We start from the raw sequence: 57,671 nt of genomic DNA on the forward strand, positions 1-57,671 counted from the left end.
TGAAGTCCTGGCTGACCTTCGCCTTGTCGTGGCCGTAAGGCAGCAGATCGTCGCTGGAGATGCCCAGCTTGGCACCGATTTCCTGGATCGGTTTCTTGTTCGCCTCGCGGGCGATTTCGATGTCGGATTTGTAGCTCATTGGGCAGGGTCCCTGATTGAATGCCGTGCGAAACCGACGCAGAGCGTCAGCGCTGTGCAATCCATACCGTTGTGTACAAACGCAATGGATATGGATTCCGACATATTCATGCCGCGAAACGGCGTGGCGTCAATTACAGGTTGGCATCGCGTGGCAATGATCGTTTCCCATCGGAAAACCTGTATCTTAAGGTGCCCAGGCGCGCTGATCGGGAACGAACAGCTTCATTTGATCGCCCAGCTTCAATTCTCCGGGCCGCTCGACCCATGCGGTCACACCGCGCCGCCCCTTTGCCGCCGGTTTGAAGGCGGCACCGTGGCCGGGCAGTTCAGCCTCGACCTCGCGGCCGGGGATCACGCAGGGGCGGTTTTCCATATCCACCGTGATTGTCACCCCATCCGGCCCCTGCAGGCGCGAGGAGGGCGGGATATGGGTGAAATCGGGGATGCCGCGCAACAGGATGCTGACCCCCAGATAGGACGGGTCGAGGCTTTCCAGACCCATCTCAGCCGCTGTCGCCTGCATCTCTTCCTCGGACAGCACCGACAATTGCCGCACATTGCGGATTTCGGTGCCCTGCGGGTAGATGTTCTGCATCCGCACGCAGGACGCCCGATTGACGCCTTCATGCCGCTCGCCCTGGTTACCCGAGAAATCCAGCGACAAGCCATCGACCGCCTCGGCCCGGATGGACTTGCCCGCAGGGACATGGCCCAGCCACACGACTTCGCCCGTAAATTCCGTTTCGCGCAAGACCGGCATGATTGTCCCTTTTCTCTGACCGTTTCAGGCGGCCACTAGAATTCAGACAGGACGAAAAGAAAAGACCCGGGACAGTGCCCGGGTCTGGTTCGCTTAAGCCGTCGGTTCCGGCTCCATCCCGCCTTCGGGCGGGGATTTCTTGACCTTGGTCTTGGGAATGGCGGTGACGCTGGGCGCGCTGCCCTCATCGGGGCTGTCGCCTTCGTCATCACCCTCGGTCGGCGATTCGCCATTCATGACGCGCTTGATCTCGTCACCGGTCAGGGTTTCGTATTCCAGCAGCCCCTGCGCCAGACGTTCCCATTCCTCGTTTTTCTCGGTCAGGATCTGGTGCGCACGTTCATATCCCTGCTGGATCAGGCGCTTGACCTCTTCCTCGATCAGTTCCTTGGTATGGGCCGAGACCGAGAAGCCGGCGGTGTTACCGGAATAGCCTTCATGCGCCTCGGCATAGTCGATATTGCCGACCTTGTCCGACATGCCCCACCGCATCACCATCGCGCGCGACAACTGGCTGGCCTGCATGATGTCACCGGCGGGGCCGTTCGAGACATGATCCTCACCGTATTTGATAACCTCGGCGGCTTTACCGGCCATGGTCATTGCCAGTTTCTGTTCACACTCGTCGCGGTGATAGTTCAACTGATCCATCTCGGGCAGGCTGACCACCATGCCCAACGCACCGCCGCGCGGGATGATCGTGGCCTTGTAGACCGGATCGCACAGCGGCAGCGTCATGCCGACAACGGCATGGCCAGCCTCGTGATAGGCGGTCTTTTCCTTCTGGTCCTGGGTCAGCACCATCGAGCGGCGCTCGGCCCCCATCATCACCTTGTCTTTCGCGTTCTCAAAGTCTTCCATGGTGACAAAGCGACGGCCCACGCGGGCGGCCATCAGCGCAGCCTCGTTCACGAGGTTCGCCAGATCGGCACCCGAGAAACCCGGCGTCCCGCGCGCGATGATGCGCAAATCGACGTCGGGGCCCAAGGGCGTCTTGCGCGCGTGCACGCCAAGGATTTTCTCGCGCCCTTTGATGTCTGGGTTGCCAACGGTCACGTTCCGGTCGAAACGGCCCGGACGCAGCAGCGCGGGGTCCAGCACGTCCTTACGGTTGGTGGCGGCCAGAATGATCACGCCTTCATTGGCCTCGAACCCGTCCATCTCGACCAGCAACTGGTTGAGGGTCTGTTCGCGCTCATCGTTCCCGCCGCCGTAACCGGCACCACGATGACGGCCCACAGCGTCAATCTCGTCAATGAACACGATACAGGGCGCGTTCTTCTTGGCCTGTTCGAACATGTCGCGCACACGGGATGCACCGACACCCACGAACATCTCAACGAAATCCGAGCCCGAAATGGTGAAGAACGGCACACCCGCCTCACCCGCAATCGCGCGCGCCAGCAACGTCTTACCGGTACCCGGAGGGCCAACCAGCAGCGCGCCCTTCGGAATCTTGCCGCCGAGCCGCGAAAATTTCTGCGGGTTGCGCAGGAATTCCACGATCTCTTCCAGCTCTTCCTTGGCCTCGTCGATGCCCGCAACGTCGTCAAAGGTCACGCGGCCATGTTTTTCGGTCAGCATCTTGGCCTTGGACTTGCCAAAGCCCATCGCCCCGCCTTTGCCGCCGCCCTGCATCCGGTTCATGAAATAGACCCAGACACCGATCAGCAGCAGGAAGGGCAAGAGCGTGATCAGGAACGACTGAAAACCCGACTGCTGCTGTTTCTCAGCCCGTACGGGGATGTTTTCGTCGATCAGCAGTTTCGTGACCTCGGCATCGCCCGGCTTGATGGTGACATAGGTGCCGCCGCCTTGGGTGGTGTAGCGAATCTGCTCACCATCGAGGGTCACATTCTTGACCTCACCGCCCTGCACGGCGCTGACAAAGTCGGAATAGGTTCTTTCATTGCTCTGAAGCGTTCCGCCCGGTCCGCTGAACAGATTGAACAGTGCAAGGATCAGCAGAAACAGAACGACCCAGAAGGCGATGTTACGAGCGTTGCCCAAGGAAAATCTCCCAAAAGATTTCGGCAGATGGGGACCTGCCGGGTTGCTACTTAAAATAGAGATGATTGTGGCAGGTTCAATGCGATAAAAACGAAGCGTGGAACTCGGGCCACTCAGGCGCCGGATCGGCACGCCATCCGTTTGCAAACCCGGCCAATGGTGCCGACAGCAGCGTGTCCCCCTGCCAAAGCGCCGGGGTGGATTGCAGCGCAAGGCGCGGCCGCCCTGTTGCGCGCCAATCCGGCAGCATCGGCAGCCCCTTTTCGCCAAGCGCGCGGACCTCGGCCCCCACGGTTTCCGGGCCGGTCAGCACCCACCGTCCGTCCCACCGCTGACCGATGGCGGCCCTAACCCCGTCGACGGCCTTGAACTCCCTGCAAATCCGCGTTTTTTCCGCCTGCGGAACCAAAAGGCAGCCCCCAATGGCCCCCGCCTGCCCGCTCTCCAGCGCGTGTATCGCCTGATCGACGGCAGTCTGCCGGGGCGGGTATCCCGGACCTGCGATCCACCCGATGCAGCCCAGCATAAACCGGCGGCGAATCTCGGCAGGCAGGGCCGCAAACCCGGCGCGGTCCAACAACACGTCCCCGGCATCGACCAAGGCCACATTGCGGGCGGATTCCTGCGTAAAGATGGCCAAAGCCTCACGGGCTTGTGCTAAATTTTCAGCAACCCGAGACAGGGTTTCCGCTGAAATTCCCAGCGGTTTCAATCCGTCCAACGCCTGCCGCGCCTTGATACGGTCAAACCGGCTGTCGTGATTCGAGGGGTCCTCGACCCAACTGACCCCGATTTCGGCTAGGTAATCCCGCAATTGCCGGCGTGTGATGCCCAGCATCGGGCGCAGCATCGCGATCCCGCCCCGGTGATGCGAGGGCGGCATGGCCGACAGCCCTGTCACGCCCGCAGCGCGGCCCAGCCGCATCAGAACCGTTTCGGCCTGATCATCGGCGGTATGGCCCAGTGCAATCGCGCTGATCCCGTTGTCGCGCGCCCAGTCCGTCAGCAACGCATACCGCGCCTGCCGCGCCTGATCCTGCAGGTTTCCGGCCCCGTCCCACCCCTGCCAGCGTAGGGTTTCATGCGGAATGCCCAGACGCGCGGCCTGTGCGGCGACGGTTTCGGCTTCCTGCACGGAGGCGGCGCGCAGACCGTGATCGACGGAGGCTGCGAAAATCTTTACCTCTTCGCTTTGCGCAATCTCGTGCAGCAGGTGCATCAATGCGACGGAATCGCCTCCGCCCGAGACCGCAACGCCCAGACGTTTCGGCAGCCGGTTGGGCAGCCGCGCGCGCAGTTCGGATCGTAAGCTGGCGGCCTGCTCGCTCAAGTACATCCCAGCGACGTCATTTCCTGACTGGCCTGAGATACGGTGGCCGAAGCGGGGAAGCGCACACCGACCTCGCCCAAGGTGATGCAGGCCTGATCCGTCTGCCCCAACCGGCCCAGCGCAGCCCCAAGCTCAAACAGGGCTTCGGGCGCAAAAGCGCCTTCGGAATCGCCGGTGAAACTGGCAAGGAATGCGCGCGCGGCCTCGCGAGTGTCGCCCAGCCCTTCCAGCGCCTGCCCGCGTTTCAGATGCGCCTCGGGCGCAAGCGGGCTGCCGGGATAGGACGTGTCGAACTGCGCGAACAAAGCCGCGGCGTTCTGGAAATCGCCATCCGCCAAAGCCTGAGAGGCGGTGTCGAAATCGGCGCGTTCGCCTACGGCCAACTCACCCTGATCCGCAGTTGCCGGTTCGGTTGGGTTCGGAAGAACGGCGGTCGCCGTCTGTCCGTCACCACCCAGAGTGGAGGTTTCGCCCAGCGACGACAAATCGCCGCCTTCCAGTTCAACCAGACGGAATTCCAGATCACCAATCCGATTGGTCCCATCGGTGACGATGTTCTGCACCCGCTGGTTCAACTGCTCGGTCTGGCTGGTCAGCCGTTGCAATTCGGCTTCAATCGCATCAACCCGCTCCAGTATCGAACTGCCGGACAGGTCAGGCGCGGGAGAGCCGGTGGTCGAAAACTCGCGCTTCAGGCGCTGGATTTCCACATGCAGCACCGTCAGTTCCTGCCGGATATCCGCCAGAGTCTGCTGATCCTGCGCCTTTGCCACGCCAGCGGTCGCGACCACCGCTGCCAGAACCCATCCAACAAGTTTCATCGTCTTACCCCAAGGTTGAACCGGTCAGCACCGTCACCGCACGGCGGTTCTTGGAATAACATTCCTCGGTGCTGCAAATCTCGATCGGGCGTTCCTTGCCATAGCTGACGGTGGTCAGACGGTTGCCCGCAACCCCGCGCGAGATCAGGAATTCCTTGGCCGCATTGGCCCGCTTTGCACCAAGCCCAAGGTTGTATTCCCGCGTCCCCTGCTCATCTGCGTGACCTTCAATGGTCGCCACATAATCCGGGTTCGCCAGCAGCCAGTCCGCCTGACCCTGCAGAACCGTCTGTGCCTGCGGCGTCAGGGTCGACTGATCCACCGCGAACAACACCCTGTCCCCAACGGTTTGCTGGAAATACGCAGGCGAGCGCGGATCACTGGGCGAGCCCGGCAGGATCGAGCCACTGCCGCCTGCGCCCCCGCCGCCCAATGCCGAAGGATCGTTGCTGGTACAGGCAGCCATCGCGCCCAGCGCGCCCACTGCAAGAATTTTGCCCAATACGTTCATCTCAAGTGCCTCGTGTTTTGTTTTATTGCCGCCTGTCTACCACAGAGGCGGTTTCTTGTGAACTTTGCCGCGCCTAGGCGGCGATCAATTCTGCAGCGGCCCCCAGGACGGATCGCTGCCGCCATCTGGCGTGCGCACAGGCCGCAGGTTCCGGCCCGAGATATCCACCGAATAGAGCGTCGCCCGACCGCTTGCGCCCTGCGTTTCGCGGGTGAACATGATGACACGCCCGTTCGGTGACCATGTCGGGCCTTCGTCCAGGAAGGACGAGGTCAACAGGCGTTCTTCGCTGCCATCGGTGCGCATTACGCCGATATGGAACCGGCCCTTGTTCTGCTTGGTGAACGCAACCAGATCGCCCCGCGGCGACCAGACCGGCGTGCCATAGCGGCCCTGCCCAAAGCTGATCCGGGTCGCCTCACCCCCGGTTGAGGGCATGATATACAGTTGCGGCGTACCGGACCGGTCGCTTTCGAACACGATCTGGCTGCCATCGGGCGAATAGCTGGGTGCGGTTTCAATCGCGGGCGTGTTTGTCAGCCGCGTGCTTTGCCCCGAGGCCAGATCCATCTTCCAAAGGTCGGTGTTGCCGCCCTGGATCAGCGAATAGACAATCGACCGGCCATCCGGCGAGAAGCGGGGCGAGAAGCTCATCGTACCGCCAGGGGTGTTCAGCACCTGCGGTTTTACGCGGTCAATGTCCAGCACATAGATGCGCGGGCTGCCGGATTCGTAGCTGGTATACAGCAGCCGGTCGCCGGCGGGCGAAAAGCGCGGCGCAAGCACGATGGCGGCGCTGTCAGTCAGGTACTGCACATTCGCGCCGTCATAATCCATGATCGCCAGCCGCTTGAGCCGCTGATCCTTCGGCCCGCTTTCCGAGACAAAGGCAACGCGGCTGTCGAAATAGCCACCCTCACCCGTCACCCTGCTGTAGACCTGATCCGCCACCTTATGCGCCATGCGCCGCCAGCCCTCGGTCGTGCCTGCAAATTGCAGACCATTGCCCAGTTCCTGACCCGAGAACACATCCCACACCCGGAACCGCACCGTAAGCCGGTTGCCCGAGACGTTGACGGCCCCCGTCACCAAAGCCTCGGCATTGATGGCCTTCCAGTCGGCAAACTGCACCGGCGCGTCGAAACTGCTGACCCGGCTGATGAACGCATCCGAGGAGATTTCGCGGAACAGCCCCGTCCCGGTCAGGTCTGACGCCACCACACGCGAAATATCCGTGGCATATTGCGTTGCCGCCGGACCGTCGGGCACGAAATCTGGCACCGCGAATGGCAAGGGTTCGATGATCCCCTGGTCCAGTTCCAATCGCAGCGGCCCGCTTTGCGCGTATACCGGAGCCGCCATCAGGGTCAGGCCAACAAAGAGGCCGGTCAGAAGTTTCATCATTTGATCCGCATCCTCTCGGGATTGAATGTAATCTCAATATCCTGCCACTGCGCATATTTGTCAGCAGGCAGATCGTATCCTTTCGCGCCACAGCGCAGGATTGCGCGGCGGGCGGCCTCATAGGCTTGTTTTGCGGCACCGGCAGAACCACCAGAGCTGTCGATCATACGCAGGCTGCCCCCAACGACCTTACCGTCGGGTGTTAGGGAAAACCCGACAACCACCACAACGTTCAGCGCATCCGTGGACAGCGACCCTACGTTCCAGCACTGCGAAACCGCCAGACGCATCGCGTCCTTTTCCCCGCTGGTCAGCGGCGGGCCCGAGGGCGCGCTGCTGTCGCCCAACGCCTCGGCCAGCGCATCGTTGATGGCGGCCTCGTCGGCTTGCGGTGTGGCCTCTGGCTCGGGCGCTTCAGCCACCACGGGTTCGGGCGGCGGGGTCGGCCGGTTTGGCCGAACGCGGGGACGGGGCGAGGTCAGCGGCGATTGCTCCTCGGTTTCCTCAGCCTCGGTCACAATCTCTGGCTGAGCCTCTTCCCGCGCGGTTTGATCCTGCTGTTCCTGCTGGGTCTCCGCCCCTTCGTCCAGTGAAACCGGCGGCGTTTCCACCTCATCCGGCTTGGCCTCGGGCGGCGGGGGCGCAACCGGCTCGGGTGCGACCCGGTCCGAGGGGCTTGGCTGCGCCTCGGGTCCGGGCGGGACCGGCAGCGCGGCAATCTCGGGCTCTGGTTCGGTCAGAACCGGAGGTTCCTCAGGCAACTCCGGTTCAGGCGGGGCCTCAACCGTTTCCGGCACGGTTTCAGGCTCTGGCTCGGGCGGGGTCACGGGCTCGGGCTGCGGCTCGACCTCCTGCGATTGCTCAGGCGCACCGGCTTCGGCTTCCGGTTCCGGCGGCTGTGGCAAAGCCGATGGCGTCACCGGCACCTCGGGCGCATCGCGCTGCGCGGTCATCGCGGCGAATTGCTCAGCCGAGATCACGGACACATCCTGCACGGCCATCGGCAGCGGTTCGGACCGGAACGCGCCGCCAAACAGCGCCCAGCCAATCAGGCCGACATGCGCAATCGCCGAAATCCTGGTGCCGGTATCCACCGCGCCACCTCACCTTTACCCATCATCCAGCGTTGGCCCGCCGGTATCCGTCACAAGACCCACATTGGAAAACCCGCCCGCATTCAGCGCACCCATGACCTGCATGACCTGCGCGTAGGGGATGGCCCCATCCGCACGCAGGAACACACGATCACTGCTGCGCTCGGCCGCGATGGCGCGCAGCTTGCCAATCAATTCTTCGCGCAGAACATCGGTGGTCTGGATTTGCACCCGGCCATCGGCTGTCAGAGTCACTGTCAGCGGTTCTTCGCTATCCCCCGGCAGCGCACTGGCTGCCGTCTTCGGCAGGTCCACCGGCACGCCTACCGTCAGCAACGGCGCGGCCACCATGAAGATGATCAGCAGCACCAGCATCACGTCCACAAACGGCGTCACGTTGATCTCGGACATCGGCTGCGCGCGGCCACGCCGCCGCCCGCGCCTGCGCCCTTTCCCGGCCGAGGGTTGCTGAACCGCCGCGCCCATCGTCAGCTGTCCAACTGGCGCGACAGGATGGTGGCGAACTCATCGGCAAACGCCTCATACCCGCCAACGATACGGTCGCTATCCGCGCTGAGCTTGTTGTAGAAGATCACCGCCGGGATCGCCGCCAGCAGACCCAGACCGGTGGCCAGCAGCGCCTCGGCAATACCCGGAGCGACAACGGCGAGGTTGGTGTTTTGCTGCTCGGCAATCTCGATAAAGGCGTTCATGATGCCCCAGACGGTGCCGAACAGCCCAATGAACGGGGCGGTCGAGCCAACGGTTGCCAAAACCGGCAGCCCCTTTTGCAAAGTCTCGGATTCCTTCGCGATGGCCACATCCATCGACCGGTCGATCCGCGCAGTTGCCCCCGCGATCAGCCCCCCATCATTGCGATGGGACCTGCGCCATTCGATCATCCCGGCGGCAAAAATCTTCTCGGAACTGCCATCGGGCCGGGTTCCGATCTGCTCGAACAACTCGTCCAAAGGGTTGCCTGACCAGAAGCTTTCATCAAACACCTGCGCCTCGCGCCGCGCGGCCCGGTAGTTGATGAGTTTCTGAATGATAATCGCCCAGGACCAAAAGGATGCAGCGACCAGCATCAGCATTACCAGTTTGACGATAAATGTCGCACGGGCGTACAGCCCCCACAGAGAGAAATCGATCTCCTGCGCCAGAACCAGCGTTTCAGCTTCCATGAACCTGCTCTTTGTTTTGCCTGACAGCCATTCGTTTGGCCTTGTTTTGCCAAACGCTAACGCAGTTGGGGGCGAAAAGCCAACAGAACCACCCCGGCCCCGCAAATTGTTACATCAATGCGCGAATCTCTGCCGGAAGCCGGATTGGCTTGCCTGCGCTGTTGATGCAGACGGCGGTGACGGTGGCGCGGAAAATCTCGGTCTCGCCGCGCCGGACAAGCTGCGCCATCGTCAGGCGCACGCCCGAGACATCGACCACTTTGGTGTCGACTATCAACTCGTCGTCAAACTTCGCAGGCGACAGGTAATCGGCCTCGAGCCGCCGCACGACCCAAACGATGCCCTCGTCCCGCATCGCATTCTGATCATTGCCCAGTTTCCGCACCCAGTCCGACCGCGCCCGTTCGATATAGCGCAGATAATTCGCGTGATAGACGACACCGCCCATGTCGGTATCCTCGTAATACACACGGACCGGAAAGCTATGCTTCATTGCGGCAACTCCAGCCGGGCAAACATGCGCAACGCATGGGACGGGTCACGCGCCGCGTCAGGCAACACCGGATCATAGGCGGCCCGGATCAACGCCGCAATCTCGGGGCGCAGGATCGTCGCCTCACCCGCAATCGCCAGCGGAGATTTGCTGCGAAAGGCAGCATCAGACCACAGCAGGATGGTCTGCACCACCTGACTGAGCGCAAGGGTTTCCGCCGGAACCTTGGACAACTCCCCGTCCATGCAAAGGAATACAAAGGCTGCGCGGATCGCGCCGTCTTCTTCGAACCGGAAGATGCGATACTGATTGGCATCCGCCGCCACAAGCCGTTCGACCAGCGGGGCCAGATCGGGGATCAGCCGATCCAGATCGGGCACCTCAAGCAGTTCCTGCCAGTCGCGAAAGAAGAAGACCATGCAGTTGGCGCCCAGTTCCGGGTCGGTCTCGGCCATCTTGTGACCGGCCAGCGTCACCACCGCCTCAAACGCGCCTTTGACCGTGGCCAGCGTCTCGTCTTCGACGCCAAACACAATCGGCGCGATGGGCCGCCCCCAGCGCGCAAACAGAAACTCACCGCTTTCGCGGGTAAACAGCGCCTCGATCTGGTCCGGAGTCACGCCCGCCCCTTCATCTTTTCAAAAATACTCTCGCCGAAGGCTTAAAATCTAAAGCGCGCGGTATCAACCAAACAGATCGCTCTGCCCTTTGGGCGCGGCCATCCCCAGATGCACCCACGCCTTCTGCGCCAGCATCCGCCCCCGTGGCGTGCGCTGGATCAGACCCTGCTGCAACAGATAGGGCTCAATCACTTCTTCCAGCGAATCCCGGCTTTCCGACAAGGCTGCCGAAAGCGTCTCGATCCCCACAGGTCCACCAGCATAATTCTCGGCGATCAGCTTCAGATACCGCCGGTCCGCCCCGTCCAGCCCCAGATTGTCCACGCCCAGCCGGGTCAAAGCCCCGTCCGCCAGATCGCGGGTGATCCGCCCGTCGCCTTCGACAATGGCAAAATCCACCACCCGCCGCAGCAAACGCCCTGCGATCCGGGGTGTGCCGCGCGACCGCCGTGCGATCTCGCGCGCGCCCTCGGTGTCAGCGGGCGCGCCAAGTTTCCGCGCATTGCGGGTGACGATCTCGTGCAGTTCATCGACCATGTAGAACTGCAACCGGGTCGGAATGCCAAACCGATCGCGCAAAGGCGTGGTCAGCAACCCCATCCGGGTCGTCGCCCCGACCAGCGTAAAGGGCTGCAACTCGATCCGCACCGTGCGCGCCGCCGGGCCTTCGCCGATCACCAGATCCAGTTCGAAATCCTCCATCGCCGGATACAGCACCTCTTCGACCGCAGGGTTCAGGCGATGGATTTCGTCAATGAACAGCACATCGCGCGATTCCAGATTGGTCAGGATCGCCGCCAGATCACCCGCTTTGGCCAGCACCGGCCCCGAGGTCATGCGGAAGTTCACCCCCAACTCGCGCGCCATGATCTGCGCCAGCGTCGTCTTCCCCAACCCCGGAGGGCCGTGGAACAGCGTATGGTCCATCGCCTCTCCCCGCTGGCGGGCAGACTGGATGAAGATGCGCAGATTGGCCCGCGCCTCGGCCTGACCGATGAATTCGTCCAACCCCTGCGGGCGCAGGGCGCGGTCATTGTCTTCGGGCATGGGCTCGGGGCGCAGGGTGGGGTCAGCGTCTACCATTTATCTACCCTTTCGGCGCCAGCAGCTTGAGCGCCGCCCGGATCAACTCCGCCTCGCCCGCATCCGGCAGGCTCGCTGCCGCCTCGGCCACGGCCGAGGCTGCCTCGGACGGGCCATATCCCAGATTGCCCAGCGCCGACAAAGCACCAGCCGAAGCCGCCGCAGTGCCCGAGGCCGGTTGGGCCATGCGCCTCGGCGCAGGTGCGGGCGCGGCCTCGACAACCTCCAGCGCCGGTCCGTCCGTCGCTTCGGTCACGGTGCCGCCCATCGCCATCACGCCGGGGGCCTTGTCTTTCAGGTCCAGCACGATCCGCTGCGCCGTCTTGGGGCCGACGCCCTTGGCCGCTTTGACCGCCGCCCAATCCCCCAGCGCAATCGCACGGCTGACCCCATCCGGACCCAGCGCGGACAGGATCGCCAGCGATACCTTGGCCCCCACCCCCTGAACCGAGCAGAGCAGACGGTGCCACTCCTTCTCGACCAGCGACAGAAAGCCGTAAAGCTGCATCAGGTCCTCGCGCACCACCATGTCGGTGTAGATCGAGACACCCTCACCCACCCCCGGCAGGGCCGCCATGGTCCGGTCCGAGCAATAGACGATGTAGCCGACCCCGCGCACATCGATCAGCACGTGATCCGCGGCGCGATAGTCCAGCCGTCCGGTGAGTTTGCCGATCATGCGCGCACCTCTTTCATCCGCGCCTGCGGGGCGGTCCCGTAGTAGGAATGACAGATCGCAATCGCCAGCGCATCCGCCGCGTCCGCGCCCTTGGGCCGGCATCCCGGCAGTTGCAGCTTGACCATGTGCAGAACCTGCTCTTTCTCGGCATGGCCCACGCCCACGACCGTTTTCTTGACCCGGTTGGGCGCATACTCACCCACCGGCAGCCCGGCTTGCGCCAGCGTCAACAAGGCGACGCCCCGCGCCTGACCCAGTTTCAGCGTTCCCGCCCCGTCCTTGTTCACAAAGGTCTGCTCGATCGCCGCCTGATCCGGCTGATGGTCGGCAATCACTTCGACGATCTGATTGTGCAGCGACAACAGCCGTTCGCCCAGATCATCGCCATCCGACTTGCACAGACCATTGGCGATATGGCTCAGGCGGCTGCCATTCGATTCGATGACGCCCCATCCCAGGGTTCTCAGCCCCGGATCAATGCCCAGAATTCGCATGTTTTGCCTCGGCCTGCTCGGGTTATGTGCTCTTTTTCCAACGCCTAGCACGAAGCGTGAACATTTTCCAAGCGAATTGACCGAAAGGCGGAAAACGACAGGCCTGTTCCGGCCGCGACAGAAAGGCCGGATTGCGACCTGGAATGGTCTGAATTCGACCTGTTCATGAGCGCGAATTCACCAATTATTTAAGGGGATTACAGGTTCGTGAAGCGTTGCAAAAAATGCATAGGACACATGCAAAAACTGATCTTGCGCAGGAAAAATGACAGCACTAGATGCCGGAAAGATCGCAAGATTGAACGTGAACACAAACCAGAAGGAAACAGGATATGGCTGCACTGGACACCAACCGCTTTGCTACCACTGGCTCGTTCGGCCTCGTTGGCCGTATCGGCGCATATTTCGCATCGGCCGTGGCCGCCATTGTGGAATGGAACGACGCCCGCGTCACCCGCAACGCGCTGGGCGGTCTGAGCGACCGCGAACTGGGCGATATCGGCCTGTGCCGTGGCGACATCGACACCCTCGCCGAAGGCCGTCGGTAAGACGTATTACCTAACTTTGCCCCTTCCTCCCTGAGGGGCGAAACAGAAAACACCGCGCGCCCGGATGGCACGCGGTGTTTTTCGTTTGGATCAGCAAGAACTCAGTACAGGACTTTGTTCAACTGGACCGAGAGAAACTGTGACAGCGGGTCGATCTGCATGACCCATGCCCCCGCCTGTTCGACCGAGGTGCCTTCTTTCAGGGCGTCGACCCTGTATTCATATCCTGTTGGACCAAGGCTGGACAGCAGGAAGGTCTTGAAGGCGAAAAATCCCAAAAGGCTGAAAAGCAGCACCCTGCCCGGAACGCCCGAGCGCACACGCTGTGGCTTCATCACCACCAGCCCATCCTTGCGCATGGTCGCGCGATAGCCGTGGCTTAGTTTCTGATGCTTTTTGTTCAGGCGATGAACGCGCTGATTAAACTCCAGTTGCTTTCCAGTCATGGCAGCCTCCAACAAACCGCCCCCCTCGACTTAGTCAAAAGAGGCTAGATAGAGATTGCGACAAAAGCGTGGCGAAAATCCATAAAACTCCAGCAAATGGCCTAATTTAAGCCCTGTTTCGTTAAGATTAGCGTCGTCCATTCACCAATCTCATCTCTGCTGGCCAGATTGAAGCCGTTTTGGGAATAAACCTGCACCACATCATTGGCCTGTTCATTGAGGATTCCGGACAGAATCGCATGCCCTCCGTCCCGCAGATTCGCTGCGATTTCCGGTGACAGGGCGACCAGCGGGCCCTTGAGAATATTGGCAAAAATCAGATCGTAAGGGGCTGCGGATTGCAGGTCCGGGTGATCGAATCCAGCCGCCTCGACGCAGCGGACGGCGCCGGACATGCCGTTTGCTGTCAGGTTGGCCTCGGCCACGTCAACGGCGACCTGATCGATGTCGCTGGCCAGAATCTCGCCATCCCAGACACGCGCGGCGGCCATCGCCAGAACAGCGGTGCCGCAGCCGATATCGGCGATTTTTTTTGCCGTGAACCCTTCGTCCAGCAGCCGGTCCAGCGCCTTGAGGCAGCCCAAAGTGGTCCCGTGGTGCCCGGTGCCAAAGGCCATCGCGGCCTCGATCAGCAGGGGGATTCGCCCCTCGGGCAGCTTGTCGGCGTCGTGGCTGCCGTAGACGAAAAAGCGCCCTGCTTCGACCGGGGCGAGTTCGCGGCGCACATGGGCGACCCAGTCGGTTTCGGGCAGTTCCGACACGACAAAGGGCTTGGCCTCGAACGCGGCGGCCAGAACGGCTAGCGCGGTTTCATCAGGGGCTTCGGTGAAATAGCCGCCCACTTCCCACAGGCCCGATCCATCCTCGACCTCGAACACGCCAACGCCGGTTGGTTCCGGGTCCAGACGCTCCATCGCTTCGCCCAGACCTTCGGCGGCGGTCTTGCCGGTCAGGGTGGTCAGCGCGGTGAATGTGGGCATGGGGGCCTCCTGTCAAAGCTGCCCCAGCGCCTAGGGCGGCGGGGCGGCAAGGTCAAGCGTTTGCGCTTATTCCGCAGGGGCCGGAGCGTATTTGGTCAGGATGGTCTCATTACCGGGCTCGGGGTGGCGCGGGATCAGCAGCGACAACGCCAGCGAGATCAGAGCCATCGCAGCCGCCATGCCAAACACGGCCCCCGGCGATACCACCCAAAGCAGGCCAAGAAGCGCGGGCAGGAACACGGCGGCAATGTGATTGATGGTAAAGGCCACGGCGGCGGTGGGCGCAATATCCGCCGGGTCGGCGATTTTCTGGAAATAGGTTTTCAACGCCAGCGCCAGCGCGAACAGCACATGGTCGATCACATAGAGGGTCGCCGCCAGCACCACCCCCCAGCCGAACCAGTAGATGCCGCCATAGGCCGCAAAGACGATGGCCAGCCCGGTGTATTCAAAGATCAGGGTGCGGCGCTCGCCAAACTTCGCCACCGCCTTGCCCAGCAACGGGGCCGCAAGCATGTTGATCACCAGATTGATCAGGTAAAGGCTGGTCAGTTCATGCACTTCAAAGCCGAATTTCTCGACCATCATGAAGCCCGCAAACACGATGAATATCTGCCGCCGCGCGCCTGCCATGAACTGCAGTGCATAATACAGCCAATAGCGTTTGCGCAGGACCAGTTTCTTGGTCTGCGGCGTGGGCGCATCGAATTGCGGATAGGCCAGCAGGCAGAACAGCGCCAGCAGGGCCGTGACACCTCCGGTCGCCATGAAAACCGTGTTGTAGGACAGATCGAACCGGTCCCATGTCAACACGATCAGGCCATAAACCACCGCCGTCGCGGCCGAGCCCATGGCCACCAGCCAACCCAGCACCTGCGGCGCGCGGTCTTTCGGCAGCCATTGCAGTTGCAGCGACTGGTTCACGGTCTCGTAATAGTGAAACCCGATCGAGCTGAAGAGCGTGACGAACAGCAACCCGCCCAGGCTGGGGAACCAGGCGGTCACAGCCGTGGCCACACCCAGCATCATCAGCGAGATCATCGCCAGCACCTGCTCGCGGATGAAAATGATCACCGCGATCACACCAACCGCCAGAAACCCCGGAATCTCGCGCACCGTATGCAACAGGCCGATATCCGCGCCGTCAAAGTTCGCCACCTCGATGACGAAGTTGTTCAGCAGCGCGCTCCACCCGTTGAACGCAATCGGCATGGTCAGCGCCATCACGAACAAGAGCGTGACGGGGCGGCGCCAGAACGGAAGGCTCTGCGCCTCGGACAGGGGCATAGGTTTCAGCATGAGAGTCCTCTACGCCTATTTTTGCGGTTTGGCGAGAGGGAAGCGCGTGGCGCACAGCGGGTCTGCGTTGGTGCAGAGATCAGTAAAAGCTCTGCGGGTCGATATCGACGGTCAGCCGAATGTCGCCTTTCAGCCGCAACGGCGCGATCCAGCGGGCAATGGCATCCTGTATCGGCGCGCCTTTGGGGGCCTTGACCAACAGCCGCACGCGGTGCCTGCCCCGGATGCGGGCGATGGGTGCGGGCGCGGGGCCAAAGACCTGCGCATCGATCTGCCGCAGCGGCGCATCGTTCCGCGCCATGGCGTTGCCGATGTCGAAAACCGGGCCGACCTCTGGCCCCGACAGGACAATCCCGGCCATCCGGCCATAGGGCGGCACCCCGGCGGCCTGACGCCCGGCGGCTTCGGCTTTCCAGAACCCTTCTTCGTCACCGGACAGAATCGCCCGGATCACCGGATGTTCCGGTTGAAAGGTCTGCAGCAACGCCTGCCCCGGTTTGTCCGCCCGACCGGCACGCCCCGCAACCTGCCGCATCAGTTGGAACGTCCGCTCCGCCGCACGCAGGTCTGCGCCATGCAGGCTGAGATCGGCGTCGATCACGCCCACCAAGGTCAGCTTGGGAAAGTTATGCCCCTTGGCGACAAGCTGCGTACCGATGACAATATCGGCGTCCCCTTCGGCAATCTCCTCGATCTTGGCCTTCAGCGCCCTTGCCGAGCCAAACAGATCGGAGCTGAGCATCGCGATTTTCGCCTCAGGGAAGGTCGCCTCGGCCTCTTCCGCCAGCCGTTCGATCCCAGGCCCGACCGGGGCCAGCTTGCCCTCGACCCCGCAGGACGGACAGGCCTCGGGCATCGGCTTGGTCTCGCCGCATTGGTGGCACATCAGGCGTTTGAGAAACCGGTGCTCCACCATCCGCGCGTCGCAATGGTCACAAGCGATCTGTTCCCCACAGGCCCGGCACAGCGTCACCGGCGCATAGCCGCGGCGGTTGATGAACAGCAACGATTGCTCGCCCCTATCGATCCGCTGCCGTACCGCCTGCCGCAGCGAGGGCGAAATCCACGTCCCCGGCTGCATCTGCTCGGCCCGCATGTCGATGGGCTTCATCTCGGGCAGCACCGCCGCGCCGAACCGCGCGGTCAGGTCCAGCCGTTCATACTTCCCCGCCTCGGCATTCGCCCAGCTTTCCAGCGAGGGTGTCGCGCTGGCCAGAATCACCCGTGCCCCACAGATCGAGGACCGCAACACCGCCATGTCCCGCGCACTGTAATGCACCCCGTCTTCCTGCTTGTAGGAGGTGTCGTGTTCTTCATCGACCACCACCAGCCCCAGATCGCGGAACGGCAGGAACAGGGCCGACCGGGCACCCACCACCAGCTGCGCATCCCCCTGCCCGACCATCCGCCAGACCCGGCGGCGTTCGGTCATGGTGGCGCCCGAGTGCCATTCGGCAGGCCGCGCGCCAAACCGCGCCTCCACCCGTGTCAGAAACTCAGCCGTAAGCGCAATCTCAGGCAACAGCACCAGCGCCTGCCGCCCCATGCGCAGGGTTTCGGCAACAGCTTCCAGATAGACCTCGGTCTTGCCCGAACCCGTCACGCCCTTCAGCAGCGTTGTTCCATAGTCGCCGGTCCGCTGCCCCGCCTGCAATCGCGCCACCGCCTCCGCCTGATCCTCGGTCAGGTCCTTTCCCGGCAGGTCGGGGTCCAGATGCGGATAGGGCAGATCGCGTGGGCTGTCTTCCTCGCGCACCGCGCCTTGTTTGACCAAGCCTTTGACAACGGACGATGTCACCCCCGCCTGCTCGGCCAGTTCTTTCAGCGTAAAGGCCAGCCCGCCATAGTCGCGCAACACTTCCAGCACACGGGTCCGCGCATCGGTCATCCGATCCGGCTGAGCATCGCCCAACCGATACACCTTGCGCATCGAGGGTGGATCGCCCAATCCCGGCGCGCGCGTCGCCAGACGCAGCATCGCGGGCATTGGCGTCAGCGTGTAATCCGCCACCTTGCCCAGAAACAAACGCATCTCTTCCCGCATCGGCGCGACCTCAAGCACCCGGATCACCGACCGCGCCTTGCTCAGGTCAAAACCGCCCTGCCCCGGCCCCCAGACCACACCCAGAACCTTGCGCGGGCCAAGCGGCACCTCGACAAACGCGCCCAGAAAACACCCGCCGTCGGGCGCATTGTAATCCAGCGTCCGGTCCAGTGGCTGCGTGGTCAGCACTGCAACCAGCTCTCCTTGGTCGAAAAATCTGTTAGCGCTCACTGCATATCCTTGGCAGGGGGTTTCAGCATCGGTCTTATTGGGGTAAAGCCATCCGCAAACAAGGCCAACCCATCAAAGGACTGCCCTCATGAAATTCTTCGTAGACACCGCCGAGATCGACGCCATCGCCGAACTGAACGATCTGGGCATGGTGGACGGCGTCACCACCAACCCTTCGCTGATCCTGAAATCAGGCCGCGACATTCTGGAAGTCACCAAAGAGATCTGTGATCTGGTCGATGGCCCCGTCTCGGCCGAAGTTGTCGCCACCGAGGCCGACGCCATGATCGCCGAGGGCCGCAAGCTGGCCAAGATCGCGCCGAACATCGCGGTCAAAGTGCCGCTGACATGGGCCGGTCTGAAAACCTGCAAAACGCTGACCGACGAAGGCCAGATGGTCAACGTCACGCTCTGCTTCTCAACCAATCAGGCGATTCTGGCGGCCAAGGCGGGGGCAACCTTCATCTCGCCCTTCATTGGCCGTCTGGACGATATCAACCTCGACGGCATGGACCTGATCGCCGATATCCGTCAGGTCTACGACAATTACGGGTTCGAGACCGAAATTCTGGCGGCGTCGATCCGCACCGTGAACCACGTGACCGAAAGCGCACGTATTGGGGCTGATGTGATCACCGCACCTCCGGGTGTGATCAAGAAGCTGGCCGATCACCCGCTGACCGACAAGGGCCTTGAAACCTTCCTGGCCGACTGGGCCAAAACCGGTCAGAAAATCCTCTGATCCATTGCGCTGCCGCGCGGTGCCGTCAGGCACCGCGCCTGGCCCAACGGCCAAAGCTGATCTTCGATCAGCATGTGGCCAGCGGGAGCCCCCGACACATCCCGCCTTAAATCGCGCAAAACGTGCATTTTTCCCGAGTCAAACCCGGCAGGCTATGTTATAAGCCCCTCAATCAAAAAAGACCGGGCAGGACATGAGCAGCAACCCAAAACTCGAGGATAACCTCCGCGCGGCGATTCTGGCCGAGCCGGACGCCTTGCTGGACGACAAGGACCTGATGCAGGCGCTGGTCTCGGCAAATGAACAGGCCCGCGGCGACAACGTGATCGACCTGCGCGGCATCGCCATGCAGCGGCTTGAAGAACGGCTGGACCGGCTTGAGGATACGCATCGCTCGGTCATCGCCGCCGCCTACGAGAATCTGGCAGGCACCAATCAGGTGCACCGCGCCATCCTGCGCCTGCTGGAACCGGTCGAGTTCGAAGATTTCCTGCGCACGCTTGGCACCGAAGTCGCCGAAATCCTCCGGGTCGACAAGATCACCCTGGTTCTGGAAACCACCGCCATTCAGGACGACCCCGCCATCGACAAGCTGGGCGGGGTTCTGACCATTGTTGAGCCCGGTTTCATCGAAAACTACCTGACCTATGACCGCAGCGGGCCTGCGCGCGAGGTGACCTTGCGTGAAATCCTGCAGCCCAACCGGCGGATTTTTGGCGCGCAAGGCGACATTTTGCGGTCCGAGGCCTGCCTGAAGCTTGATCTGGGCACAGGCCGCCTGCCGGGCATGATTGTCATGGGGGCCAGGGACCCGCGGCATTTTACGCCGCAACTCGGAACCGATCTTCTGACCTTCTTTGCCGGCGTGTTCGAACGCTCGATGCGCCACTGGCTGTCGTGAGCCTGATCTCCCCAGCCTGCCGCGATGCGCTGCAGCATTGGCTGGACAGTCTGGGGGCGCTGGCCGGACGGTCCAAAAATACACAGACCGCCTATCGCGGCGATGTGGCCGAGTTTCTGTCCTTCATGACCCTGCACCACGCCGAGCGTCAGGGGTTGGCCGCGCTCGAACGTATTTCGATCGCGGATATGCGTGCCTGGATGGCGGATCAGCGGGGCTCGGGCGTCGGCGCGCGGTCGCTTGCGCGCAAGCTTTCCGCCGTCAAAAGCTTCTATCGCTGGCTGGCCGAGCGGGAAGGCTTTGAACCAACCGCCGTCCTGTCCATCCGCGCGCCCAAGTTTACCAAGAAGCTTCCCCGCCCGCTGGCCGAAGACGCCGCCCGCGCCATGATCGATACTGTCGAACTGCAATCCGGTTCGGACTGGGTCGCCGCCCGGGATGTGGCCGTTGTCACCCTGCTTTATGGCTGCGGGCTGCGGATTTCCGAGGCGCTGTCGCTGACCGGTTCCGACGCGCCTTTGCCGGCGACCTTGCGCATTGTCGGGAAAGGCAACAAGGAACGTGTGGTTCCCGTCCTTCCCGCAGCGCGCGAGGCGGTGGATCGCTACACCCGCCTCTGCCCGCACCCGCAGGCACCGGAGGCCGCCCTGTTTCGCGGCGTTCGGGGTGGTCCGCTGAACCCCAGCGCCATTCAGGGCGTCATGGCCAAGGCGCGCATGCAACTGGGGCTGCCCGCAACCGCAACACCCCACGCCATGCGCCACAGCTTCGCCACCCACCTGCTGTCTGCCGGCGGCGACCTTCGGGCGATTCAGGAACTGCTGGGCCATGCCTCGCTGTCGACAACTCAGGCCTATACCGCCGTCGATACCGCACGGCTGATGGAAGTTTACAACCGCGCCCATCCCAAAGCGTGACGCTTCCCCGCAGATCAGCCGCAGTTGACGGGCTTTTGGTTTGCATCTCAGCCTTGCTTCGTACATGACGCGTCCATGACACTTAGATTCAAAGCCTTAGCCGTTCATCTTTTCACCGCCACCGGAGCCGTTTTCGCCATGCTGGCCATGCTGGCCGCCGTCGAGGCAAAGTGGAGCCTGATGTATCTGTGGCTGGTGGTGTCCTTCATCGTCGATGGGATCGATGGACCGCTGGCTCGGCACTATCACGTCAAACACAACGCGCCCGAGTTTGACGGCGTGCTGCTGGATCTGATCATCGACTACCTGACCTATGTGTTCATTCCCGCCTTTGCCCTGTTCAAATCCGGGCTGATGGACGGCTGGACCGGGTGGTTTGCGATCATCGTCATCACATTTGCCAGTGCGATGTATTTTGCCGACACCAGGATGAAGACCAAGGACAATTCCTTTTCCGGCTTCCCCGGCTGCTGGAACATGTTTGTCATCGTGATCTTTGCGCTGGAGCCGAATTTCTGGCTGATCCTGCTGATGGTCTCGCTGCTGTCGCTGGCGATGTTCCTGCCGCTGAAATTCGTCCATCCCGTCCGCACCGAACGCTGGCGCGGCCTGACGCTGCCGATGGCCTTTGCCTGGACCTTCTTCGCCGGCTGGGCCGCCTGGGTCGATTTCCACCCCGAAAGCTGGGCCCATTGGGGGCTGGTCATCACCAGCCTGTATCTGGTTTTTGCCGGGATCGCGCAGCAGATTATCCCGCAGCGCGGCTAACGCAGCCCTGCGGGGGGCAGGTTACAGGACTTCCTGCACCTCGAACTCGGTCCCGTTATGGGTGAACAGATCGCCCTCTTGCAGGCCGACCATGGCCAGATAGATCGGGCTTTGGGTTGAGATGCCCATATAGGTCTTGCCGTCCACATCGAACCGCGTGGTGGACACGCAAACCACAAAACGCCGGTTGTTGAACTTGATCACTGCGCCCGGCTGCACCGTGTCGGTCAGGCCGAAATCGGTGTTTTCGATCACATCGATCTTGGCATGATGGGCATGGACCGGAGCATCAAAGGCCGCAGCCAGATCCGCATTCTCGCGCGAGGCGGCGATATCATCCTTGTCATGCCCTTCACGGTCGTCCAGTTGGGCGTCTTTCAAAAACGCATCGTAATGCGCCTGAGCAGTCGCCAGTTCCTGCTCTTCCAGCGACATCAGATGGTCGATGATGGCCTTCTTCCGGGCGGTGCGGTCTGCTTCGGTAGTCATTCAATCCGGTCCTTCAAATTCACCATGAGACATACGTTGTGCCCGAGTTCCAAGGATTGCAACAGATTTCCGACACTCAGATCAACAGCCCCGCCGCCTGTTCGTGACGCAGCAGGGCCACCTTGGTCTCGACCCCGCCATCGCCGGAAAACCCGCCAAGACCATTGGCCGCCAGGACCCGATGGCAGGGAATGATCACCGGGATGGGATTGGCACCGCAGGCCTGCCCCACCGGCTGCGCTGGCTGGCCCAGTTCTTTCGCTATGTCGCCATAGGTGCGGGTTTCTCCCAGCGGGATGGCGAACATCAAGTCGCAGACCTGTTTCTGAAAATCCGAGCCGTTCACGTGATACGGCAGATCGAACCGCTCCAATTGCCCGGCATCATAGGCGCGCATCTGGGCTGCGGCCTCGTGCAGCAAAGGGGTAGCTTCGCCCTGATCCCTGCCGTTCCAGACAAGCCGCGTGATCGCTCCACCGGTTTCCTCGATGCCCAACCGCCCGAACTGCGTATCCACTGCAATCATAGCCATAAGCCCGAGGGTTTCAGATCACCCTGCCAAGCGCAAGCTTGGAAAGCTACTGTTAGGTGCTTGATGGCCTGTATGCTAATCTCCTCACATTGATTAAAAAATTCGGAGGCTGGAATGGGGCGACACTTGATCCTCACCGTTCACGGGATTGGTGAGCAAAAGCCCGGTGAGACCGTCGATCAGGTGGCGGGCGCGGCCACGACCTGGCTGGACGGGCACCCTCAGCCGCCGGTCGAGATCGACCGCCAGATGATCGAACTGGCCGAGACCCCCTTTGACGGCCGCAGCCGGAATGCAAACCTGTACAAGGTGCATCTGCGCAAAGTGACAAAGCCGCAGGACAGCACCGATCAGGCCCTGTTTGCCGAGGTTTTCTGGGCAGACCGGTCCCCCAAACCCAAGGGTGCCATCAAAACGCTGGTCGACCTGATCTGGGTGGTGCTGGCACTGGGGTATCTGGCGATGGACAATGTCGAACAGACCCATGCGCGCAAAGGGGTCGATCCGTCGGATGCGAACGGCAGGAATACATTCGCCGCCCAGATCGTACATCTTTTTACCTGGATTTTCTTTGGCGCGGTTGCACCGATGAACGCCTTTTTGCTGATTGGTGCCGCAGCAGTGATGATCGAACTGTTGCCCGTTGCTTTTGCCCAAACGCCAGCCGCATTGTTCGGTCTTTTGCTGCTGATCTATCTGGGCGCGGGGTGGGTCGGGCTGAAGCGCCAGAAAACTGCACCGACCTATCTCAGGCGCGTGTTCTGGCGCGGCGCGGTCCCGATGGGCGCGGTTCTGGCGCTGGCGCTTGTGACCGGGCCGCTTGGCGCAGGGATCTGGGGCCAAATGTGCGACCCCACAAATCTGGAAATCACATGCGCCACCGGGCTGGAGCAGTTCGTCGTGTTTCAGATTCTGGTGCTTGCTGCGTTCTGGACCGCGCTGATTTTCATCACGATTGCACTGTATCTGGTCTCGCTCACCACGCTGCAGGTCGAACCGGCGTTGCCGGGGCACAGGCGGCTGTATCCCAGCATCTGCGCGGGCATGCTGGTCTTCTGGATGTTCTTCATCGCCGGTCTCTGGCTGACATTCGAGCAACTGGTCAAAAGCGTACCCAGCCTGTCCAGCCAAACGCTGATCAAGCTGTTCGACAACAACCTGCGCGGCTCTCTCGACACGCTGGGGGTGGCCTTTGGGGCGGTTGTTCTGCTGGTTGTCGTCGGCATCGGCCTGTTCGTGGGGCGCAAACTGGGCAAAGAGAAGCTGTACGAAAAACACAGCTTCCTGAGCCGCGCGATTGTCAACAGGCTGGCGCAGGGCGTGTTTCTGGTCGCGGCGGTGGTGCTGGGTTTGGTCGCCCTGCGCGAACTGACCCTGCAGGTTCTGGGCCTTGATCTTCACTGCGACATCGCCTCGGGTTCAGAGTCGTCCAGGCCGGACTGCAGCTTGACCGGCAAGGCGCTGAACCGGCTGGCGGACGCGCAGGGCATCATCGGCATCGCCGTGTTGGGGGCGACGGCGATGCTGTATCGGTTTTCGGACTTCGTGGCGGCGGGGCTGGGCGTTGCGCGCGATATCGTCACCTACGCGATCCGCGACAAATGTGCGCTGCGCTGGGATCTGGCCGCCAGACGCCGGAACTATCCGGCGCGCAGGCTGATTGATGAGCGGTTCTACAGAACGCTCTATTACGCGCTGGACATCTTTCCGGCGGATCAGATCACGGTGATCTCGCATTCGCAAGGAACGGTGATTGCCACCCAGATGCTGGCCGACAAGCGGGTCCAGCGCCGCATCAAAGGCCGCCCGGTGACGCTGATCACCATGGGCGCACCGGTGACGCACATCTATCAGCGCTATTTCCCCGAGATGTTCACAGTCGACCCCGCAAACCTGAAAGCCGCCTGGTTCAACATCTTCCGCGAGGATGATTTTGTCGGCACCAGGATCGAGGGCGACCTGATCCGCAAAAAGCGCAACATCCCCGTCCCGCCCGGCGGGCATACGGGGTATTTCACCGATCACGAGGTTTGGCGCGTGCTGACGGGGGATGAGATCGGGTTCGACCTGTTTGATCCCAAAACGCATCAAGTACCGAAATAGCCCCCTCGGGTGTCCGAGGGGGCCTTGGATTTAACGCAGCGCCTCGTCGCAGCGGCCACAGACACCCGCATGGGCGTGCAGGCCCACGTCTGGCAGGATTTTCCAGCAACGCTGGCATTTGTCGCCTTCGGCTTTCTCGAACAGAACCGCAATGCCTTCGATTTCGGGCACACGGAATGCTTCGGCCGGGGCCGGGTCGCCGGTCACGGTCAGACCCGAGGTGATGCACAGATCGTCCACGTCGAATGTGGCCAGCAGGTCGCGGGTGGCGACGTCTTCGACATGCACAATCGGCGCGGCCTCGAGGCTGGAACCGATCACCTTGTCCTGACGCTGCACCTCAAGCGCGGCGGTCACGGCGCGGCGCACGCGGCGGATTTTGGCCATGCTCGCCTCAAGCTCGGCATCGCGCCAATCGGCGGGCGTGTCGGGGAAGTCCACCAGATGGACCGAGCTGTCGTCGCCTTCGAAGCGTTCCAGCCAGACCTCTTCCATGGTGAAGACCAGAACCGGGGCAAGCCATGTGGTCAGGCGGTGGAACAGGATATCCAGCACGGTCCGCGCCGCCCGGCGGCGCAGGCTGTCGCCATCGCAGTACAGAGCGTCCTTGCGCACGTCGAAATAGAAGGACGACAGATCGACGGTGGCAAAGGTGAAGACAGCGCTGAACACGCCCTGGAAATCGAACGAGGCATAGCCTTTGCGCACCTGTTCATCCAGTTCGGCCAGACGGCTCAGCACCCAACGCTCCAGCCGTGGCATATCCTCGGGTGCAACCCGATCCGCCTCAGAGAAATCGGCCAGCGAGCCCAGCATGAACCGCATGGTGTTGCGCAACCGGCGATAGCTGTCGGCGGTTCCCTTCAGGATCTCCGGCCCGATCCGCTGGTCGGCGGTATAGTCGGTCTGCGCCACCCACAGGCGCAGGATATCGGCGCCGTATTGCTTGACGACCTCCTCCGGCACGATGGTGTTGCCCAGCGATTTGGACATCTTGTTGCCCTTGGCATCCAGCGTAAAGCCGTGGGTCACCACATTGCGATAGGGCGCACGGCCCTTGGTGCCACAGGCCTGCAGCATCGACGAATGGAACCACCCGCGGTGCTGGTCGGTGCCTTCCATGTAGACATCGGCGATGCCGTCCTCGGTCCCGTCCTCACGATCCCGCAGAACAAAGGCGTGGGTGGATCCCGAGTCAAACCACACGTCCAGCACGTCAAACACCTGATCGTACTCGTCGGGGTTGGCGATACCGTCGAGGATCTTCTCTTTGAACCCGTCGGTGTACCAGACGTCTGCGCCGTCCTTTTCAAACGCTGCCTTGATGCGGGCGTTGAGTTCCGCGTTGCGCAGCAGGTAATCCGCGTCGGTAGGCAGCGCACCTTTCTTGGTGAAGCAGGTCAGCGGCACGCCCCACGCGCGCTGGCGCGACAGCACCCAGTCCGGGCGGGCCTCGATCATCGAATACAAACGGTTGCGACCGGTCTGCGGGGTCCACTTCACCAGCTCATCGATGGACCGCAGGGCGCGTTCGCGGATGGTGTCCCCCATCTCGCCCATGCCGTCCTCCAGCTTGCGGTCAACGGATGCAAACCACTGCGGTGTGTTGCGATAGATGATCGGAGCCTTCGAGCGCCACGAATGCGGATAGCTGTGCTTTATCTTGCCCCGCGCCAGCAGCCCGCCGACCTCGGCCAGTTTGTCGATGATCGCCTTGTTGGCATCCCCCTCGCCGCCTTTGCGGGACAGGATGTATTTGCCGCCAAAGAACGGCAGATCCGCGCGGAAGCTGCCATCGTCCATCACGTTATAGGTGATGACCTGCTCCAACATACCCAGATCGCGGTAAAGCTCAAATTCCTCCATCCCGTGCGACGGCGCACAATGAACGAAACCTGTACCTTCGGTATCGGTCACAAACTCGGCGGCGCGGAAGTCACGGATATCGTCCCATTCGCCATTGCCACCCTCGGCCCCGGCCAGCGGGTGGGTCAGTTGGATCTTGGCCAGATCCTCCTGTGTCACGTCACACAGACGTCGATACATCGAGTCGTCCAGACGCGCGCGCGCAAACACATCCGCCGCGCGGTCGTCGGCCAGCAGATAACGCTCGCCAATCCGCGCCCAGCATTCCTCGGGGCGGCCCGTCACTTCGTAGAGGCCATAGGAAATGTCTTCGCCATACACCACTGCCTTGTTCGACGGCATGGTCCACGGAGTCGTCGTCCAGATCACCACATAGGCGTTGTCCAGCGTCACGTCGCCCGTGTTCACGACCTTGAACTTCACCCAGATGGTGAAGCTTTCCTTGTCGTGATACTCGACCTCAGCCTCGGCCAGAGCGGTCTTTTCGATGGGCGACCACATCACGGGTTTCGAGCCCTGATACAAAGTGCCGTTCATCAGGAACTTCATGAACTCGTCCGCGATCACGGCCTCGGCGTGATAGTCCATGGTGATGTAGGGATCGGGCCAGTTGCCGGTGATGCCGAGACGCTTGAACTCTTCGCGCTGGATGTCGATCCAGCCCTCAGCGAACTTGCGGCATTCCTGACGGAAATCGACGATATTCACCTCGTCCTTGTTCTTGCCCTTCTTGCGGTACTGTTCCTCGATCTTCCACTCGATCGGCAGGCCGTGGCAGTCCCAGCCCGGGACATACCGCGCGTCATGACCCATCATCTGATGCGACCGCACGATCATGTCTTTGATGGTCTTGTTCAGTGCGTGGCCGATATGCAGGTGACCGTTCGCATAGGGGGGGCCATCGTGCAGCGTAAAGGGCGCGCGGCCTTGCTTCTCGCGCAGGCGGTCATAGACGCCGATCTTCTCCCACCGCTCGAGCCATGCGGGTTCGCGTTTCGGCAATCCGGCGCGCATGGGGAAATCGGTTTTGGGCAGGTTCAGCGTGTCTTTGTAGTCAGGTGTCTGGATCGTGTCGGCGCACATTTGGGGCGTCCTTTGGATGATCTGGTCGTACTTGGATCGAAGCGGTCGGTGCGAAGTCTCAAACACCTTTGCCCGGCGTCTCGAGGATCAGAGCGCCGGGGATATAATTCGAATAATGATGGCCATCCGGTCATGCATGGCCGCGCTTATAAGACGCCCGCCCTCAATGGTCCAGAGGTTCCGGGCCTTGCTGCGAATGGCGCAGCTTGGCCCAGCGGTTGAGCCACGCCAGACCGGCCAAGGCCAGCCCCAGCGCCAGCAGCGAAAACACCCGGATCAGCCCGCCAAGGCCCGAAATATCGATCAGAAATACCTTGGCAACCGCCAGCCCGATCACCACCAGTCCTGCCTTGCGCATCAGGTCCGACCGGCGCGCGAGGGACTGGTAGAACAACACCGCGCCGATCAGCAGCAGGATCATCGTATAGGTGTAAAGCTCGGGCTGGGTGACGCCATTGCCCTGATACATGCCCCCGGCCCCCTGCCAGACATGGCGGATGGTCAGGCCCAGCCAGAAAGCCGCCAGGGCGCTGGCAGCGGCGAAGCTGGCCTGTCGCAGCAGAACGGGCATCGCCTTGATCCGCCATGCCGAGAACCCGATGGCAAACGCGGGCAACAGATAGGCCACGGCCAGCGTGTTCAGGATCGGCGGCCCCAGCACCGGGTCGGCATATGGCGTGATCAGCGGGTTGCGCTCGGCCAGCGCCTGAAACAGCCGGAACAGGCCATGGGCAGCGAAGAAAACGGCCAGCGCGTATCGCGCATAATTCAGTTTGCCGCCCAGTTCGAACCTTTGAACCTGCGCATAAGCCAGCAACAGCCAGATAACCGAGAGCAGCCCCAGACCCCAATGGCTGTCCCCTGCACCGCCCTCGCCAAACCCTTCAAGCCAGCGCAACAGCAGGAGGGACAGCAGAATGCCTCCGGTCGCCCAGGCGGCGCTTTCCAGCAGCAGTTTGGCAACCGGGCGCTGCAAGGGGATCAAAAGCCGCCAGCCCGCCAGAAACCCGAGTGTCGCCGAGGCATAAACCAGCGTCATTTCCCACACCGGCGCGGTATCGGCCCAATCCAGCCCCGGGTTCAGGACCAGCCGCACCGTGACGGTGAACACGCCCGCCCAGATGAACCAGCTCATCGGTGGCAGCGTGAACTTCCGATCCAGCGCGGCGGCGACCACGACTGTCGCGACCAGAGCAATCGTCAGCGCGGCAGAGCTGAGCACGATGACGCAGGCAAAGGCCAGACAGGACAGGGCAGACAAGGTCGCCAGCGCGGCGCGCATCCGGTCCTCGCCGTCCACACGCGCGAACCGTTCGGCGAGGACAACCATCAAGGCCCCTATGGCGATGGCATGCAGGGCCCATGGGTAAGCGCCGATAACCTCCGCCGGGTGCCAGCCGACCTCAAGCGCGATGGCCATGAGCGGCGCAAACAACGCCGCCGCCCCGGCCCAGACAACCGCGTATCGCCCGGCGGCAAAGGACCGCCACGCCGCCAGCAGGGTGATCAGCGCCCCCAGCGCGACCAATACTGTCACGACCCATGGATAGTCTGCCTCGGCCGTTTCAAGGTAGGTCTCGGCAAAGCTGCGCTGAACGACCCCGTGGTCCAGACCGTGCACCAGCACGACCCAGATCAGCCCGATGGCTGGCAGCACCGTCACATCCTGCAGCGCCTCCGCGTTCTTGGCCCACAGGATCAGGGCCGCAAGCAGGCCGGATGTCAGGCAAACCGCCAGCCAGAACTCATCCGATGTATCGGCCCAATGCAGCGAGAGGATGGCGGAGGTGACGGCCACCGCGCCGAAGGCAAGCCTTGTGGGAAACTCGGGCCAGGGCCTCCAGTTCGATCGCACCAGCATTTCCGTGACCAATGGCCCAGAATGGTTGGGCCGGAAACGGCGCGCAGGAATGGCGATGGCGATCAGCGCCATTGCGGTGGCGAAGATCAGGTAGCCTGGTTCGGTCATCGGCGCGCCGAGGATCACTATCAGGCTGGCCCAGTACGCTCCGAACAGGGTCAGAACCGAAATCCACGCCCAGCGCCGCACCGTGTCGATGCCCAGACCCAGCACCGCGATAACAAAGAAATAGCCATAAAGCCATGTGGGATCGTCCGAGGACCCGCCGACCAGAAAGGGGGCCGCGAACGCTCCGATCAGCCCGACAGCCGCCAGCAGCGGGCCGTGGAACCAGCCCAGAACCAGCCCCGCAAGGGCCACCAGAACCATGCCTGCCAGGGCAACCTCGGCCCCGATCAGATCGTAAAGCTGTCGGGCGGAGAGAATGCCGCCAAACAGGGTCACAAGGCCCGCGCCGGAAAAGACCGAGGGCAGATAGGCGGTGGCCGAGGCCTCATCATCACCGAACCGTCGGCGCAGGTATTCCCCGGTCCCGATCAGGACAACGCCAAAGGCCAGCGCGGCCGCAACACGTGCGGTTGGGGGCAGCAGGCCGTTTTCGACGCCGTATTGGACAAGGAAGATACCGGCCAAAGCCAGCGACAGGGCGGAAACCGCATAGAACCAGTTCTCGCGCAGCCACGCGCCCAGCGCAGTCAAGCGATCCTCGCGGAAGACAACCGGTCCCTGCGGTTCGGGCGTTGTCTGCGTTTGCGGTTCTACCTGCTGCGTTTTGGCTGGGGCCCAAGGGGCTTTCTTTGGTTTTTCTGCGGGCTTCTCGACCGGTCTTTTCAGCTCAACGGGTTCTGATGCAGCGCGATCAGCGTGCATCGCGCGCAATTGCCGCTCGAGCTGCTCGACACGGCGGCGCAGACGCGCCTGCCCCACAAGTAGCGCAATAATCGTGACCGGAATGGCCAGAACGACCAGGCCGACAAGGACAAGCAGCGATTCCAAAGGCAACCTCCGGGCGAAACCTGTTGCAAAGGCTAACGTGGTCTGGCCGGGGGTAACAGGCCGAAAATCCGCAATGATTCAAACCGTTGCGTCACGCCGGTCAGAAGCCGCCCAGCGCAGGTCGCGAGATCATGAGCCACAGAATGGCCAGCACTGCCAGAAACGCCGGAATACCGCAGAGAACCCAAAGCCTGAACAGACGGTGATAGGCCTCGGGCAATGGGCCGCCCTGCTCCACGGCGGCCTGGGCATAGGCGCGCAGGCGCAACTGGATCCAGACCACAGGCAGCCAGAACAGTCCCGTCAGCGCGTAGAGAACCAGCGACAGCGCGATCCAGCCCTCGGTCAGGGACCATCCCAACCGCCACGCCAGAAAGGCACCGGTGATCGGTTGCAGGATGACGGCGGTTGTGGTGAACCGCAGGTCGGCTCGCGCCACAATGCCCGCCGTATGGGCGATGACCCGCGCGTCGTGGCCGCGATGGGCCATCAGCATGAAAAACGCGATGCCCGCGCCGGTGCCCAACAGAACGCAGGCCCCGATCACATGCAGCCAGCGCAGGAACAGGTCGGGGTCCATCAGCGGCTCTCCAGCATTGGAATGGCAACAAGCGACAGCATCATCGCCGGTATGATCTTTACCAGCGGCCCCAGAGGGTCGAGCCACAGTTCGGGCACCGTCAGCGAAGCGGCCAGCAGATAGAACAGGGCAACACCGAACTGCGCAAGGCAAGCCCGCGCGGCGCAGGGCCGCCACAGGACGGCCAGCCCCAGCGCGATATCGACCAGCGACCAGAACAGAACGCTGAATGTCGCCAAACCAGACGGCCACCCCGCGCCGGTCAGAACGCCAGCAGACTGGCCCAGACCCAGCAGGCCGAAGAGCCCGGACAACACCCAGAACAGGCTGAGCATCGCGATGACCAGAGGCATCAGCAACGCCATCCGCGCCGCCAACCGGTGTTCGCGGGCGCAAGGTATCGTTGCGTAGATGTCATTCAGCGACGCCAGCGACCGGCCGGTGGCTGCCGCGTATGGGCCGGGGTCTCCGGTCACGCCGTCCTGCATCACGGTCATTGCGGTGCTACGCAAGGGTGACTTCCAGCCCAGTCTGGCCAATTGATCTGCAACACCCGCAATCACCCCGGTCATCCAGTGCGGCACAGAGATACGGGCCACGGCGGGCCGGAAACCCAACCACGCGCGGGTGGCGGTCAAGACATCGGACAGCGGATTGGGCGCATCCTCGATCAGATCATAGGTTCCCTGTGGCAACTGGCCCGCGACGGCAGAGGCAACAGCGCGACACAGGTCCACCATCCCGACGCATTGAACCGGTGTTTCGGGATAGGCCACCGGCTGAACCAAAGGCACCGCCGCCAACATGCGCAGCAAGGCGGTGCCGCCATAATCCGATTGCCCGATGACCAGACCGGGTTTCAAAACCCAAAGCGCGGCCCCTGAGGTGCGCAGGGCCGCGTCGCCTGCGGCCTTGGTGCGCATGAACTCGGTGCCCGCTTCAGGCTCGGCCCCGATGGCCGAGACCTGCACGATCGCGATACCCGCCCCGGCGCACGCCTGACCCAGAGCAGCGATGGCGGTGTGGTGAACCGCCCTAAGATCGTCACTGCCGCCATCCTGCAACGCTCCGGCGCAGTTCACCACGACGTCGACATCCGAGAGGATGTCGCGCCAATCCTCTGCACGTTGAAACGCACGCAGATCGCCTTGTTTCAGTGGCATGCCGGGCAGGACTTTGGCACCCGTCGAAAGTGAGCGGACCATGCCGGTCACGCAGGCACCGCTGGCCCGCAAATCTCGGGTAACCGGCGCGCCGATGAACCCGTAAGCGCCCAGAACCAGAACGTTTTTTCCCTGCAAGTGCAACGGCATGATGGCACCTTGTCCCTTTGGCCTCACCCTAGCCGATTGGCCGCCGCAAACCAGCCGAGACAGGCCATCTGCGACAACACTGCCGGTTAGGGATGGAACAGGGACCCGACCAGATAAGCAATCGACGCGGCCAGCCCGCCGATCAGCAACGTCTCAAGCCCCGACCGCCACCACGGGGCCAGCGACCAGCGGCTTTTGAGTGCGCCGATGGCGAAAAATACCCCCATCGTCATCCATGCGGACATGGGAAAGGCGCGCTCGACCGACAAAAGAAACGGCAGCAAAGGGATCATCCCGGCCACGAGGAAGGCAAAGAACGTCGCCAGTGCAGCTTTCATCGGATGGGGATCGACGCTGCCCAGCCCATATTCGCCCTCGATCATCAGGTTGATCCAGTTGTCGTGGTTTGCCGTGATCGCCAGCGTCGCCTCGTCCAGAACGGGCCCCGACAGCCCCTTCTGCGCCAGAATTTCGCGCACCTCACCCCGCTCACCCTCGGGGTAGAGCGCGATGTGGCGTTCCTCGATCGCGCGGATGCGGCGGATATTGTCCAACTCGGCCTTGGTGCCCGAGTAATTTCCCGCCGCCATCGAGAACCCGTCGGCCAGCACATTGGCCAGCCCCAGCGCGACGATCACGAAAGACGACAGGCCCGCCCCGGCGACACCGGCCACAATGGCGAAGGTCGTCACCGATCCGTCGATCCCGCCATAAACCACGTCCCGCAACACGCCCCGTCCCGGCGGCGCGTTGATCCGGGCGGTGATTTCCTGCTGGCTGTGACCGTGATCCGTCATGGCTTGCCCTCCGTCACCTCAACTGTGCCGGAGCGGGCGCGGCCTGACCTTGCGTTGGATCAACCCTTCGAGAACAGCCCCTGCAACGCGCGCTTGATGATGCCGCGCGTGGACGGTTTGTGGCGGTCCGAGAATGGCAGGGGGCGGCAGACCTCCATCGCGGCGACGCCAACGCGGGCGCTGAGCGCGCCGTTCACCAGCCCTTCACCGAAACGCCGCGACAGTTTGCTGAGAACCGAGCCGCCCAGAACCGGTTCCAGCAGGTCATCGCCCACGGCCACAGCACCGGTGGCAACCAGATGCACGAATACGGCGCGGGTCAGCCGCCAACTGCCCAGAAACCCGGCCCGTCCGCCATAAATCTCGGCCACCCGCCGGATCATCCGCAGCGACGCTGCCAAAGCCGTCACCACATCCGCCAGCGCCAGAGGCACCAGCGCGGTCACCGTCGCGACCTGACGGGCGGCGGCCTCAACCTCGCGGCTGGCGGCGGCATCGAGCGGGGCCAGTAGCTCATCCTCGGCCAGTTGCAGCAGGCCCGAGGCATCGAACTGGTCCGCCATCCGCTCAGCCAGACGATCCCGGCCCCATCGGGTTTCCTCGCGCGCCTTGTAGAAGGCGATCAACCGGGTCGTCACCGCGCGCGCCTGCGCCAAATCCGCCTCGGCCAGTGCCGCATCTGCCGCGCGGCGCATGCCGTCCACACGCGACAGACGGCCAATCGCCGCCAGTTCGCGGATCGCGATGATCAGGGCGACCAGCACCAGAGCTGCCAGCAGCCCGGTGACGATCCACCCCAGAATGGGCGCGCGTTGGACCAGCGAGGTCGCAAAATCCCAGGCCGCGACCGAGATCGCCGCTCCGACAACCGCCAGCGCCAGCCCCCAGAACCACCGCGACAGCGCCGAGGGTTTGCGCGACGCAAATCGCGCGACGCTCTGCATCGCCTGCCCTTGCGGCTGGGCGATATCGGGCACCGGAGGGGCCTGCGCGACGTCGGCGGCAGGTTCATCCGCTTCGAGATCGATCAGAACCGGGCCCTTAGCCATCGTTCAACCCCTTGCTGCGCCAGACATATCTGATGTCCGGCAGGTTTTCGTCATTGTCTGCGCCATCGCTGCGGGCGACCTCGGCAAAGCCGTTGCGTTCGTAGAAGCGGCAGGCCGGAGCGTTGTGCTGAAAGGCAAAGAGGCTCAGGCGAGAATGCCCCGATTTGGCATGATCCAGAAGTTGCCGTCCGATCCCCTGCCCGCGCGCCGGTTCTGCCAGATAAAGCGAGTGGATTTCCGCGCCATTCAGCGCCAGAAAGCCAACAACGCCCTCATCCGTTTCGGCCACTGTCACCCAGTCCTGATCGATCATACGGCCGCAAAAGGCGATGGTCTCGGCGCAGCTGTGCAGTTCCGGCATCCAGTCATTTTCCCGCGCAAAACTGTGCAGGATTGTACCTGTCACACCGGCATCGGTGCTGCGCGCGGGGCGAAAGGTTACTGTCACAGCCGGTCTCCGATCAGGAATTGCGCCGCGCGGTCCAGCCTTATGTGCGGCGGGCCATCGCCGGGGCGCAGGGTCAGGTGCGCGGGGGCGAAGGCCATGAAACCGTAATCCTCACCCAGCCATGTGTCCGCCCCGTTTCGTGCGGGGCCGAGCAGATGCGCGGGGTCATCCGGCAGGTCCCCGGGGTAGAAGGCCGCCTGTTTGCCGCTGTCCAGCAAGGTGCCGCGCACGCAGGGCAGTTCGGCGCCGTTATGAGTACGCATCTCCTCGGTCGTGGCGCGCAGCGAGGCCAGCGACAGCGCCGCCGTTTCGGCACCCGCGAATTTGGCGCGGTCCCGAGCCTCACGCGTCAGTGCCTCCATGATCGCGGTCAGGCGGGGGTGCTGCAGGTGATGCAGGTGATCGGCCTTGGTGGCGGCAAAGAGGATACGTTCAACCCGTTTGCCCAGCAGCAACTGGCTGAGCCACGCGTTCCGGCCCGGACGGAAGGCGGACAGGATATCGCCCATCGCGCGGCGCATATCCTCGACCGCCTGCGGCCCCCGGTGGATCGCGCCCAGCGCGTCGACCAACACGACCTGCCGGTCAATCCGGGCGAAATGGTCGCGAAAGAACGGTTTGACGACCCGGGATTTATAAGCCTCGTACCGCCGCTCCATCTCGCGCTGCAGGGTGTGGCGGCGCGACGGGCCGGACATGCGCAGGGGCGCGAAGGTCAGAACCGGAGACCCGGCCAGATCACCGGGCAGCAGGAACCGCCCCGGGGTGCAGTCATAGAACCCCGCGTCTCTCGCACTGTTGAGATAGGCGGTGAAGGCCGCAGTCAAAGCCTGCGCCGTCGGTTCATCATGTGCGCTGGTTGGGTCGGCAGAATCCAGGGCCGACAGGAACGATCCCGCCTCGGCGCGCTGTTCAATGCGGGACAGCGTTTCCTGCGACCAGTCCTGATAAGACTTGTCCATCAGCGCCAGATCCAGCAGCCATTCGCCCGGATAATCCACGATATCCAGATGGACCGTGCGCGGCCCCTGCAGCCCGGCCAGCAATCCGGCGGGGCGGGCTTTGAACGACAGGCGCAGCTCGGACACCGCGCGGGTGCTGTCGGGCCAATGCGGGTTGGGACCGGTCAGGTCGGACAGGTGGGATTCATAGTCGAACCGGGGCACTGTATCGTCCGGCTGCGGCTGCAGATAAGCGGCGTTGATCCGCCCTTCCTGTTGCGCGGCAAGGCCGGTCATCCGGCCCCGATCCAGCAGGTTCGCCACCAGTGAGGTGATGAAGACCGTCTTGCCCGACCGCGCCAACCCGGTAACGCCAAGCCGGATGACCGGCTCAAAAAACGTCTCGGACACGCTGTCGCCGATGGATTCGACGCCGCGCACAAGACTGTCTGCCAGTGATGAGATGACCAAGCCGTCGCCCCGCAATTATTGTTTTGCCCAAGATAGGTAGCGGGTGCGCCACATACCAGCGCTTTCGCCCCCTTGCCCGTTCCCGCGCCGCGCTGTACCAGCGCCCCATGCCCAGATACGCGTTGAAAGTCGAATACCAGGGGGAGCCGTTTGCCGGGTGGCAGCGGCAAAAGGAACTGCCGTCAGTGCAGGGTGCCATCGAACAGGCCCTGTCCCACATCCAGCCCGGAGAGCACACGATCGCCGCCGCCGGACGCACCGATGCGGGCGTGCACGCGCTGGGGCAGGTCGCGCATTGTGACTTGGCCAAAGAGTGGGACCCGTTCCGCCTGTCCGAGGCGCTGAACTATCACCTCAAACCCCAGCCCGTCGCGATTGTTCAGGCCGCGCGGGTGGATGACGACTGGCATGCGCGGTTCTCGGCCATCGAGCGTCAATATCTGTTCCGCATCCTGATACGCCGCGCGCCTGCGACGCATGATCGGGGTCAGGTCTGGCGGATCAATCACCGGCTGGATATCGACGCGATGCAAACAGGGGCAGATATGCTGATCGGGCGGCATGACTTCACCACCTTCCGGTCCTCGATCTGTCAGGCCGCCAGCCCTGTGAAGACGCTGGACGAATTGCGCGTCGAGCAAGTTGAGGGATTCTCGGGCCCCGAGGTGCACTTCCACGTCCGCGCCCGGTCGTTCCTGCATAATCAAGTCCGCAGCTTCGTGGGCACGCTGGAGCGGGTCGGTGCATGTGCCTGGTCGCCCGAGGATGTGCGCGATGCTCTGGAAGCTGCCGATCGTGCGGCCTGCGGGCCGGTTTGTCCGCCGCAGGGTCTGTATCTGGCGCGGGTTGGCTATCCCGAGCCGGTGTTCGACTGACTCAAATCGCCCGCAGCAGCAAACCGCCGGCAATCACCACAATCAGCAAACCGGCCACCAGTTCGATGGTCGGGGCCAGAACGGAAGCAAACCGCGTGGCCGAGGCCGACGCCAGCAGCCCCCCGCGCAATCCGAATGAGGTCCAGCCCACCAGCGTCGTGACTGTCGCCGTGCCCAGTGCCATTGCAAAGGCCCCGGCGATGCCGACCATCGCGATGCCCATCTGCCATGTCAGGATCAGCACGAACAAAGCGCCGGTGCAGGGGCGGGCTGCGATGCCTGCGATCAGCACAAGCGCCTCGCGCAGGGTTCCGGCCTGGGCGACCTCTTCCGCGCTAGGGCCATGGCGGTGGCCGCACTCTGAGCAGGCCTCACCCTCATGATGGTGGTGATGATGTGCGTGGGCGGTCTGGCTGCGGTGCCGCCGGGCGAAGCTGCGAACGGATCGGAACACCAGCCACAGGCCAATCACCGCGATCGCGGCGTAGCTGATCGGGGCCATGACCCGTTCGGTCGTACCCACAAGACTTTCGCGCGACATCTGGAAGATCAGCACCCCGGCATAGACCAAAACAACAGCCGTCACCGCCTGCCCCAGACTGGACAGCACACTGATCGCGGACAAGCGCCAAAAGGCGACGCGTCGGCCCAGCCCGTAGCCGCCAATCAGAACCTTGCCGTGACCCGGACCGATTGCATGAAAGAACCCGTAGGCGAAACAGACCGTCAGCAGGGTTGCGACGGCCTCGGGCTGCTGGGCACGGGCGGCGCGCAGAGACCGGGCGATCTGGTTCTGGAACTCACGCTGCTCACCTGCGGCCCAGGCGGCCAGGCTGTCAAAGCCGCCGCTGCCCCAGAACCACAGCAGCAAGGCTATGGCGATCGCGACCGGGAAAATCAGGTATTTGGACATGAAAGGCGGATCTCGGTGGCAAATTTCTCACCCACCAGCGGGATATCGTTTTCTTCCAGATCGACATTCACATCCAGCGTTCGCAGAAACGCCTGCATCTGCGCCAGTTCCGCGTCGATATCGGGATCGACCCGTTCAAGCTGGCATGTGGCGGGTCCGGAAACGGTGACGGGGCGGTTCAATTCATAGGCGGTGTAAAACGTTTCATCAAAGGCCTTGGCGGACAGGGCATTGGCCGCAACCGCACCGCCTTCGACCGCGCGAATGTGTGATGAGACGATGCGCCCGTCTTCGGTGGTCGCAACCGCTTCGAGTGGGCCAGAAAGGGCAACGGGCGCGTCGTTTGCGGTGACCACCAGATCGCCATTGTACCCTTCGATCCACTGCGCGTCGAAGCCGTTCAGAAACTGTTCCTCGGCCTCGGTCAGAACGCCATCAGCGTCCTGATCCAGCTTCATATCCTCAAGCAGCAGCAGCGAGTAGAATTCGTCATAGGCCCAGGTCACGCGTACATGGGTCAACTGGCCCGCATCGTCGACAATGAACTCCAGCCCCGTGTCGATGAAGACATGCGGGTGCGCCAAAGCCGGGATCGGAAGGCAGCAGGTCAGAAGAGCGGTCAGCCAACGCATGCCCGAAAGATAGGGTGCGAGGGGTCCGGCGGCAACGCGTATCGCGCTCATACTGCAGAATTCAGCCGACGGGATCATGCGGGCGGGAACAGGACAAGCGTCTGCAGCGCGGTCCCCACGGGACCTTCCGTGTCATAGAGAACCGATTGTGACATCCCGATCCCGGTATCCTGCCAATGCGACACCGAATCCGAGGCCAGCCAGTCCGACACAGGCTCTCGGTGGATTTGCACGGTCAGATCGGTGTTCATGAACCCCATCTCGGACGTGGGCGCATTCCACGAGATACCGTTGCCGCAATCGGCCAAGGGGCAGAGCGCCTGAATCGGCGAGGGCCTCTCACCTTCCAGCAAGGCGGGCGTGCGCATCCAGATGGCCTTGGGGCCGGGTCCCTGATTGCCGCCTTCGGGGTAAAGCACATCGACGCAATGGGCGAAGCCTGTCAGACCATGGCGCAGTTCACCAATCGGAAAAGGCCCGTTTACCGTGGCTGCCAGCGACAAGGGGGCGGTTTGGACATTGGGCACATCCGCCATCGACTTGCGGATCAGGTGCATCGTCGTTGCGGTTGCGCACAGCGTGTCGTCAAGGTCATGCACCGTGACCTTTGTGGTCGCCAGCGTCTTGGTGTGGCGTGTGGTTTCAGCCGCCACGCGCAACCCGGCAAGGGGCAAGGGGCGCAGCAAATCCACCGTCAGGCGGGTCAGCATCTTGTCAGGGCCAACCTCGGTTTCAGCCGCACGTACGATCAGCCCGGTCACAGGTCCCGCGTGGCAATGATCGGCGGACCAGGGGCCGCGCGCCGGGTCAAGGCCGATAAACGCACCATCTTCGGCAAGGTGGAAAAAGGGCTGCGCGTCGCGATCCGCTGTCATCGGGGCTGTCATCCTGTCTCTGCGCCCCGGGGTGCAAATCACCCAGGGTTTTCTTTTGCACACCAAACGGCATAGTCACAACAAACGCCACCCAAAACCGCCCCCGTCTGGGGTGACGCGATGTCCCGGAAGGAGCAGCCCTTGGCCCTGTTGATCGATACCGGCCTGACCGACTGGATGAGCAACGCCGAAATCGCCGAATCGATTCTGCGGCTATCGCCCGACGCCGATGTGCGTACGCCCGAGACACTCGGAAACCCGCACGAGATTTCGATGATCGCGGTCGTCGGTTTGACAGACGGCCACCTGAGCCAGTTCCCCAACTTGAAACTCGTGCAGAAACTGGGGGCCGGGGTGGAAACCATCGTGGGCAACGCGAACCTGCCGCCAAATGTCCGCGTTACGCGGCTGAAACCGGATGCACCGGCGCGCGAAATTGCCGAGTGGTTTCTGGCCTATATCCTGCGCACCCAGCGCCATATGGCGTTTCACGAAGCGGCGCAGAAGCGAGCCGAGTGGCTTTCGAAAGAACCCATCCTCACGCCCGACACCGTGGTGGGCGTTCTGGGGCTGGGTCACATCGGCAATCGCGCCGCCCGCATGCTGCGCGCCGTCGGGTTTCAGGTCATCGGCTGGAGCCGTTCAGCCAAGCAGATCGACGGGGTGGAATGCCTGCATGGTCAAGACGCCCTGCCCGACATGCTGGGCCGGTGCGATCACGTGTGCGCCATTCTGCCCTCGACCCCGCAAACCACGGGTTTGTTCGACGCGGGCTTGCTGGCCGCGATGAAACCCGGCAGCCAGTTGCTGAACGCAGGGCGCGGCAACCTGATCGACGAAGAGGCGCTGATCGCCGCGCTGGACAGTGGCACACCCGGCCATGCAGTTCTGGACGTGACCCGCAAGGAACCACTGCCGCAGGACAGCCCGCTCTGGCGGCATCCGGGCGTTAAGATCACGCCGCACGTGTCGGGCTGGCATCTGGGCGATGCGCTGTCAGATGTGGCCGAGAACTTCCAGCGGCTGACAGCCGGAGCGCCGCTGCTGCACGAAGTGGACAGGGACCGGGGCTATTGAAGCCAATCCCTTAGGGGGCCAGTACCCAGTTGCCTTCGGCATCCTTGCACCGACGGGTCCGCACCTCGCGCGTCTGATCGCCCCCTTCGGGCTGAATGAAGTGCTGCAGGCGGACGCAGTTGCCATCCACGCCGTTCACCCGGATCGTGCCCTTTGATCCGGTATCTTCATTCACCCACGACCGCTCGGTCCCGTTGCCGGGGACACCACCCGCAAAAAGCGAATCCGACGCCGCGTTCAGCACTTCGAAGTCGGCGGGGCTTAAACCCATCTCGGCAATGATTCGGGACAGTGGCTTGGCGTGCGCGGCCATCGCAAAGCCCGCGATGCTTAGGGCAATGGCTGCAAAAGAAATCCGGGCTTTCATGACGGCCTCGCTTGGCTAAAATCGGTTCACCTTCAAGGATATACCCTGGCGCGGACGGGGCCAACCCCTGCGCGGGCCACCTTCAAAATATCCCGAACAAACCTATCGAAAGGCCGCAGCTAGAGGCGCGCCGTCATTCCCCGCATAGTGCCGGGCAAACGATACAAGGGCATGCGATGACACAACCAACCTATTTTGCGCCCAGCGGCGGGCATCCCGGTCAGGAGCAGCTTTTGACCGACCGCGCCATGTTCACCGAGGCCTACGCGGTGATCCCCAAGGGCACGATGCGCGACATCACCGCCAGCTACCTGCCCTTTTGGGAGGGCACCCGCCTGTGGGTCCTGTCCCGCCCCCTGAGCGGTTTCGCCGAGACGTTTTCACAATACATCATGGAGGTTCAGCCCGGCGGCGGCAGCGACCACCCCGAGACCGACAGCCGCGCGCAGGCCGTTCTGTTTGTCGTTGAAGGAACGGTTACGCTGACGCTGGGGGGTGCGATTCACCGTTTGGAAACAGGGGGATACGCCTATATCCCGCCGGGGTCGGAATGGACGCTGCACAATACCGGCGACCAGGCCGCGCGCTTTCACTGGGTCCGCAAGGCCTATCAGGCGGTTCCCGGCCTGCCGGTCCCCGACCCGATCATCACCAACGAACGTGATGTTGCCCCCAACCCGATGCCGGGCACCGAGGGGCGCTGGGCCACCACCCGCTTTGTCGACCCGCAGGATCTGCGCCATGACATGCATGTGACGATCGTGACGTTCGAACCGGGGGCCGTGATCCCCTTTGCCGAAACCCATGTGATGGAGCACGGCCTGTACGTGCTTGAAGGCAAAGCCGTTTACCGGCTCAACCAGGACTGGGTCGAGGTCGAGGCCGGCGACTACATGTGGCTGCGCGCCTTCTGCCCGCAGGCCTGTTATGCGGGGGGGCCGGGGCGGTTCCGGTATCTGCTTTACAAGGACGTCAACCGCCACATGCCGCTGACTGTCCCGACCGGCTAGAGGGTAAATTACCGACAGTTTGCCTGAATCTCTCGGGCCGGGGGTTCACACAAGCCCTGGAATTTGCTGAAATCCAAGCAAATTCCTTTTTCGAGTACCGGAGATTGATCGATGAAACTGCATATTCCCCTGTTGGCCGCAGCAGCCTTTGCCGCACTGGCGATTGCCCAACCCGGCCCGGTTGCCGCCAAGGAAGAAACCAAATCCGTCTTCGTAATGAGCCGCACCTGGGCGGTGACTCAGGTCTCGGACGCGCCGGTGATCTACCGCGCCACGCGCGACAACAATAACCTCAACCCGTTCGGCCCGCCGCCGCGCCTGCGCACCATTCAGGCCATTGCCGCGATTCAGGCCGCGACGGGGTGCAAGCCGATCGTGCCCAGCATGTATCAGAACATCTCGGGCCAGTTCTTCTCGCAGGTCAGTTGCCCTTGAAATTGGTACAATACTCTCGTTGAGATCGCCTGATCCGCCTGCCATAGGTTGCGCATGAAACTCGCGATCAACGGATTCGGCCGCATCGGCCGCACGATTCTGCGGCAGGTGCTGGCCTTGCCGCACGGGTCGGATATCGAGCTTGTGCTGATCAATGACATCGCACCGCTGGAAACCTGCGCCTATCTGTTCAAATACGACAGCACCTTTGGCCCCTATCCCGGTCACGTGACCGAAGGCGACGGCGCGCTGATTGTGGATGGTCACGCGATTGCGATGACGCACAGCGTCGATCTGGCGCAGGTCGATCTGTCGGGCGTGGACGTGGTGCTGGATTGCACCGGGGTCGCCCGCAGCTCGGACGTTGCGCGCCGGGGGCTGTCTGCCGGGGCAAGCAAAGTGCTGATCTCGGGGCCCTCACCCGCTGCCGAAGTGACGATCGTGATGGGGGCGAACGAGGATCAGCTGGGCGGTGCCCGCATCGTCTCGAACGCCTCCTGCACCACCAACGGGCTGGCACCGCTGGTCAAACTGCTGGATGAGATCGGAGGCATTGCCTCGGGGCATATGACCACCATTCACTGCTACACGAACAGCCAGCCGATGGTCGATGCCCCGCGCGGCGACCTTGCGCGGTCTCGTGCGGGGGCGCTGTCGATGGTGCCCACGACCTCCAGCGCGACCCATCTGATCGACGTGGTCCTGCCGCATCTGGCAGGACGTATCTCGGGTGCCGCCGTGCGTGTTCCGACGGCCAGTGTTTCTGCGGTTGATCTTGTGGTGACGCTGGAGCGCGGTCAAAGCGCCGACGCCTTCGACCTCGCCCTGCGTCAGGAGGTCGATGCCTCGCCCGTTCTGGGCTGGACGGACCTTCCGCTTGTGTCTTCAGACCTGCGGTCCCGGCCGGAATCGCTGGTTATCGCAGGCCCGGAAACCCGGATGATCGGCGAAAACCAGATCCGCGTCTTCGGTTGGTACGACAATGAATGGGGTTTCTCGGCCCGCATGCTCGACGTCGCCCGCCTGATGGCCGAGGGTTGATCTGGCGGGAGCGCTCTGGTTCAGCTTTCGACCACCTCGAACGGCTCTTCGAACCAGAACTCCTCCAGATTCGCTCCGTCACCTATCCGGTCGACCACGGCAAACAGGCCGGGCCCGTGCAGCGGGGTCAAAACCCCATGCCATGTGCCGCGATGATAGTTCACTACCTGCCCCGGCGTTGTGACAAAGGCGCGGGGCTGGCCGGGTTGGCCGCCGTTGTCCGGGGCGACGACCACAAGGAACGGCTGGTGGGTCATCGGGATAAAGGCCTGACTGCCCTCGGGGTGCCGCTCGACCATGTCCAGCCGATACGGCAGGCCGCGCGGATTGGCGTCGAACAGGCTGATCCCGGCGCGCCCGTCGGCAAAGTCCACCAGTGCCCGGTCATGGTACCGCCCGCATTGACCCTGATTGATGATCTTGTCCGGCGCGCCGGAAACCTCAATCACATCACCAAAAGGCGCGAAGGCGGCGGCTGTCAGCGGTTCGATCACGATCCGACGGCTCATGACGGCAACAAGTCCCTCAGGCGGAATTCGGCGATCCGTTCGACCTGTCGGCACGCTTCGGCAAACTCGGTGTCGCGGTCCTGTTCGATCCGGCGCTGGAACGCCTGCAGGATCGAGGCCTTGTCGTGATCGCGCACGGCGATGATGAAGGGAAAGCCGAACTTATCCGTATAGCGCCGGTTCAGATCGGAGAACGAACCACGCTCCGCATCCGTCAGCGCATCCAGCCCGGCCGAGGCCTGCTCGGACGTGCTTTCCTGCGTCAGCCGCTTGGCCTGCGCCAGCTTGCCGGCAAGATCGGGGTGGGCGGTCAGGACGCCTAGACGTTCCTGGTCCGAGGCCGACCGGAACATGCGCGTCAGCGCATTGTGCAATCCGCCTGCTGTGTCATGGGCGGGGCCAAGTTCCAGATCAAAGGCCCGCTCGGCGATCCAGGCGGAATGTTCGAATATGCCGCCATAGGCCGCAACGAATTCCTCCCGCGCCATGCGCGACGGTTTCGGGGCCGACACGGGCGGATGGGTCTGCGCCCAATGTTCGGCGATTTGCAGCCGTGTCGCGAACCACACATCCGAGAAGCCCCGCGCGTAGTCCAGAAACCGCTTCAAAGCCATCACCCGCCCCGGACGCCCGATCAGGCGGCAGTGCAGACCGATCGAGAGCATCTTGGGCACCCCCGACTCACCCTCGGCGTAGAGCGCATCAAAACTGTCCTTAAGGTACGAAAAGAACTGATCGCCCGAGTTGAACCCCTGCGGCGTGGCAAAGCGCATGTCGTTGCAGTCCAGTGTGTACGGCACGATCAACTGATCCCGCCCGCCGGTCTGCATCCAGTAGGGCAGATCGTCGGCATAGGTGTCGGCCACATAGGCAAAGCCGCCTTCTTCCGCCACCAGCCTCACGGTGTTTTCCGAACAGCGCCCGGTGTACCAACCGCGCGGACGGTCGCCGACGACCTCAGTGTGCAGACGGATGGCCTCGGCGATCTGGGCGCGTTCTTCGTCCTCGGGCATGTCCTTGTGTTCGATCCACTTCAGCCCGTGGCTGGCGATCTCCCACCCGGCGGCTTGCATGGCGGCGACCTGATCGGGGGACCGGGCCAGCGCCGTCGCAACACCATAGACGGTAATCGGCAGGTCCTGCATCAAACGGTGCAACCGCCAGAACCCGGCCCGCGCGCCGTATTCATAGATCGATTCCATGTTCCAGTGGCGCTGCCCCGGCCACGATGCGACCCCGACAATCTCGGACAGAAACGCCTCGGACGCGTCATCGCCGTGCAAAACGCAATTCTCGCCGCCCTCTTCGTAGTTCAGCACGATCTGCACGGCCAGCTTCGCCCCGCCTGGCCACTGGGCCTCTGGCGGGTTGGCACCATATCCGATCATGTCGCGGGGGTAACGAGGGGGCTGCATGGCGTCTTCCATATTTGGGCGTTTCGACAGGCTTAGCCCAGAAATCGGTCCGGGATTATCAAATCAATCCGAACGCTGTTTCCGGTTCTTTCGGCATTTCCACCGTTTTGAAGTTTGTTCCACACTGTGACAAACCGAAAGGCAAATCAAAGGAGATCGCCGTGGCTGGTTATCTGACGACCCATGTTCTGGACACGGCACGCGGTTGCCCGGCCGAGGGGCTACGCATTGTTCTATACAGGCTGAATGGTGAAGGGCGTGAGAAACTCGCCGAAATGCAGACCAATTCCGACGGGCGCACCGATGGCCCGATCCTGCCGCAGGACGCGTTCGAAACCGGAGCTTACGAGTTGATCTTCCATGCCGGTGACTACCTGCGCGCGACCGGTCAGGCAGGCGACGACCCTCTGTTTCTGGACGAGGTTCCGATCCGGTTCGGCCTGTCGGATGCCTCGGCGCACTACCATGTGCCGCTGTTGCTGTCGCCTTACGGCTATTCGACCTATCGCGGTAGCTGACCGTCACAGTTCTGAACTGCGCACCACCCCGCTGATCCGTTCGATCATGAAATCCATGAACAGGCGTGCCTTGGGGTCCTGATGGCGGCGGTGGGTGTACAGGCAGGCCATCTGTACCGACACCGGCGGCGTGTCCGGGGCAACCGGAACCAGACGCCCCGCTTTCAGGTGATCCGCGACCTCAAACACCGGCTTCATCGCGATGCCCTGCCCTGACAGCGCCCAATCCGTCAGCACATCGCCATCATCGCATTCAAACCGCCCCGAGACCGCGAACCTCTTGGGGCCCTCCGGCGTTTCCAGCATCCATTGAAACTCGGTCGCGCCGGGATAGCGCAGGTTCAGACATTCATGCTTGTCCGAGATCAGTTCGGCCCCGGTCTGCGGCATGCCCCGCCGTTTCACATAATCCGGGGCGGCGCACAGCACGCGCTGGCAATCAGCGATCTTGCGGATGCGCAGGGTGCTGTCCTCGGGCTGACCGATGAAAAACGCCAGATCCAACCCCTCGGTCGTCAGGTCCACAGACCGGTCCGTCAGGCGCAGGCGCACGTCGATCTCGGGGTATTCCGCCAGAAAATCAGGCACATGCGGCGCAAGCAGCCGCCGCCCCACCCCCAGCGGGGCGGCCACGAACAGCGAGCCCCGCGGCGCTTCGGTCAGGTGGGTCACCTGCGCCTCGGCGTCGTCCACCGCATCCAGAACCGCCACCGCGCCGGGATAGAACGCCTTGCCTTGTTCCGTCGGGGACAGGTTGCGGGTTGTGCGCTGGAACAGGCGCACGCCCAGATGATCCTCAAGCTGCGAAATCCGTGCCGAGGTCACGGCGGGCGATATGCGCAGGTCCCGGCCCGCAGCGGACATGCTGCCCAGATCGTAGACGCGGACGAAGGTGCGGATGTTGTCGAGATAGGACATCTTATCGTTTTTTTTGATACAGTTTGACAATATACGGGAATACCGAAGAAAAGCCCGTTTGCCTAGTGTGGCGGCAACGCAATCGGAGACCTCTGAAATGTACGACTTCGCCGTGTTCTGGGACTGGATGGCTTTTGCCGTGCGCTGGCTGCACGTGATCACCGCCATCGCCTGGATCGGATCCTCATTCTACTTCATCGCGCTGGACCTTGGCCTGAACCGCGACATCCCCGGCCCGGCAGATGGCGAGGAATGGCAGGTGCATGGCGGCGGCTTTTATCACATCCAGAAATACCTCGTCGCGCCCGAGCGGATGCCCGAACACCTGACCTGGTTCAAATGGGAAAGTTACGCCACCTGGCTGAGCGGCGCGGCGCTTTTGATGATCGTCTATTGGGTTGGCGGAGAGCTTTATCTGATCGACGCGCAAAAGGCCGATCTGGCGCTGTGGCAGGGGATTTTGATTTCAGCCGCCTCGCTGACCGTCGGCTGGCTGGTCTATGATTTCCTGTGCAAGTCCGGGTTGGGCGAGCGTCCCACACTGCTGATGGTGCTGCTGTTTGCGTTGCTGGTGGTGATGGGCTGGGGGTACAACCAGATTTTCACCGGCCGCGCGATGATGCTGCATTTGGGCGCGTTTACCGCCACGATCATGACGGCGAATGTGTTCTTCATCATCATGCCGAACCAGCGCATCGTGGTCGATGATCTGAAGAACGGCCGCACACCCGATCCGAAATACGGCAAGATCGCCAAGCTGCGATCGACCCACAACAACTACCTGACGCTGCCGGTCGTGTTCCTGATGCTGTCAAACCACTATCCGCTGGCGTTTGCCACGCAGTATAACTGGATCATCGCCGCGCTGGTGTTCCTGATGGGCGTCACCATCCGGCACTATTTCAACACCCGCCACGCTCGCGCGGGCAATCCCACCTGGACATGGCTGGCCACCGCCCTGCTGTTCATCGCCATCATGTGGCTGTCCACCGCACCCATGTACAAACCGCTGGAAGAGGCCGAGGCGCAGCCGCTGACGTCTTACGAGGAACGTTTCGCCTCGGCCGCCGGGTTTGAAGAGGCGCATGATATCGTGCTGGGCCGCTGTTCAATGTGCCACGCGCGCGAACCGGTTTGGGAGGGCATCCTTTGGGCCCCCAAAGGCGTGTTGCTGGAAACCGAGGCCGATATCGCCCGCAATGCGGAACAGATCTATCTGCAGTCAGGTGTCACCCATGCGATGCCGCCCGCCAATGTGACCTATATGGAACCCGAAGACCGCGACGCGATCATCCGTTGGGTGCGCAACGCCGGGCTTTAACACGACTATTCCCCGCAATTTGGCGGGCCGCGTGTTAATTTTCTTTCCCCGAAAGGATTCAGATGCTCTAACTGGAAATCAAACAGCCGCACAACAATGCGGCAAAAGTGATTTCGACTAGGGGCAGTTGGAGCCATCTGATGCAGGGGAACAAGCCGCAGGGCAGTCTTGGGCGCTGGCTTATGGGCGCGCTGGCGGCTTTGATACCGACGTCTGTCGCGGCGCTGGAAACCACCCTGTCCATCCCCGGCGCCTCCAAGGAACTGGTTGAACGGATCGAGGAAACATCCTCGGTCACAACCGCCGAATCCCGTGGGCTGGACACGCCGCTGGAAATTCTGTCCGGGGCGCTGTCGGATTACCGCACCATCGTTCAGATCCTGTATGACGAAGGGTATTTCAGCCCCGTCGTTAGCATCAAACTGGACGGGCGCGAGGCCGCTGACCTGAGTTCACTCAGCGTACCCGCGCAAATCAATCGCGCCGTCATCACGGTTGAAACCGGCCCGACGTTCAGGTTCGGCGAGGCCGTCGTGCAGCCCCTGGCCCCCGATACCGTCCTGCCCGAGGAGTTTGCGACAGGCAAGCTGGCAACCACCGGGGCCATTCAACAGGCGGCGTCCGCTGGCGTGCAGGGCTGGCGGGATGCCGGTCACGCCAAGGCCGAAGTGGCCGGTCAGACCGTCATTGCCCGACACGCGCAAAGGCGTCTGGACGCCGAGGTCGATCTGGCCCCGGGCAGGCGGCTGACCTTTGGCAAGATGTTCATCAAGGGCGACACCGATGTGCGCCACCGCTCGATTGAAAAGATCGCCGGCTTCCCCAGCGGCGAGGTGTATTCGCCCGCCGAGATTCAAAAGGTCGGCACGCGTTTGCGGCGGACCGGCACGTTCAACGTGGTCTCGATTCAGGAACGCGAAACGCCCAATCCCGACGGCACGCTGGATTTCGATGCCACATTCGAAGACCTGCCCAAACGCCGCCTGACCTTCGGGGTGGAACTGGCATCGCGCGCTGGTGTCGATGTGACCGCCACATGGACCCATCGCAACATGTTCCGGCGCGCCGAGAGGCTGCGGTTTGAGGCGGCGCTGCGCAATATCGGCGGGTCCGAACCGCTGGACGGGCGACTGGGCCTGCGTTTGGATCAGCCCGATCGTCTGGGCCCGGACGACAACACGTTCTGGAGCGCCCTGCTGGAACAGCGCAACACTGACAACTACAATGTCACGGTGGCGTCGCTGTCCTACGGTGCGCGGCGCACATTCTCGGACCGGCTCTATGCCGAGGCGTCAGCAGGTTTCCAACTGTCGGATGCGGATGATGCTTTTGGCGACGGGCGGAAGTTCCGGTATTTCATCCTGCCCTTCCGTTCGGAATGGGACCTGCGCGATAGCAGGGTCAGCGCCACGCGGGGGTACTATCTGGATTCGCAGGTCATGCCGTTTGTCGGGCTATCCGGCACCGACACCGGCATTCGCCTGTTCTTTGACGGGCGTGCCTATACCAGCCTCAGAACCAATGGGCGCATCGTGCTCGCGGGGCGGGTGCAGCTGGGCTCGGTCCTCGGCCCTTCGCTGGACGGGGTCACGCCGGACTTTCTGTTTTTCTCGGGCGGTGCGGGCACGGTCAGGGGCCAGCCGTTTGAAAGCCTCGGCATCCCGGTCGGCACCGGTGTTGCGGGCGGCAAATCGTTTCTGGGCCTGTCGGGCGAGGTGCGCGGCAAGGTTACTGAAACCCTGTCTTTGGTCGGGTTTTACGACTACGGTGTGGTCGATACGTCTTCGTTCATCGGCAGCGGCGCGCGCGATCACGCGGGTGCCGGGCTTGGGGTCAGATATGACCTTGGCGGGTTCGGACCGCTGCGCTTTGATCTGGCCTGGCCGGTTTCGGGCACGACCGGCAACGGTTTGCAATTCTATATCGGGATCGGGCAGGCATTTTGATACGGCGTCTTTCATATCCTCTGCTGATCGGCACCCTGACCTGCGCCCCACTTGCGGTTCAGGCGCAAGAGGATGGCGGCGGCAGCATGATCGAACGCTTCCTGCAGGACACGCTGTCGGGTGACGACCAGAACGTGACGGTCCGGGGCCTGCAAGGGGCGCTCAGTTCCCGCGCCACGATTCAGGAGATTACGGTTTCCGATGACGAAGGCGTCTGGCTGACCATCAAGGATGCCGAGCTGGACTGGAACCGTCTGGCCCTGATCCGGGGCCGGTTTTCTGTCAACGCGCTGACCGCGCAGGAAATCGATGTCGCCCGCGCTCCGGGAACAACCACCAAGGACACGCCACCACCTTCGGCGGAAACCACGCCGTTTCAGTTGCCGGAACTGCCGGTATCCATCGAAATCGGCGAGATCCGGATCGATGAGCTGTCACTGGGCGAGCCGCTGATCGGCGTCGCGGCTGATCTTGCCGTCAACGGCAACCTGTCGCTGGCAGATGGAACGCTGGACACCAATCTTGACATCACCCGGCTGGACCGCGCCGGGGATGAGATCAAACTGGCCGCAGGCTTCCAGAATTCCAACAGCCAGATCGATCTGGATTTGCAGGTGATCGAGGCATCGGGCGGGCTGATCTCGACCGCGCTGAAGATACCGGACAGCCCGCCGATCGGGCTGACGGCCAAAGGGTCCGGCCCCGTCACCGATTTCACCGCCGACATTGGCCTGAGCAGCGACAACCAGGTGCGCGTCAACGGTCAGGTGCGGTTGCGCGCGGCCCCGACCGCGGCGGCAAGCGCCGAGGACGGGATTGCCTTTACCGCCGATCTGGGCGGCGACCTGACGCCCTTTGTCGCCGAGAACATGGACACGTTCTTTGGCACCCAGACCCGCCTGTTCGTGGACGGGCTGACCAAGCCGGACGGTGCGCTGGACATCAGCGATCTGGAACTGACAACCGAGGCGCTGAACCTGAAGGGTGAACTGCAGCTGGCCACTGGCGGCACCCTGCAACTTGCTGCCCTGCAAGGGCGCATTACTCCGCCCGAAGGGACCTCGGTCGTGTTGCCGGTCTCGGGCGGCGAGACGTCGATTGAGGCGGCACAGCTATCGGCGCTGTTCGACCGGAAGAACGGCAATCTTTGGGACCTGAGCCTGACGGCAAACGCGTTCAAATCGCCCCAGATCAGTCTGGACCGGGCGCAGATCACGGCGCAAGGCACGCTGGAACAGGGGGATATCCTGAAAGTCGATGGTGATCTGCAAGCCGCGCTTGACGGGATCGACATGACCGACGCGGCGCTGAACACGGCGCTTGGCGACCGGATCACGCTGGACGGCCTGTTCGATTATGGCAGCGACGAATCCCTGAACCTGTCGGGGTTCGAACTGGTCGGCTCGGATTACGCGCTTGGTGTCGACGCGCTGATCAGCGGCCTGACCAGCGGGTTGCAGGTGGACGGTTCCGCCCTGCTCGAGGCCTCGGACCTGTCGCGCTTCTCGGATCTGGCACAGCTCGATCTGGGCGGGAACGCCACGGTCCGGGTCGAGGGCAACGGCTCGCCGCTTGAGGGCAGTTTCGACGGCAAACTAGTTGTCGAGGGCAATGATCTGTCCACAGGGCGCGACGATATCGACCCGGTGATCAAGGGCGAAACAACGGTCACGGTCGATGCCAAACGCGGCGAAGACGGCCTGACGCTGCGGGATTTCTCGGTGATCAACAACGCGTTGCGCGCGCAGGCGAGCGGCACGGTGACAACGCCCGACGGGAATGTCTCGATCGACGGTCAGGCCAGCGTGGATGCACGCGATCTGTCGGTCTTTTCCGGTCTGGCCAAGCGCGATCTGGGCGGGTCGGTGCAGGCGAAGCTGGACGGCAAGGGTACCATTCAGACGCTGGAGTTTGACGGCACGGCGAGCGTTTCCGGGCGCAGCATCAGGACCGGTATATCCGACATTGACCCGCTGCTGACCGGCCAGACTTCGGTCGAGTTTGACGGGGCTATCAGTCAGGATCAGATCGTCATTCGCGAGGCCAAGGTGAACGGGAACGCGCTGACGGCGCAGGTCGCCGCCACCATCGACGACCCGACCGGCGAACTGGCAGTGGACGGTCAGGCACAGGTGAACGCGCCGGACCTGTCGCTGTTCTCGGGGCTGGCCGGGCGTGATCTTGCGGGATCGGTTCAGGCCGATCTGCAGGGCCAGGGGGCCATGGGCAGCAAGTATTTCGACCTGCAGGGCAACGTGGCGGCGGATGACATTCAGACCGGCATCGAGCTGGCTGATAAGCTGATTCAGGGGCGCACGACCCTGAACGTGGATGCGGTGAATGACGATCAGGGTCTGAATATCCGCACCTTCTCGCTGAAAGGCTCGGCCCTGTCGGCAAACGCGTCGGGGCAGTTGGACAGGGAGTCCGGCGGGCTTAATTTCTCGGCCGCACTTGACGATCTGGGGCGGTTGTCAAACACCCTGTCCGGCCCGCTGTCGCTGGACGGCAATGTGGCCCCCACCGGATCGGGGCTTGAGGGCAACGCGCGGCTGCAAGGGCCTGACAGTTCCTATGCCAGCCTTGTGGGAACGGTGGACAGGAACGGTTCGGCAGATGTGGATTTCGACGCCAAGTTCAACCGGATCGAACGGTTCGCGCCCGATTTTCCCGGCAATATTTCCGCCACCGGCAGCGCGCAACGGGATAACGGTGTCTGGACCATCGACGCCAAGGCCGAAGGACCGGCCGAGATCAACAGTAACGTGAAGGGCACGTTCGACGAAACCTCGGGCCAGGCGGACCTGACGGCGCAGGGCGGGATCAATATCGGCATCGCCAATATCTTCATCTCGCCCAACAAGATCGACGGCACCGCCCAGTTCAACCTTGCCCTGAAAGGCAATCCGGCGCTGGATTCCTTAAGCGGATCGATCACGACCTCGGGCACCTCGCTGGCCATTCCGACCGCGGGCCAGACCATCACCGGCATTGGCGGGTCGGTCGATCTTGCGCAAAGCCGCGCCACAATCTCGCTGAATGGCAGCATGCGCGCGGGCGGAGGCTTTACGGTCAGCGGGCCGGTGGACCTGACACCGCCTTTCAACGCGCAGATCACGACCGCGCTCAACAATCTGGTGCTGACCGACCAGTTGCTGTACGAAACCACGCTGAACGGCCAGATTTCCATGACCGGAGCTTTGGCCGGGAACAGCGCGCTTTCGGGTCAGATCAATTTTGGCGAGACCAACATCAACCTCGCCGCCGCCTCGGGCGCGGTGGGCGCGGCCCCGATCCCCGAGATTCAACATGTGAATGAAAGCCGCGCCAGCTATGTCACCCGAGAACGCGCGCAGCTTGTGGTGTCAGAGAGCGAAACGAAAGGCGATTCCCGGATTTCGCTGGATATCAGCCTGCTGGCCCCCAAGGCCGTGTTTGTAAACGGGCGCGGTGTGAACGCGGAACTGGGGGGGCGTCTGTTCATCGGCGGCACCACGGCATCGGTTGTCCCCTCGGGCCAGATCGAACTGATCCGGGGCAACTTCGACATTCTGGGCCGCCGTCTGGCGCTGACAAAGGGCATTGTCACCCTGCAGGGCGACCTGACGCCCTATATCGAGTTCGAATCCTCGGCCAGCACCTCGGACGGGACGGCGACTATCGAAATTGCCGGGCCGCTGGATTCGCCCGAAGTTAACGTGTTCTCGGACCCCGAACGCCCTGCGGAAGAGGCCCTTGCCATGCTTCTGTTCGGAAACCGGTTTTCCGAACTTTCGCCGTTTGTGATCGCGCAGATGGCGGCATCATTGGCGCAGCTCAGCGGTGCGGGCGGGGATGCCACCAGGGGGCTGCGCAAGTCCACCGGGCTCGACACCGTCGATATCGGCGCGACCGAGGGCGGGGCCGGTCGTCTGGGCGCAGGCGCGTATCTGAGCGACAATCTGTACACGGATTTCACCGTCAACACCGAGGGCGATACCGAGGTGAATCTGAACCTGGATGTCACCGACAATTTCACCGTGCGCGGTACCGTCGATGGGCGCGGAGAAACCGGGATCGGCGTGTTCTTCGAACGGGACTATTAACCGGCGAAAAACTGATCTCTGCCAGCACCTGCCGGCTGGCCTTGCCGGGCCGCTGGCCCCAGTGACTTGGGCTGTTTGGCCATCCCAAACAGTTATCCAAATGGGCCTGCGCGCGCGCCAAACGAAGCGCCCCCCAAACCGCTTCACGGATCGTCGAATATGGCAACCGCCCGGACAAACCCGGCCGAGGCCCCTTTGATCTTGAACGGAAAGCACGAGATTTCGAAACCCGTGGGCGGCAGGTCTTCGAGGTTGGTCAGTTTCTCGATATGGCAATAGCCGATGTCCATCGAGGCGCGGTGCCCCTCCCAGATAATCGACGGGTCCTGTGTCGCGGCATAGGCCTGCGCTGTCAGTGGGAAGGGGGCGTCCCAACTCCAGGCATCGGTGCCGGTGACGCGTACCCCGCGTCCGGTCAGATAAAGCGTCGCCTCGCGCCCGATTCCGCAGCCTTTCATCAGGTAATCGGGCTTGCCGTAATGGGTTCCGGCCGCGGTGTTGACGACGACGATATCCAGCGGTTGCAGGTCGTGCCTGATGCGCTTCAGTTCGGCTTCGACATCAGCGGCGGTGGCGACATAGCCATCTTCGAAATGCCGGAAGTCCAGCTTCACGCCGGGGTTCATGCACCACTCAAGCGGCACCTCATCAATGGTGATCGCCCGCTCGCCGCTGTTCATGGTCGAGTGATGATGGTAGGGCGCATCCAGATGGGTGCCGTTATGCGTGGCGATCTGCAGGCGTTCGATGGCCCAGCCTTCACCGCCCGGCAGGTCCTCTTTCTGCAACCCCGGAAAGAAGGCCATGACCTGTTCCGCCGTCTGATCATGGGTCATGTATTCGATCTCGGGCAGCATGATCGGCGGGTCGGATACGATGCCGGTTTCCAGCGGAACGGACAGATCGACAAAACGGCGGGGCATGTTTTCCTCCCGGGAGCTGCCGCTACAGGGTTGGCCGCGCGCAATACGCTGTCAAGATACGAAACAGGCGACCCGGTCGGGGTCGCCTGTATTGGCTTGGTGCGTGGTGGCGGATTATTCCGCCGCGATGGCGTCTTCGATCTTTTCCACGCGAATGGCCGAGAACTTGAATTCGGGGATTTTGCCATAGGGGTCGATGGCCGGGTTGGTCAGGATATTCGCCGCCGCTTCGACATAGGCGAAGGGGATGAACACCATATCCTCGGCAATCGCCCGATCGGCGCGCACCATGATCTCGATCGAACCGCGACGGGTGGTCAGGCGGATCGTGTCGCCCGGTTCGATGCCCATCAGTTTCAAAGTCCGGGGGTTCATCGAGCAATTCGCTTCCGGTTCCACCGCATCCAGAACGCTGGCCCGGCGGGTCATCGATCCGGTGTGCCAATGTTCCAGCTGACGGCCCGTGGTGGCGATCATCGGATATTCGTCGTCCGGGGCCTCATCCGGCGGAATGACGCTGGCCGGGGTGAATCGGGCGCGGCCATCGGCGCGCGGGAAGCCATCGCCGAACACAATCGCCTGCCCCGGATCGGTCTCGGACAGAGATGGATACGTGATGGTCTCGGTCTCCAACCGTTCCCACGTGATGTTATCCAGCGACGCCATGGTCAGCTTCATCTCGGCAAAGACCTGCGACACATCCGTGTAGTCCCAATTCAGCCCGATGCGCTGCGCCAGTTCGACGGTGATTGCCCAATCCTCGCGCGCCTCACCCGGAGGGGTCACCGCGGGCCGCACCCGCTGCACCTGCCGGTTGGTGTTCGACACGGTGCCGTTCTTTTCGTAAAGCGCCGAGGCGGGCAGGATGATGTCAGCATAGTTCGCCGTCTCGGTCAGGAAGATATCCTGCACGATCATCAGTTCCAGCTTGGCCAGCGCCTCGCGCGCGTGGCCGACATCCGGGTCGGACATGGCCGGGTTTTCACCCTGAATATACATGCCCTTGATATTGCCCGCATAGGCCTGATCGATGATCTCGGTGACGGTCAGGCCCTTCTCGTTCGAGAAGTCGTCCGAGTTCCAGACCTCGTTGAACTTGGCGCGTATTCCATCATCGGTGACCGACTGATAATCCGGCAGGAACATCGGGATCAGACCCGCATCCGAGGCCCCCTGCACGTTGTTCTGCCCCCGCAGCGGGTGCAGACCCGCGCCGGGTTTGCCGACATTGCCGGTCATCAGGGCCAGCGAGATCAGGCAGCGCGAATTATCCGTGCCGTGGATATGCTGGCTGACGCCCATGCCCCAGAAGATCAGACCTGCCTTGGCCTGCGCAAAGGTGCGTGCCACACGGCGCAGCTGATCGGGTTCGATGCCGCAGATCGGCGACATCGCCTCGGGCGTGAACTGGCGCAGATGCTCTTTTTCGGCCTCCCAGTTCTCGGTCCAGCGGTGGATGTACTGGCTATCGTATAGTTCCTCTTCGACGATCACGTTCATGATCGCGTTGAGCATCGAGACATCGGCACCGGGACGGAATTGCAGCATCTCATCGGCGAACTTGCGCATGCCAACGCCGCGCGGGTCCATCACGATCAGCTTGCCGCCGCGCTTGGTGAACTGCTTGAAATAGGTCGCAGCCACCGGGTGGTTCTCGATCGGGTTGGCCCCGATGATGATCGCCACATCGGCGTTCTCGATCTCGTTGAAGGTTGCGGTCACCGCGCCCGAACCGACGTTCTCAATCAAAGCCGCAACCGACGACGCGTGGCACAGACGGGTGCAGTGGTCGACATTGTTGTGCTTGAAGCCCTGACGGATGAACTTCTGGAACAGGTAGGCTTCTTCGTTGGTGCACTTGGCCGAGCCGAAGCCCGCAACGCTGCGCGGATCTTCGGTGCGCAGGGCTTTCAGCTTGGTGGCGGCCAGATCCATCGCCTCGTCCCAGGTCGCTTCGCGGAAATGGGTTTTCAGATTGCCGGGATCGACGTTCAGGCCCTTGGCAGGCGCATCCTCGCGCCGGATCAGCGGCTTGGTCAGGCGATGCGGGTGGTGAATGTAATCGAACCCGAACCGGCCTTTGACACAGAGGCGGCCTTCGTTGGCGGGGCCGTTGATGCCCTCGACATATTTCACCTTGCCGTCCTTGACCTTCAGAGAGACCTTGCAGCCCACGCCGCAGAACGGGCAGACGCTTTCGGTCTCGGAATCGTAATCCTTGCTGTCGCCAAGTTGCTGATCATCCAGCACAGTGGCGGGCATCAGGGCACCGGTCGGGCAGGCCTGAACGCATTCGCCACAGGCCACGCAGGTCGAGGCACCCATCGGGTCGTTCTGGTCGAATACCACCTGAGCCGTGTGGCCGCGACCGGCCATGCCGATCACGTCGTTGACCTGCACGTCGCGGCAGGCGCGAACGCAGAGGTTGCAGTTGATGCAGGCGTCCAGATTGACGCGCATTGCAACGTGGCTGTCATCCAGCAGAGGGATTTTCTCGGGCTCTTTCGCCGGGAAACGGCTGTCGCTGACATTGTTCAGCTTGGCCATGTCCCAGAAATGGCTCGAGGCATCATGCGGCTGTTCCGGCTGATCGGCGACCAGAAGTTCCATCACCATGGCGCGCGACTTCTCGGCCCGCTCGCTGTCGGTTTTCACCACCATACCGTCGGCGGCCGGACGGATGCACGAGGCGACCAGAGTGCGTTCGCCCTCTACCTCGACCATACAGGCGCGGCAGTTGCCGTCGGGTTTGTAGCCCGGCTGCGGCTTGTGGCACAGGTGC

At 62.8% G+C, this 57,671-nt stretch carries 53 protein-coding genes (1 of these 53 running past the window's edge); 15 read left to right on the forward strand and 38 right to left on the reverse strand.

Going from position 1 to position 57,671, the window contains the following annotated elements; translation table 11 throughout:
- From ACR0K1_RS16525 to ruvC, 15 genes are all read right to left on the reverse strand, one after another.
- A partial coding sequence (locus tag ACR0K1_RS16525; RefSeq protein WP_480851352.1) for a formate--tetrahydrofolate ligase occupies positions 1 to 139 on the reverse strand: 139 nt, incomplete at its 3' end.
- Between the two features lie 186 nt (positions 140 to 325).
- Positions 326 to 901 carry an MOSC domain-containing protein gene (locus tag ACR0K1_RS16530; protein ID WP_480851314.1) on the reverse strand — a complete coding sequence of 192 codons (576 nt, stop codon included), beginning with the start codon at positions 899 to 901 and terminating at the stop codon, positions 326 to 328.
- Positions 902 to 994: 93 nt separating this feature from the next.
- Positions 995 to 2,911, reverse strand: a complete 1,917-nt coding sequence (gene ftsH / locus ACR0K1_RS16535; protein WP_480615249.1) for an ATP-dependent zinc metalloprotease FtsH — start codon at positions 2,909 to 2,911, stop codon at positions 995 to 997.
- Between the two features lie 76 nt (positions 2,912 to 2,987).
- Positions 2,988 to 4,247, reverse strand: coding sequence for a tRNA lysidine(34) synthetase TilS (gene tilS, locus ACR0K1_RS16540; RefSeq protein WP_480851315.1), 1,260 nt, complete (start codon positions 4,245 to 4,247; stop codon positions 2,988 to 2,990).
- On the reverse strand, positions 4,238 to 5,062 hold the full coding sequence (gene ybgF, locus ACR0K1_RS16545) for a tol-pal system protein YbgF (protein WP_480615253.1): 825 nt from the start codon (positions 5,060 to 5,062) through the stop codon (positions 4,238 to 4,240). The genes tilS and ybgF overlap by 10 nt, the downstream gene beginning before the upstream one ends.
- Before the next feature lie 4 nt (positions 5,063 to 5,066).
- Positions 5,067 to 5,573 carry a peptidoglycan-associated lipoprotein Pal gene (gene pal, locus ACR0K1_RS16550; protein ID WP_480615255.1) on the reverse strand — a complete coding sequence of 169 codons (507 nt, stop codon included), beginning with the start codon at positions 5,571 to 5,573 and terminating at the stop codon, positions 5,067 to 5,069.
- Positions 5,574 to 5,657: 84 nt separating this feature from the next.
- Positions 5,658 to 6,977, reverse strand: coding sequence for a Tol-Pal system beta propeller repeat protein TolB (gene tolB / locus ACR0K1_RS16555; protein ID WP_480615257.1), 1,320 nt, complete (start codon positions 6,975 to 6,977; stop codon positions 5,658 to 5,660).
- Positions 6,974 to 8,071 carry an energy transducer TonB gene (locus ACR0K1_RS16560; protein ID WP_480851317.1) on the reverse strand — a complete coding sequence of 366 codons (1,098 nt, stop codon included), beginning with the start codon at positions 8,069 to 8,071 and terminating at the stop codon, positions 6,974 to 6,976. The genes tolB and ACR0K1_RS16560 overlap by 4 nt, the downstream gene beginning before the upstream one ends.
- 15 nt (positions 8,072 to 8,086) lie before the next feature.
- Positions 8,087 to 8,557, reverse strand: coding sequence for a protein TolR (gene tolR / locus ACR0K1_RS16565; protein ID WP_480615261.1), 471 nt, complete (start codon positions 8,555 to 8,557; stop codon positions 8,087 to 8,089).
- Between the two features lie 2 nt (positions 8,558 to 8,559).
- A complete protein-coding gene (gene tolQ / locus ACR0K1_RS16570) occupies positions 8,560 to 9,255 on the reverse strand; it encodes a protein TolQ (RefSeq protein WP_480615263.1) in 696 nt (231 codons plus the stop codon).
- 109 nt (positions 9,256 to 9,364) lie between these two features.
- The gene (gene ybgC / locus ACR0K1_RS16575) at positions 9,365 to 9,748 is read right to left on the reverse strand and encodes a tol-pal system-associated acyl-CoA thioesterase (RefSeq protein WP_480615265.1); all 384 of its coding nucleotides are present in this window, start codon (positions 9,746 to 9,748) and stop codon (positions 9,365 to 9,367) included.
- Positions 9,745 to 10,368 carry a hypothetical protein gene (locus ACR0K1_RS16580; protein WP_480615267.1) on the reverse strand — a complete coding sequence of 208 codons (624 nt, stop codon included), beginning with the start codon at positions 10,366 to 10,368 and terminating at the stop codon, positions 9,745 to 9,747. Before ACR0K1_RS16580 ends, ybgC begins: the two co-directional genes overlap by 4 nt.
- 63 nt (positions 10,369 to 10,431) lie before the next feature.
- The gene (gene ruvB, locus ACR0K1_RS16585) at positions 10,432 to 11,451 is read right to left on the reverse strand and encodes a Holliday junction branch migration DNA helicase RuvB (RefSeq protein ID WP_480615269.1); all 1,020 of its coding nucleotides are present in this window, start codon (positions 11,449 to 11,451) and stop codon (positions 10,432 to 10,434) included.
- Between the two features lie 4 nt (positions 11,452 to 11,455).
- Positions 11,456 to 12,130, reverse strand: coding sequence for a Holliday junction branch migration protein RuvA (gene ruvA / locus ACR0K1_RS16590; RefSeq protein WP_480615271.1), 675 nt, complete (start codon positions 12,128 to 12,130; stop codon positions 11,456 to 11,458).
- Positions 12,127 to 12,624, reverse strand: coding sequence for a crossover junction endodeoxyribonuclease RuvC (gene ruvC / locus ACR0K1_RS16595; protein WP_480615273.1), 498 nt, complete (start codon positions 12,622 to 12,624; stop codon positions 12,127 to 12,129). Before ruvC ends, ruvA begins: the two co-directional genes overlap by 4 nt.
- Before the next feature lie 332 nt (positions 12,625 to 12,956).
- Here ruvC and ACR0K1_RS16600 point away from each other — a divergent pair, with 332 nt between their 5' ends.
- Positions 12,957 to 13,172: a DUF1127 domain-containing protein gene (locus tag ACR0K1_RS16600; protein ID WP_480615276.1), complete on the forward strand. Its 216-nt coding sequence runs from the start codon at positions 12,957 to 12,959 to the stop codon at positions 13,170 to 13,172.
- 101 nt (positions 13,173 to 13,273) lie between these two features.
- Here the strand turns inward: ACR0K1_RS16600 and ACR0K1_RS16605 are convergent, their stop codons facing one another.
- From ACR0K1_RS16605 to ACR0K1_RS16620, 4 genes are all read right to left on the reverse strand, one after another.
- Positions 13,274 to 13,618, reverse strand: a complete 345-nt coding sequence (locus ACR0K1_RS16605) for a hypothetical protein (protein ID WP_480615278.1) — start codon at positions 13,616 to 13,618, stop codon at positions 13,274 to 13,276.
- 101 nt (positions 13,619 to 13,719) lie between these two features.
- Complete coding sequence (locus ACR0K1_RS16610) at positions 13,720 to 14,598, reverse strand: 50S ribosomal protein L11 methyltransferase (RefSeq protein ID WP_480615280.1); 879 nt, start codon at positions 14,596 to 14,598, stop codon at positions 13,720 to 13,722.
- 66 nt (positions 14,599 to 14,664) lie between these two features.
- Entirely contained in the window at positions 14,665 to 15,897 is a 1,233-nt protein-coding gene (locus ACR0K1_RS16615) for an MFS transporter (protein WP_480615282.1), read from the reverse strand.
- A 79-nt stretch (positions 15,898 to 15,976) separates the two neighbouring features.
- A complete protein-coding gene (locus tag ACR0K1_RS16620) occupies positions 15,977 to 18,172 on the reverse strand; it encodes a primosomal protein N' (RefSeq protein ID WP_480851318.1) in 2,196 nt (731 codons plus the stop codon).
- Positions 18,173 to 18,260: 88 nt separating this feature from the next.
- Here ACR0K1_RS16620 and fsa point away from each other — a divergent pair, with 88 nt between their 5' ends.
- The 4 genes from fsa to ACR0K1_RS16640 all read left to right on the forward strand — a co-directional run bounded on the left by fsa (position 18,261) and on the right by ACR0K1_RS16640 (position 21,500).
- A complete protein-coding gene (gene fsa / locus ACR0K1_RS16625; RefSeq protein ID WP_480615285.1) occupies positions 18,261 to 18,914 on the forward strand; it encodes a fructose-6-phosphate aldolase in 654 nt (217 codons plus the stop codon).
- A 193-nt stretch (positions 18,915 to 19,107) separates the two neighbouring features.
- Entirely contained in the window at positions 19,108 to 19,815 is a 708-nt protein-coding gene (locus tag ACR0K1_RS16630) for a DUF484 family protein (RefSeq protein WP_480615287.1), read from the forward strand.
- Positions 19,812 to 20,732 carry a tyrosine recombinase XerC gene (locus ACR0K1_RS16635; protein WP_480615289.1) on the forward strand — a complete coding sequence of 307 codons (921 nt, stop codon included), beginning with the start codon at positions 19,812 to 19,814 and terminating at the stop codon, positions 20,730 to 20,732. The genes ACR0K1_RS16630 and ACR0K1_RS16635 overlap by 4 nt, the downstream gene beginning before the upstream one ends.
- 75 nt (positions 20,733 to 20,807) lie before the next feature.
- Positions 20,808 to 21,500 carry a CDP-alcohol phosphatidyltransferase family protein gene (locus tag ACR0K1_RS16640; RefSeq protein WP_480615291.1) on the forward strand — a complete coding sequence of 231 codons (693 nt, stop codon included), beginning with the start codon at positions 20,808 to 20,810 and terminating at the stop codon, positions 21,498 to 21,500.
- A 21-nt stretch (positions 21,501 to 21,521) separates the two neighbouring features.
- On the opposite strand, the gene ACR0K1_RS16645 is transcribed toward ACR0K1_RS16640, so the two are convergent.
- Complete coding sequence (locus ACR0K1_RS16645) at positions 21,522 to 21,989, reverse strand: hypothetical protein (RefSeq protein WP_480615293.1); 468 nt, start codon at positions 21,987 to 21,989, stop codon at positions 21,522 to 21,524.
- Positions 21,990 to 22,065: 76 nt separating this feature from the next.
- A complete protein-coding gene (locus ACR0K1_RS16650) occupies positions 22,066 to 22,521 on the reverse strand; it encodes a methylated-DNA--[protein]-cysteine S-methyltransferase (RefSeq protein WP_480615295.1) in 456 nt (151 codons plus the stop codon).
- A gap of 114 nt (positions 22,522 to 22,635) precedes the next feature.
- Here ACR0K1_RS16650 and ACR0K1_RS16655 point away from each other — a divergent pair, with 114 nt between their 5' ends.
- Entirely contained in the window at positions 22,636 to 24,624 is a 1,989-nt protein-coding gene (locus ACR0K1_RS16655) for a hypothetical protein (protein ID WP_480615297.1), read from the forward strand.
- A 30-nt stretch (positions 24,625 to 24,654) separates the two neighbouring features.
- Here the strand turns inward: ACR0K1_RS16655 and ileS are convergent, their stop codons facing one another.
- From ileS to ACR0K1_RS16695, 8 genes are all read right to left on the reverse strand, one after another.
- Complete coding sequence (gene ileS, locus ACR0K1_RS16660) at positions 24,655 to 27,573, reverse strand: isoleucine--tRNA ligase (RefSeq protein WP_480615299.1); 2,919 nt, start codon at positions 27,571 to 27,573, stop codon at positions 24,655 to 24,657.
- A gap of 163 nt (positions 27,574 to 27,736) precedes the next feature.
- A complete protein-coding gene (locus tag ACR0K1_RS16665) occupies positions 27,737 to 30,430 on the reverse strand; it encodes a DUF2339 domain-containing protein (RefSeq protein ID WP_480851319.1) in 2,694 nt (897 codons plus the stop codon).
- A 100-nt stretch (positions 30,431 to 30,530) separates the two neighbouring features.
- Positions 30,531 to 31,010, reverse strand: coding sequence for a DUF2269 family protein (locus tag ACR0K1_RS16670; protein ID WP_480615303.1), 480 nt, complete (start codon positions 31,008 to 31,010; stop codon positions 30,531 to 30,533).
- Positions 31,010 to 32,311: an SDR family oxidoreductase gene (locus ACR0K1_RS16675; RefSeq protein WP_480851320.1), complete on the reverse strand. Its 1,302-nt coding sequence runs from the start codon at positions 32,309 to 32,311 to the stop codon at positions 31,010 to 31,012. Before ACR0K1_RS16675 ends, ACR0K1_RS16670 begins: the two co-directional genes overlap by 1 nt.
- Positions 32,312 to 32,409: 98 nt before the next feature.
- Positions 32,410 to 33,120: a VIT1/CCC1 transporter family protein gene (locus tag ACR0K1_RS16680; RefSeq protein ID WP_480615307.1), complete on the reverse strand. Its 711-nt coding sequence runs from the start codon at positions 33,118 to 33,120 to the stop codon at positions 32,410 to 32,412.
- Positions 33,121 to 33,179: 59 nt separating this feature from the next.
- The gene (locus tag ACR0K1_RS16685; protein ID WP_480615309.1) at positions 33,180 to 34,169 is read right to left on the reverse strand and encodes a YcjF family protein; all 990 of its coding nucleotides are present in this window, start codon (positions 34,167 to 34,169) and stop codon (positions 33,180 to 33,182) included.
- Positions 34,162 to 34,617: an N-acetyltransferase family protein gene (locus ACR0K1_RS16690; RefSeq protein ID WP_480851321.1), complete on the reverse strand. Its 456-nt coding sequence runs from the start codon at positions 34,615 to 34,617 to the stop codon at positions 34,162 to 34,164. The genes ACR0K1_RS16685 and ACR0K1_RS16690 overlap by 8 nt, the downstream gene beginning before the upstream one ends.
- Positions 34,614 to 36,029 (reverse strand): YcjX family GTP-binding protein, encoded by a 1,416-nt coding sequence (locus ACR0K1_RS16695; RefSeq protein WP_480851322.1) that lies wholly within the window; start codon positions 36,027 to 36,029, stop codon positions 34,614 to 34,616. The genes ACR0K1_RS16690 and ACR0K1_RS16695 overlap by 4 nt, the downstream gene beginning before the upstream one ends.
- 107 nt (positions 36,030 to 36,136) lie before the next feature.
- On the opposite strand from ACR0K1_RS16695, the gene truA reads away from it, so the two are divergent.
- Positions 36,137 to 36,904, forward strand: a complete 768-nt coding sequence (gene truA / locus ACR0K1_RS16700; RefSeq protein ID WP_480615315.1) for a tRNA pseudouridine(38-40) synthase TruA — start codon at positions 36,137 to 36,139, stop codon at positions 36,902 to 36,904.
- Between the two features lies 1 nt (position 36,905).
- Here the strand turns inward: truA and ACR0K1_RS16705 are convergent, their stop codons facing one another.
- The 3 genes from ACR0K1_RS16705 to ACR0K1_RS16715 form a co-directional block, all read right to left on the reverse strand.
- Positions 36,906 to 37,817 (reverse strand): nickel/cobalt transporter, encoded by a 912-nt coding sequence (locus ACR0K1_RS16705; RefSeq protein WP_480615317.1) that lies wholly within the window; start codon positions 37,815 to 37,817, stop codon positions 36,906 to 36,908.
- Entirely contained in the window at positions 37,802 to 38,449 is a 648-nt protein-coding gene (locus ACR0K1_RS16710; protein WP_480615319.1) for a DUF1007 family protein, read from the reverse strand. Before ACR0K1_RS16710 ends, ACR0K1_RS16705 begins: the two co-directional genes overlap by 16 nt.
- A gap of 74 nt (positions 38,450 to 38,523) precedes the next feature.
- Positions 38,524 to 39,324 carry a thioesterase family protein gene (locus ACR0K1_RS16715; protein WP_480851323.1) on the reverse strand — a complete coding sequence of 267 codons (801 nt, stop codon included), beginning with the start codon at positions 39,322 to 39,324 and terminating at the stop codon, positions 38,524 to 38,526.
- Between the two features lie 120 nt (positions 39,325 to 39,444).
- On the opposite strand from ACR0K1_RS16715, the gene ACR0K1_RS16720 reads away from it, so the two are divergent.
- On the forward strand, positions 39,445 to 40,401 hold the full coding sequence (locus tag ACR0K1_RS16720; RefSeq protein ID WP_480851324.1) for a 2-hydroxyacid dehydrogenase: 957 nt from the start codon (positions 39,445 to 39,447) through the stop codon (positions 40,399 to 40,401).
- A gap of 10 nt (positions 40,402 to 40,411) precedes the next feature.
- Here ACR0K1_RS16720 and ACR0K1_RS16725 read toward each other — a convergent pair whose 3' ends face one another.
- Positions 40,412 to 40,768 carry a hypothetical protein gene (locus ACR0K1_RS16725; protein ID WP_480615324.1) on the reverse strand — a complete coding sequence of 119 codons (357 nt, stop codon included), beginning with the start codon at positions 40,766 to 40,768 and terminating at the stop codon, positions 40,412 to 40,414.
- A gap of 176 nt (positions 40,769 to 40,944) precedes the next feature.
- Between ACR0K1_RS16725 and ACR0K1_RS16730 the strand changes: the two genes are divergently transcribed.
- From ACR0K1_RS16730 to ACR0K1_RS16740, 3 genes are all read left to right on the forward strand, one after another.
- Positions 40,945 to 41,778: a bifunctional allantoicase/(S)-ureidoglycine aminohydrolase gene (locus ACR0K1_RS16730; protein ID WP_480615326.1), complete on the forward strand. Its 834-nt coding sequence runs from the start codon at positions 40,945 to 40,947 to the stop codon at positions 41,776 to 41,778.
- Positions 41,779 to 41,889: 111 nt separating this feature from the next.
- Positions 41,890 to 42,213 carry a hypothetical protein gene (locus tag ACR0K1_RS16735; protein ID WP_480615328.1) on the forward strand — a complete coding sequence of 108 codons (324 nt, stop codon included), beginning with the start codon at positions 41,890 to 41,892 and terminating at the stop codon, positions 42,211 to 42,213.
- 54 nt (positions 42,214 to 42,267) lie between these two features.
- Positions 42,268 to 43,254, forward strand: coding sequence for a type I glyceraldehyde-3-phosphate dehydrogenase (locus ACR0K1_RS16740; RefSeq protein ID WP_480615330.1), 987 nt, complete (start codon positions 42,268 to 42,270; stop codon positions 43,252 to 43,254).
- 20 nt (positions 43,255 to 43,274) lie between these two features.
- Here the strand turns inward: ACR0K1_RS16740 and ACR0K1_RS16745 are convergent, their stop codons facing one another.
- Complete coding sequence (locus ACR0K1_RS16745; RefSeq protein WP_480615331.1) at positions 43,275 to 43,763, reverse strand: ureidoglycolate lyase; 489 nt, start codon at positions 43,761 to 43,763, stop codon at positions 43,275 to 43,277.
- On the reverse strand, positions 43,760 to 45,178 hold the full coding sequence (gene puuE / locus ACR0K1_RS16750; protein ID WP_480851325.1) for an allantoinase PuuE: 1,419 nt from the start codon (positions 45,176 to 45,178) through the stop codon (positions 43,760 to 43,762). Before puuE ends, ACR0K1_RS16745 begins: the two co-directional genes overlap by 4 nt.
- 161 nt (positions 45,179 to 45,339) lie before the next feature.
- Here puuE and uraH point away from each other — a divergent pair, with 161 nt between their 5' ends.
- Positions 45,340 to 45,696 carry a hydroxyisourate hydrolase gene (uraH, locus tag ACR0K1_RS16755; protein ID WP_480615334.1) on the forward strand — a complete coding sequence of 119 codons (357 nt, stop codon included), beginning with the start codon at positions 45,340 to 45,342 and terminating at the stop codon, positions 45,694 to 45,696.
- Between the two features lie 3 nt (positions 45,697 to 45,699).
- Here the strand turns inward: uraH and ACR0K1_RS16760 are convergent, their stop codons facing one another.
- Entirely contained in the window at positions 45,700 to 46,614 is a 915-nt protein-coding gene (locus ACR0K1_RS16760; RefSeq protein WP_480615336.1) for a LysR family transcriptional regulator, read from the reverse strand.
- A 97-nt stretch (positions 46,615 to 46,711) separates the two neighbouring features.
- Here ACR0K1_RS16760 and ACR0K1_RS16765 point away from each other — a divergent pair, with 97 nt between their 5' ends.
- The 3 genes from ACR0K1_RS16765 to ACR0K1_RS16775 all read left to right on the forward strand — a co-directional run bounded on the left by ACR0K1_RS16765 (position 46,712) and on the right by ACR0K1_RS16775 (position 53,966).
- A complete protein-coding gene (locus ACR0K1_RS16765; RefSeq protein WP_480615338.1) occupies positions 46,712 to 47,935 on the forward strand; it encodes a urate hydroxylase PuuD in 1,224 nt (407 codons plus the stop codon).
- Between the two features lie 140 nt (positions 47,936 to 48,075).
- Entirely contained in the window at positions 48,076 to 49,881 is a 1,806-nt protein-coding gene (locus ACR0K1_RS16770) for an autotransporter assembly complex protein TamA (protein WP_480615340.1), read from the forward strand.
- Entirely contained in the window at positions 49,878 to 53,966 is a 4,089-nt protein-coding gene (locus tag ACR0K1_RS16775) for a translocation/assembly module TamB domain-containing protein (protein ID WP_480615342.1), read from the forward strand. Before ACR0K1_RS16770 ends, ACR0K1_RS16775 begins: the two co-directional genes overlap by 4 nt.
- A 143-nt stretch (positions 53,967 to 54,109) precedes the next feature.
- Here ACR0K1_RS16775 and ACR0K1_RS16780 read toward each other — a convergent pair whose 3' ends face one another.
- Both ACR0K1_RS16780 and fdhF read right to left on the reverse strand, forming a co-directional pair.
- Complete coding sequence (locus ACR0K1_RS16780; protein WP_480851326.1) at positions 54,110 to 54,889, reverse strand: cyclase family protein; 780 nt, start codon at positions 54,887 to 54,889, stop codon at positions 54,110 to 54,112.
- A gap of 114 nt (positions 54,890 to 55,003) precedes the next feature.
- On the reverse strand, positions 55,004 to 57,671 hold the 3' portion of the coding sequence (gene fdhF / locus ACR0K1_RS16785) for a formate dehydrogenase subunit alpha (RefSeq protein ID WP_480851327.1). 116 nt of this gene lie beyond the right edge of the window; only the last 2,668 of its 2,784 coding nucleotides appear in the window; the start codon falls outside the window, past its right edge; it ends in the stop codon at positions 55,004 to 55,006.

The sequence above is a fragment of the Ruegeria sp. F5 genome, from assembly GCF_056533845.1.

Coding starts and splice junctions, on each gene's coding strand:
- ACR0K1_RS16530 (WP_480851314.1), bottom strand. CDS start 901: ATGCCGGTCTTGCGCGAAACGGAATTTACGGGCGAAGTCGTGTGGCTG.
- tilS (WP_480851315.1), bottom strand. CDS start 4,247: ATGTACTTGAGCGAGCAGGCCGCCAGCTTACGATCCGAACTGCGCGCG.
- ybgF (WP_480615253.1), bottom strand. CDS start 5,062: ATGAAACTTGTTGGATGGGTTCTGGCAGCGGTGGTCGCGACCGCTGGC.
- pal (WP_480615255.1), bottom strand. CDS start 5,573: ATGAACGTATTGGGCAAAATTCTTGCAGTGGGCGCGCTGGGCGCGATG.
- tolB (WP_480615257.1), bottom strand. CDS start 6,977: ATGATGAAACTTCTGACCGGCCTCTTTGTTGGCCTGACCCTGATGGCG.
- tolR (WP_480615261.1), bottom strand. CDS start 8,557: ATGGGCGCGGCGGTTCAGCAACCCTCGGCCGGGAAAGGGCGCAGGCGC.
- tolQ (WP_480615263.1), bottom strand. CDS start 9,255: ATGGAAGCTGAAACGCTGGTTCTGGCGCAGGAGATCGATTTCTCTCTG.
- ybgC (WP_480615265.1), bottom strand. CDS start 9,748: ATGAAGCATAGCTTTCCGGTCCGTGTGTATTACGAGGATACCGACATG.
- ruvB (WP_480615269.1), bottom strand. CDS start 11,451: ATGGTAGACGCTGACCCCACCCTGCGCCCCGAGCCCATGCCCGAAGAC.
- ruvA (WP_480615271.1), bottom strand. CDS start 12,130: ATGATCGGCAAACTCACCGGACGGCTGGACTATCGCGCCGCGGATCAC.
- ruvC (WP_480615273.1), bottom strand. CDS start 12,624: ATGCGAATTCTGGGCATTGATCCGGGGCTGAGAACCCTGGGATGGGGC.
- ACR0K1_RS16600 (WP_480615276.1), top strand. CDS start 12,957: ATGGCTGCACTGGACACCAACCGCTTTGCTACCACTGGCTCGTTCGGC.
- ACR0K1_RS16605 (WP_480615278.1), bottom strand. CDS start 13,618: ATGACTGGAAAGCAACTGGAGTTTAATCAGCGCGTTCATCGCCTGAAC.
- ACR0K1_RS16610 (WP_480615280.1), bottom strand. CDS start 14,598: ATGCCCACATTCACCGCGCTGACCACCCTGACCGGCAAGACCGCCGCC.
- ACR0K1_RS16615 (WP_480615282.1), bottom strand. CDS start 15,897: ATGCTGAAACCTATGCCCCTGTCCGAGGCGCAGAGCCTTCCGTTCTGG.
- fsa (WP_480615285.1), top strand. CDS start 18,261: ATGAAATTCTTCGTAGACACCGCCGAGATCGACGCCATCGCCGAACTG.
- ACR0K1_RS16630 (WP_480615287.1), top strand. CDS start 19,108: ATGAGCAGCAACCCAAAACTCGAGGATAACCTCCGCGCGGCGATTCTG.
- ACR0K1_RS16640 (WP_480615291.1), top strand. CDS start 20,808: ATGACACTTAGATTCAAAGCCTTAGCCGTTCATCTTTTCACCGCCACC.
- ACR0K1_RS16645 (WP_480615293.1), bottom strand. CDS start 21,989: ATGACTACCGAAGCAGACCGCACCGCCCGGAAGAAGGCCATCATCGAC.
- ACR0K1_RS16650 (WP_480615295.1), bottom strand. CDS start 22,521: ATGGCTATGATTGCAGTGGATACGCAGTTCGGGCGGTTGGGCATCGAG.
- ACR0K1_RS16655 (WP_480615297.1), top strand. CDS start 22,636: ATGGGGCGACACTTGATCCTCACCGTTCACGGGATTGGTGAGCAAAAG.
- ileS (WP_480615299.1), bottom strand. CDS start 27,573: ATGTGCGCCGACACGATCCAGACACCTGACTACAAAGACACGCTGAAC.
- ACR0K1_RS16670 (WP_480615303.1), bottom strand. CDS start 31,010: ATGGACCCCGACCTGTTCCTGCGCTGGCTGCATGTGATCGGGGCCTGC.
- ACR0K1_RS16680 (WP_480615307.1), bottom strand. CDS start 33,120: ATGACGGATCACGGTCACAGCCAGCAGGAAATCACCGCCCGGATCAAC.
- ACR0K1_RS16685 (WP_480615309.1), bottom strand. CDS start 34,169: ATGGCTAAGGGCCCGGTTCTGATCGATCTCGAAGCGGATGAACCTGCC.
- truA (WP_480615315.1), top strand. CDS start 36,137: ATGCCCAGATACGCGTTGAAAGTCGAATACCAGGGGGAGCCGTTTGCC.
- ACR0K1_RS16705 (WP_480615317.1), bottom strand. CDS start 37,817: ATGTCCAAATACCTGATTTTCCCGGTCGCGATCGCCATAGCCTTGCTG.
- ACR0K1_RS16710 (WP_480615319.1), bottom strand. CDS start 38,449: ATGCGTTGGCTGACCGCTCTTCTGACCTGCTGCCTTCCGATCCCGGCT.
- ACR0K1_RS16715 (WP_480851323.1), bottom strand. CDS start 39,324: ATGACAGCGGATCGCGACGCGCAGCCCTTTTTCCACCTTGCCGAAGAT.
- ACR0K1_RS16720 (WP_480851324.1), top strand. CDS start 39,445: ATGTCCCGGAAGGAGCAGCCCTTGGCCCTGTTGATCGATACCGGCCTG.
- ACR0K1_RS16725 (WP_480615324.1), bottom strand. CDS start 40,768: ATGAAAGCCCGGATTTCTTTTGCAGCCATTGCCCTAAGCATCGCGGGC.
- ACR0K1_RS16730 (WP_480615326.1), top strand. CDS start 40,945: ATGACACAACCAACCTATTTTGCGCCCAGCGGCGGGCATCCCGGTCAG.
- ACR0K1_RS16735 (WP_480615328.1), top strand. CDS start 41,890: ATGAAACTGCATATTCCCCTGTTGGCCGCAGCAGCCTTTGCCGCACTG.
- ACR0K1_RS16740 (WP_480615330.1), top strand. CDS start 42,268: ATGAAACTCGCGATCAACGGATTCGGCCGCATCGGCCGCACGATTCTG.
- ACR0K1_RS16745 (WP_480615331.1), bottom strand. CDS start 43,763: ATGAGCCGTCGGATCGTGATCGAACCGCTGACAGCCGCCGCCTTCGCG.
- puuE (WP_480851325.1), bottom strand. CDS start 45,178: ATGCAGCCCCCTCGTTACCCCCGCGACATGATCGGATATGGTGCCAAC.
- ACR0K1_RS16760 (WP_480615336.1), bottom strand. CDS start 46,614: ATGTCCTATCTCGACAACATCCGCACCTTCGTCCGCGTCTACGATCTG.
- ACR0K1_RS16765 (WP_480615338.1), top strand. CDS start 46,712: ATGTACGACTTCGCCGTGTTCTGGGACTGGATGGCTTTTGCCGTGCGC.
- ACR0K1_RS16770 (WP_480615340.1), top strand. CDS start 48,076: ATGCAGGGGAACAAGCCGCAGGGCAGTCTTGGGCGCTGGCTTATGGGC.
- ACR0K1_RS16780 (WP_480851326.1), bottom strand. CDS start 54,889: ATGCCCCGCCGTTTTGTCGATCTGTCCGTTCCGCTGGAAACCGGCATC.